The organism is Gemmatimonas sp. (assembly GCF_044376735.1).
In the GTDB taxonomy this organism is placed as follows: Bacteria; Gemmatimonadota; Gemmatimonadetes; order Gemmatimonadales; family Gemmatimonadaceae; genus Gemmatimonas.
This window is the reverse complement of sequence record NZ_JBILKJ010000014.1, coordinates 1-53860: the sequence shown is the minus strand read 5'-3', so window position 1 is coordinate 53860 and position 53860 is coordinate 1. Positions and strand designations below refer to the sequence as shown.

Genomic DNA, 53860 nt, shown 5'->3' with positions numbered 1-53860 from the left:
AGCAGACATGGGCAAGAGGAGTAGGGTGGCAATTCGGCGTATGCCGTGGCGGCGCCTGCTGCAACATACTGGGGTCGTGCTGGCCGCCGCCTGTGTTCGCAACACGCCGCCGACCCCCAACCCCACGCCGGCGCCCGCCACTGGCACGGCACCTGTCGTGGCCCCTTCGCCATCCGGCGACCTTGCCATCATTCCCGTGCGCGTGACGTACGTGCTGCGCACCCTCGCGCCGTCGCTCGACTCGCTCTTCCCGGTGAGCGACTCGCTCGGTGCTGCCCGCTGCGCGGCGATCGGACTGGTGTGCCACCAATACGTGTATCGACGCGAGCCACTGCGCGTGCGCGCCGAGGGGCCACAGCTGTTCATCGACACGAAGCTCGCGTACCGCGCACAACTCGCGACGGTCGGTGGCAGCGCTCGCGTGGCGAGCTGCGGCTACGCCCCCGAAGCCATGCGGCGCGCCACGGCCTCGATGACCACGTCGCTGTACTGGCGACGCGACTGGAAGATCGGGGCGCGCGAGACCAAGCTTGTGGCCACACTGGTCGACCCGTGCACGGTAACGGCACTGGGCGTCAACGCCACGAGCACGCTGCAGGGCATCATCGACCAGCAACTCGCGCTCTTCGCGGCCGAAGCAGACACCACCATTCCCATGGTCGGCGACTTCAGGCCACTGGCCGACTCGCTCTGGAAGAGCTTCCTCGAGCCCACCGCGCTCGACTCGACGAATTCACTCTGGCTCGTGCTCGATCCGCAGACGGTGCAGGTCACGCCGTTCGTCGGTAACGGACCGAGCATCGTGACGACTATGGTGCTGTCCGCACGTCCGCGTGTGATCGCCGGCGCCAAACCGGCGGTGCGCATGAAGCCGCTGCCGGTGCTCGCCCTCGGGTCGGCGCCGCCGGACTATACGGTGCCGGTGAGTGTGGAGCTGCCGTTCGCCGAGCTCGAACGTCGTGCCGCGCTACTGCTGGCGCAGGAGACCTCGAGCGCCAGCGTGCGCGTGGACAGCGTGCACGTCCGAGGTCTGCGCGACAGCGTGCGGATCGATCTTACCGTGTCGGGTTCGCTGCGGGGGCGACTGTCGCTCACCTCCCAGCTGCGATGGGACGCCACCACGCGTGAACTTCGGCTCGACGATCTGGATTGGTCGCTGGAGAGCCGCGGAAAGCTCTCGCGGGTAAAAGCCACCCTGGGCGCGCCGCTGGTGGGACGGGCCGTCCGACGCGCGACCAACGGCGGACGGGTCGCACTCGGTGCGCAGCTGGATTCCGTTCGCGCGGAGCTGATGCGCAAGCTGAACGGGCCCATGGCCCCCGGGGTCGTGATGGGCAGCAGCGTGCGCGACGTGCAGATTACTGAGGTAACCGCGACGGCGACCGCCTTCGTGGTGAAAGCGCGACTGACCGGACAGGCAGGGGTGTGGTTTCAATGAACGGGACTTTTCACTATCGCGTCCACGCGGTCGCTATCGCGATGCTCGCCGCATGTAGCGTCACCGTCGTCGGGGCGCAGAGCACCGCGACGCCCGACGTTACCACCGCACGCATCATGCAGCGGCTCGGCGCGTTGGCAGCCGACAGCATGGAAGGGCGCCGCGCCGGGACAGCTGGGTCCGTGCGTGCACGGGCGTACCTCGTGGCGGAACTCAGTGCGATGGGCGCCAAACCGATCGGTTCCGGCTTCGTCGTGCCGGTCACGCTCCGCGCGCGGGCCGGCAGCGACACGGCCGGGGCCAACATCGTGGCGCGCATTCCCGGCAAGAACACCGGTGGACCCGCCCTGGTGCTCAGTGCCCACTACGATCACCTCGGTGTGCGTAATGGTGAGGTGTTCAACGGCGCCGACGACGACGCGAGTGGATGCGTGGCGCTGCTGACCATCGCCGAACGATTGCTGCGCGAGCCGCCCGAGCACGATGTGATTCTCGCCTTCTTCGACGCGGAAGAGTCGGGCATGGTTGGATCGAAGGCGTTCGTGAATGCGCCGCCGGTGCCGCTCGATCGCCTCGCGATGAACATCAATCTGGACATGGTGGCGCGTCAGGACGGCAAGGCGCTCTGGGTAGCGGGCACGTCGCACACGCCGTCGCTCAAGCCGATGGCCGAGGCCGCGGCCAAGACATCGTCGGTGACCATCCGCTTCGGGCACGATACGAAAGACCTCAAGCCGGGTGACGATTGGACCGGGTCCTCGGATCACTCGGCCTTCCACAACAAGGGGATCCCGTTCCTGTATCTCGGCGTCGAAGATCACGCCGACTATCACAAGTCGGGTGACGACGCTGACAAGGTGGATCCCGCGTTCTATCGCGGCACGATCGAGTTCGCGTACGCGCTGGTGCGCGCGGCCGACGCACAGCTGGCCTCGGTGGTCCGCGTTAAGCCGTAGCGGTCTCGGGTCCAGAAAGGAAGAAGGGCCGCTGCGGAGTGATCCGAGGCGGCCCTTCTGACTCCTTGCCGATTCGAAACGATCCCGAACCGGTAGTACCCGTTACCGGGCGTCGATCAGGAGATCGGTTGCCCAGGACGAACCGGCAAAGGAACTATGACTAGACAAATGATCACCTCCTCGAAATAGGGTGGGACTTCGGGCAGACTGCTACCGAGATCCTACGGGTGCGTCCCAGGCCGCTTGGAGACCGGGAACGCGCGGTTTTTTGCGCGGTCGCTCCTCCGCGCAGCCACCATCCTAGGGTACAACGCGCTCCATGGCAAGCCAAGAATGCACCGTCCATCACGGATCGGTACTTTTCGGGTACGTCGTCCCGCGCTGGACTCCACGGATTTCCTACCTCGAGCACCGCCATGGTCAGACCGACCTCCTGTAGCTCCCTGTTCCGTCATGCGGCCGTGCTGGCCGCCCTCGCCGTCGCCGCCCCCACCGCGATGATGGCGCAGCAGGCGCCAGCCGTGACCAAGCTCCCCGCGGGCCCGCGCGCGATGATGCTGGCCGATTGGTATCGCCTGGTCAATGTGAGCACGCCAGCCGTCTCGCCCGACGGCAAGCGCGTGGCGATGACCGTGACCAAGGCCGTCGAGGCCGACAATAAGCGACATAGCGAGGTCTGGGTGGTGAACACCGCCGGCGGCGAGCCGCAGCGGTGGACGTCGCCGAATACCGAGAGCAGCAATCCCCGCTGGTCGCCCGACGGTAAATACCTGTTCTTCACGTCGGCGCGCGCGGGCGGACAGGGCAACACGTGGGCCATTCGCCTCGACCAGCCCAGTGGTGAAGCGATCCAGATCGCGACGTATGCGAACGGGTCCATGCCCGCTGACGGCGCGTTCGCCGTGTTCACGGAGCCAGCGCGTCGCGACACCACGGTGCGGAACGGCGCCAATCCGTTCGCGCGTATGCAGCCGATGGCCAAGCCGACCTTCGAGGCGATTACGCGTCCGGTCGAGCCGGCCCGCTTCGACGGCCGTCATGTGACCGACATGTCGTACAAGGTGAACGGCGTCGGCTTTGTGCCCGGTCGCGCCGAAGCGCGCAGCTGGCGGCCGACGCAACTGTGGCGTCAGACGGTGGGGGACACCACCAAGCAGCAACTCACAACGACGCCGTATTCGCACCGCTCGCCTGAGGTCTCGCCCGACGGTAAGTGGATCGCGTTCGTGGCCGACTCGCGACTGCGCCCGGATTCGGTGGTCGATCTCGAGCGTGACTCGCTCGCCAAGTTGCCGTACGACAAGGTTCGCGATGAAGCCAACCGCAACGACACCGACCTCTACGTGGTAGCCAGCACCGGCGGCACGCCGCGCAAGGTGAGCGAGTGGATGGGCGCCGAGTCGGATATCACCTGGTCGCCCGACAGCAAGCAGTTGGCGTTCGTGGGCCGTCCGACACGGGTGAAGTCGGCCCGCATTTATGTCGTGGACATGGCCGGCGGGACGCCACGCAATCTCCTCGGCGACTGGCAGTTCGAGCCGGGCTCGTTGTCGTGGCTTACTACCGGACAGCTGCAGTTCGCGGCCGACATCGGCGGCCGCTCGGCCATTCTGCGCGCCGACCTTACGGGTAAGACCGCGCCGAAGGAGCTGGTCGGTGGCCGTCGTCAGCTGCGCGGCGCCAGCTACGACGCGGCGGCCAAGCTGATGGCGTATACCTCAACCTCGATGACAAAGCCGACGGAGCTGTTCGTGGCGGCCGCTGACGGCACGGGGGAGCGCCAGCTCACGCACTTCAACGACGACGTGAACAAGGACGTGGTGTGGAGCGATGCCGATCGCTTTACGTACAAGAGCGTCGGTAACCTGGAGATCGAAGGCTGGCTGATGAAGCCGTACGGCTACACCGCGGGCAAGAAGTACCCCATGGTGATCTACATCCATGGCGGTCCGCACTCGGCGTACGGTGAAGGCTGGTTCGACGAGTTCCAGAATCTCGCGGCGCAGGGGATGTTCGTGCTGTTCACCAACCCGCGTGGGTCGAGCGGCTATGGCGGTGACTTCACGTACAGCACACGCGGCCGCTGGGGGATGGAAGACTACGACGACCTGATGAAAGCCGTGGACATCGTCGCGGCGCGCGCTGATGTGGATAGCACGAAGATGGGTGCGACGGGCGGATCGTATGGCGGCTTTATGACCACGTGGATCGCCACGAAGACCGATCGCTTCAAGGCCATTGAGACCGACCGCACGATCACCGACTGGACCTATTGGTACGGCAGCAGCGATGCGCAGGGACTCACCGAGTTCGAATTCTACGGCAAGCCGTGGGACAATCAGGCGCTGTACGACACGCTGTCGCCGATCCGCTATGTGCAGAAGGTGAAGACGCCCATGCTGCTGGTGCAGAGTGAAGAAGATCACCGCACCCCGATGGGGAGTGCGGAGATCTGGTTCATGTCACTCAAGAAGCAGGGCGTGCCGGTGGAGATGGTGCGCTACCCGCGCTCCAATCACGATCTCTCTCGCACCGGCGAGCCGTGGTTGCTGGTGGACCGCCTCGGGCGGATTCGGCAGTGGTTCGCGTTCTGGCTTCAGGGCGTGAAGCCGGGAGCGGCGGCCCAGTAGCCCCGCCGCTCCGCCGTTTTACAGCGCGAAGCAGTAGTACAGTCCCGCCCCGCCGGATGCCTTCAGATTGTCCTGACTGCATCCGCGCGAGGGGTGGGCGAACACCCACGACGTCGGATTGACGCCGCCGCCCTGACGATCGTGATGCCCGACCAGCGCCGCGCCTTCGCCGCTGCTCGTCCAGTTCTTACAGGTGCTGTCGCCGGCGTCGGTGGACACGCGGCCGTCGAGCGTGGACCCGGTCATGACATCGTGCGTGTTGGGCGTGTCACCGCGGCCGTTCACCACCGTGCCCTTTTCGGTGAGGCTGTTCTCCTTCGACAACTTGTTGTTGTCGCTGTGCAGATCATCCACGCTGGTGGCCACCACCACGCCCTTGGCATTCTTCCACGGGCCCTTGCCGATGCGATCACGCGCGTTCACCGCCGACTTGCCGTCGAGCGCCTGCTGACTCAGGTAGGCATGCCAGGTCTTGCCGCGCACACCGGCCGCTTCAGCGAGCGTCGCGCAGTGCTTGTCGGCGCCCTCGAGTCCGCCGAGTGCGGCGCCGTTACCGGGGCCGACACTGGTGATGAAGAACGACATGTCCTGTTGCGGCGCAGGCGTCGTTGGCGTGGTGGTGGTGAGGAACGCGGTGGCGAGCGTGAGGGGAAGGCGAAGGGCGAGCATGGGGAGGCTCCTTGGGGTTGGGGGATGGGCTCTTTGGGGTCGGACGGATTTTGTGAGCTTCGAGTGGCGGGTGAGAGTCTCGAGTGGTGAGTGAACAACTCAGAACGCCGAACTCGAACTCGCAACCCGGAACTCACCGTTAGGCGCTACGGCACCAGCACGACGGTCTCCGCCGTCCGCGCCTTCACCGCCGCCGGCGAATACGGCAACGGCGCATACTCTCCCCGGGCCCACGGTCCGAAGAGGTTGCTGTAGAACCGGCTGCGTGGATCGCCGCTCTGGCCAGGGGTATTCGTCACCATCGCGCCGTCCCAGTTGGCCAGATCCATCACCACGCGGAAGCTGGCGCCGGCGGTCTGGTTGTCGGTGTTACCCGTGGCGTTGAGGGTGTTGGCATAGCCGCCGCGGGGTAGTGGGCCCGGCGACAGTCGCGCGCGGATCGAATCGGCGATCACGACATCGAGCGGATGCGCGATGCGCGCGTGGTGCATTTTTGCGTCGCCGTAGCGCCAGTCGGCGATGTCCTTGCCGAAGCGACGCGACAGGTCCGACACCGCTTCGTTGAACGCGCGGAAGAGAATGAAATCGCGCGCCACCGTGGGGTTTTCGCCCAGGAGCGAGTCCGGGCTCGTGAGCCACTGGATGGTCTGCGCCAACGACACCGTGCGTAGCAGCGGACGGGCCTCCAGGGGCAGCACGATATCGGCGGTGTGCGAGAGCAGCTTTCGTTCCCACGCCGCATAGATCGCCGCCCCGCGCGAGTTCGCCGACAGCACCCCATTCCATCGCAGCAACGTGTCACGCGCCGCGATCGACGCGGCGTTGGTCAGCGCGATCTGCTTGATGAGCGGGACCAGCGCCCGTGCGGCGAGCGGGGTTTCGTCGTGCTGCAGCGCCATCATCTGCGACAGCGTCGCCTTCCGCGTGGTGTCGAGCACTTCCAGCAAACGATCGCGACGGAACGGCTCCGCCCAGGTGCGCGCGAGCGCGTTGGCGTTGGGGTACGAGGCCTCCACGTTCAGCGCGTTGGCCGTGCCCACATAGCCGCGCGACGGTGACGTCTCATGCGGCAGCTGTGGAATGGGCAGGAAGCCGCTCCACTCGAACCGTCCATCACCCGGCACCGGCACCAGGCCATCCCAGTTCTTACGGATCGGCGCGATGCCGGCGCTCTGCCAGCCGATCGCACCGCTGGTGTCAGCCCAGATCCAGTTCAGCGCCGGCATCCGCGCGAACGACAGCGCCGTGCGCGCCTCGGGCCAGGTGCGCGCCTGATCGAGTCGCAAGCTGGCGAGATACGGCGCGCCACCGGGTTCGAGCCACGCGGCGCGCAACGCGACCGCCACGCGCTTCTCGCGGTCGATCATCAGCACGGGACCATGCCGCGTGTACTGCAGTGTGACCACCACCGGCGCCGTGGCGCCCTTCACGCGAATGGTGTCACGGATCTCGCGCAGGCGCTCGCTCGCTCCGCGATATCGGTACGCCCGCGCGTCGTTCGCGTCGAGTTCGTACGTGTACAGGTCCTCGGCATCAATGCCGAAAATCGTGAGCCCCCACGCCCCGTGCTGGTTGTGCCCGATCGCCACGCCCGGAATGGCCGGCTCACCGCCGCCGATCACGTCCCACCCCGGCGCCTTCAGATGCACCATGTAGCGCAACGATGGCGTGGCAATCGTGCGATGCGGGTCGTTCGCCACGATCGGCTTGCCGCTGGCGGTGCGTGACCCGGCAATGACCCAGTTGTTGCTCTCCCAGCGATCGAAGCTCGGCGTACTGGTATCAGCCGCTGCCGCTGTGCGACGCAGCGCCTCGGGGAGCTCGGCAGCGCGGAACGTCGGTGCCTGCTTGAAGTCGTTGTAGGCCGCCAGCATGCTCGCCCCCGGCGCGGCGTCGAGCGCGCGCGCCACCAGCGAGTCGAGCCCGAGGCGGACCGGCGAGAGTTCGTAGCGCCGACGACGAGCAACGGCGTCCTCGCCGATCTCACGCACCGCGCGCGCGGTGGTTGGTTCATCGGCCGCGTTCGAAGCCAGTGCGTTGTGCCGCGAGATCACCACCGCCGGCGTCCAGTGCTGCGGCGTGATCCCCAGCCACGTGAGTTCGGGCGGCATCAAGGCCGGATTGGCGCGCACCTGATCCACATACGCGTTCACCCCGTCCACAAACGCCCCGATGATCGAGGCGCCGCGCGGATGATAGTGCGCCAGCTCGGTGGTCATCGAGCCGCGATAGCGCAGCAATCGCGACGCCCGGTCGCGTGCGACCCAGCGCGGACCGAGCGCTTCGGCCATCGTGCCGGTCGCCTGTCGCCGCCACAGCTCCAGCTGAAAGAGCCGGTCGCGTGCCGCGCTGTAGCCCTGCGCGAAGAACAGGTCGTGCTCGTTCGAGGCCTCGATGTGCACGATGCCAGCCGAGTCACGCGCCAGCGTGACCGGAGCGCGCAGGCCTTTCGTCGTGACCGGCTGGGCGCGCGCTTCGCGCGACCCGCCCAGCAACAACGCCAGCACCAGCACCGCCTGCACGGCGGCTCCCGTCAACGCCCTCGCGAACTCACGCACAATGTCTCCGGCTGGTTTGATCTCGTGAACGGCATCCACGCTGCGTCCGGCTTGCCAGTAGTCCTGATTCGCCCCGTCAACGCTCGACCGCTTGAGCTGGCGCAGCGAGCGCAGCGCATAGAAGGTGCGAATCCAGTGCTTGGTCTTCCGTCCTTTGAACATCCAGCGCGCAATCGGGCCCACCTTGGTGCCAAGCTTCTCCACGTACGGCGTGCGGATCACCGACACCGGCACACCGGTGAGTCGTTCGGTGAGCACGATATCGCGGGAGTGCGCTTCCACGATGGCGTACTTGTAGGCGTCATCGGAATTGCATTCGGGTGTGGCAATGAAACGCGTGCCCAGTTGCACACCGGCATACCCCATGTCGATGAGCGCCTTGAACTGCTCGGGCGAACCCACGCCGCCGGCGGCGACCACGGGCAATCCGAGTCCGCTCACCTCATCGAGGAGCGCGCGTGGGTCACGCGAGCCGGTGTGCCCACCCGCCTCGCGGTTCACCGCCACCAGGCCGTCCACGCCGCCATCACGCCCCTTCTGTGCCCACTTCAACTCGGTAACGTCGTGGTACACCACGCCACCCACGGCATGCACGCGGTCGCACACCCACTTCGGATTCCCCAGCGACGTGAGGAAGAACCGCACGCCCTCCTCGAGCGCGATGTCGACCCACTTCACCATGCGGTTGTGATACGTCTTCGACGACGCCTCGATGAGCGCGTTGAAGCCGATGGGGGCGCCGCCACTGAGCCGGTTGATCGTGCGCAACCCGTCGCGGAAGTCGTAGCCGTGCACGTAGGTGAGGGCGATGGGCTGCACGATGCCGAGTGCTCCCGCCGCGCTCACCGCCGCCACCAGCTCCGGATTGCTGCACGGATACATCGGGCCGCAGATGAGCGGTACGCGGATGCGCGCGTGGCGCGTGAGTGGCGTGTCGAACGCCGGCGTCTCGGTCATCGGGCCGTCTCGCGTGAAGGATCGGGAGGCGACAAGCGCCAATGCACCAGACATCGGGCGACCAGGTCGCCATCGGCGTTCACAATATCCGCCTGTACATCATGGGTGATCGGTGCGTGCACGTCCGTTGGGGCCTGGGCGGTGGTGGTGCACACCAGCGTGCCGCGTGCCTTCTTGAGGTATTCAATCGAGAGCCCCGTCACAATGCCGCGCACGCCCGGCGGCAACGCCGTCATCAGCGCCACGCCGCTCGTCATCTCGGCCAGATTCACCAGCGCCACGGCATGGACGGAGGCGAGGTGGTTTCGCACCGCCTTGCGGTCGCGCAGTTCCACCCGGGCGTAGCCGGGGCGGACATCGGTGTACACGCCCCCCACCGAGCCCGTGTAGGGCGCCGTGTGCCCCACGGCCCAGCTGAACAGCCGCTTCCCAAACGGGAGACCGGACAGGCGTTCCCAGTTCTTCAGCAGGAGACGTCCGGGGGATGGATTGGCGCGAGGCATGCGAATGGGAACGGCGGAGGGGGACGCGGCGTAGCGTTACGTAGCGTACGTGCCGATCACCGAACCCGCCACCATCCCCGCCATCGTGGCGGGGCGGAGGTTCGGCCGGCCTCTGTCCCTTCCGCATGACCGTACTCGTCACCGGTGCCACCGGCTACATCGGCGGCCGCCTCACCTCGCGATTGGTGGAGCGGGGGGTACCGGTACGTCTCTTGGTCCGTGACGCAAGGCGTATCCATGGCCGGTGGTGGGAGCACGACGTCGAGGTCGTCACCGGCGATCTGTTCGATCCCGCATCGCTGGCGCGGGCGCTCGAGGGGGTCGAGCAGGCGTACTATCTCGTGCACAGCATGACGCACGCCACCGACTTCGCCGAACGCGATCGGGTGGCCGCGCGCAACTTCGTGCAGGCCGGCCGCGAGCTGACGCACTGCATCTACCTCGGCGGCCTCGTGCCCGATGCCGCCGACGCCAGCGAGCATCTGCAGAGCCGGGGCGAAACGGGTGCCATCCTGCGGGGTGGCCTCCCCACCACCGAGTTCCGCGCCGGGCCGATCGTCGGCTCCGGGTCGGCGTCCTTCGAAATGGTGCGCTACCTGGCCGAGCGACTGCCGTTCATGATCGCGCCCAAGTGGATCACGAATCAGGTCCAGCCGATCGCTGTGCGCGACGTGCTCACCTACCTGCTTCGCGCCCGCGAGCAGGATTCGGCGGGCATCGTGGAGATCGGCGGCGCCGACGTCCTGTCGTTTCGCGACATGCTGCAGGAGTACGCCGAGGTGCGTGGCCTTCGCCGGACGATTATCGCCGTGCCGGTCATGTCGCCCAAGCTGGCCGCGCTCTGGATCGACAAGGTGACGCCGATCCCCTCACGACTGGCCACGCCGCTGGTGGAAGGCATCGCGCATCCGGTGCTGGCCGATACCGGCAAGGCGCGGGCACTCTTTCCTGATATCCGCCCCATGGCCTATCGGACGGCGGTGCAACGCGCCCTCGCGCGGCTGTCCACGCACGCCGTGGAGTCGCGCTGGAGCGACGCGCTGGGCGGTGGCGCGTCGTACGAGCTGCGCGACCGGGAGGGTGTGCTCGAGGAGACCCGCACGAGCTACGTCGCTGCCTCCCCTGATCAGGTATTTCGCGCCTTCTGCCGATTGGGAGGTGATCAGGGATGGCTCGCCTGGAACTGGCTCTGGAAGGTTCGCGGGTTCCTCGACCGCATGGTGGGAGGTCCCGGACTTCGGCGTGGGCGACGCGACCCGGCATGGTTGTATGTTGGGGAGGCGCTCGACTTCTGGCGGGTGGAGCGGGTCGAACGCCCACGGCTGTTGCGGCTGCGCGCTGAGATGCGCGTGCCGGGGCAGGCCTGGCTGCAGTTCTCCGCCGTCCCCGAAGGGGAGGGCACACGGCTGATTCAGACGGCGCTTTTCGCGCCACGCGGTCTCTTCGGAATTCTCTACTGGTACGCGATGTATCCGGCACACCTGTTCATCTTTGGCGACATGGCGAAGGCGGTCGCGCAGCTCGCGCTGACCGAGCCGGTGGTGTCGCCGGCCGTCCGCACCCGGGTGTCAGCCGAGCCGATGTTATGAACGCTACCTCCTTCGGGGGAGACACCTGGCGAAGCGTCGGCCTGCTGCTGCTGGTGGTACAGCTGCCCCTGCTGCTGTTGCTGCTGGCGCGCCTGATGCCCGGGCGCACGCGACGCCCACCGATCTCGCCCCGCCTGACTCCGCGCACCGACACCACGGTGACGGTGGTCGTAGCCACGCTCAACGAAGCCAAGCGCATCGGTCCCTGTCTCGCGGGCCTGATGGCGCAGACCGAGCCGATGCTGGAGGTGCTCATCGTGGACAGTCGGTCCACCGATGGCACGCGGGAGTTGGTCGAATCGGCAGCGGCCCGTGATCCTCGCATTCGCTTGGTCACCGACGATCCGCTGCCGGCGGGATGGGTGGGCAAGGTGTGGGCGCTCGAGACGGGGCTCCGGCAGGCGAAGGGGGCGTGGGTGCTGGGCATCGACGCCGACACCGTCCCCGCACCTGGCCTGATCGGGGCCGTGGTCGACGCGGTCGAGCAGGACGGCTACGACGTGGCGTCGTTTTCGCCGCAGTTCCGCGACCAGACGTCGGCGGAACGGTTCGTGCAGCCGGCCATGCTGGTCACGCTCGTGTACCGCTGCGGCGCGGCGGGTGCGACCCAGCCGCCTCCCGATCGCGTGCTCGCCAACGGGCAGTGCTTTCTGGCTCGGCGCGCGCTGCTGGAGCAGCACGGCGGCTATGCGCCGGCGCGCGCGTCGTTCTGCGACGACGTCACCCTGGCGCGCCATCTTGCCGCGCATGGCGCGCGGGTCGGCTTTCTCGATGGCTCAAAGATCATTCAGGTCAGCGCGTACGTGTCGTTGGCGGAGATGTGGCGCGAATGGGGGCGCAGCTTTGACCTGAAGGACGCCACGCCCAGCTGGCGACGCTGGATCGACGTAGCGCTGGTGTGGAGCGCACAGGCCTTGCCCCTGCCGCTGCTGATCGTCGTGGCCACCCTTCTCCGGTCGCTCGGGTGGTCGGCGGCCGACAATCCGGATGCGCTGCTGCTCAAGGCCCTGTTGCTTGTAAACGGCATCGCGCTGTACATGCGGCTCATGCTCCTCGTGGCGCTGCGCGGCAGCTATGCCGAGCGGGGCTGGCCGTTCTGGCTGTCGTGGCTGTCGGACATCGCCGCCGCCTGGCGCCTTACCTTGAGCACCGCGCGGACGCCGACCCGCTGGCGTGGCCGTCAGTACGACACGCTGATCACCGACGGCGCGAAGTAGGCGCGCGGCGGTCGAAAAGCAACAGCAACAGCAAAAGCCAGAACACGGATCGCACCGATACACGGAAGCAACACGGATAAGCAAACGGCGCGTTTCTTTGCTTATCCGTGTTGTTTCAAATCGATCAGTCTCATCCGTGTTCTGGCTGTTGCTTTTAAACCGCGTTACGACACGCGTTCATTGCCGTCTGCGGCTGAGCGCTAGGCGCCGAGGGCGGCGAGCATCGCCCGCGTGAAGGCCGGCAGATCCTTCGGGACGCGGGCGCTGACGATATTGCCATCGACCACGGCGGGCTCGTCGACCCAGATCGCCCCGGCGTTGGTGAGATCGTCCCGGATGCCCAGCGACGACGTCATGCGCTTGCCGCGCACGATCCCGGCCGAAATGAGAATCCACGGGCCGTGGCAGATCGTGCCCACGATGCCGCCTTGCTCGTACACGCGTCGCACGAGCGACAGGACGGCTGGATCGCGCCGCAGTTTGTCAGGCGCCCATCCGCCCGGTGCCACGAGGCCGCGCAGCGTGGTCGGATCGAGATCGGCCACCTGGCCGTCCATCGTGGCCGGATAGCCCCATTTGCCGTGATAGCTCGCCTCGCCGTTGCCGATGAGCGGCGTATGGTAACCGGCTTCTTCCAGACGGAGCTTGGGATACCAGACTTCGAGATCCTCGTAGTCGGGGCCGACGAGGATGGCGATCGTGCCGAGGGTAGACATGGCGAATCTCAAATTCGGATTTGGACGGCGAGGGGCAGCGAGCCGATGCGCCTGTGCGTAAAATAGCACGACGCCGAACACGCTCCCCCGCTGCGCACGGTTCTTCCCGGGGATCGTACTGCGACCGGCCGCCCTTCGCCCAAACCACTATGAAGCTTATCGTCGCCATCATCCGACCGGAGAAGCTGGCGGATGTGAAACGCGCACTCTTTCAAGTCGGCGTGACCGGCATGACGCTGTCCCGGGTGAGCGGGCACGGGGGCGAGCGCGACGTCGTGCAACAGTACCGCGGAGAATCGGTGGTGCTCGAATTCCACGAAAAGGTCCGGATCGAAATGGCCTGTTCGGAGGAGTTCGTGGAGCGCACCATCGACGCCATCTGCGAGGGGGCGCGCACCGGAGACGTCGGTGACGGCAAGATCTTCGTGCTCCCGCTCGATCGCACGGTGCGCATCCGCACGGGTGAGCGTGATAATTACGCCCTGACGGCCGTCAATGCCGACGAGGTCATGCGTCAGACGCAGTTGGAGATGCGCGTCCCGACTAAGGACGATTACTGATGCAGGCGCCGACCATTTCCTCTGGTGATACGGCGTGGGTGTTGGTCGCCACCGCCCTGGTGTTGTTCATGGTGCCGGGGCTGGCGTTCTTCTACGGCGGGTTGGTGCGCAGCAAGAGCGCCCTCAACACGATGCTGATGAGCCTCGGCGCGTTGGCCATCGTCACCGTGCAGTGGGTGCTCTTCGGCTACAGTCTCGCGTTCGGTCCGGGCTCGAGCTGGATTGGTGGCCTCAGCTTCTTCGGCTTTCAGGGCGTCACGGCGGCACCGAATCCCACCTACGCGGCAGCGCTGCCACATCTGCTCTTCGCCGCATTTCAGGCCATGTTCGCCGGCATCGCGGTGGCGCTCTTTTCTGGCGCGATCATCGATCGGATGCGCTTTGTGGCGTATCTCACCTTCGGTCTGATCTGGACCACGCTGGTCTACGATCCGCTCGCGCACTGGGTGTGGGGCGACGGGGGCTGGCTGCGTACACTGGGCGCGCTCGACTTCGCCGGTGGGACGGTGGTGCACATCAGTGCCGGTGTCACCGCGCTCGTGCTGGCCAAGGTGCTCGGACCGCGGCGCGACTTCAAGCGCATTCCTACGGTGCCGCACAACGTGCCGTTCGCGCTCCTCGGCGCCGGCATGCTGTGGTTCGGTTGGTTCGGCTTCAACGCCGGCTCGGCGCTCGCGGCCGACGGGATCGCCGCCAACGCGTTCGTCACGACGCATGCCGCCGCCGCGTCGAGTCTGGTGGCTTGGATCCTGCTCGAACTTTACAAGGGGGGACGCGCCACGGCCGTCGGTGCGGCCACCGGTGCCGTGGTCGGGTTGGTGGCGATCACGCCGGCGGCGGGCTTCGTGACACCCATGTCGGCGCTGGCGATCGGGTTCCTCGCCGCGCCCGTGTCCTTCTTCGTGCTGCATTATCGCGCGAAGACGTCGCTGGATGACACCCTCGACGTGTTCGCCTGCCACGGCATGGCCGGTATTGTGGGCGCGGTGCTCACGGGGGTGTTTGCCTCGAAGGACGTGAACCCGATTGGCGCTGACGGTCTGCTGCATGGCAACCCCACGCTGGTCGGCATTCAGCTTCTCGCGGTCGTGGCTACGATCGCGTTTACCGCGACGGCCAGCTTCGGGATCCTGTCCGCGCTGAAGCTCGGCATGCCGCTGCGTATTCGGGTCGACGCGGAAGTGCAGGGCATCGATCTGGCCGAACACGGCGAGGAAGCGTACCACGGCTCCGATCTCAGTGATCTGACGGGCCGGCGCACGGCGCTGGGCGATGCGGTGGTGCTGTCGGCGACTGAGATGCGGGGGTCGGTGGAACGGCGGGCGTAGGCAGTTCGCCAGAAAACATGAAGGGGCGCTCACCGTCACGGTGAGCGCCCCTTCCTTATCCAACCCCAGCCGACCTCAGGCCTTCTTCCGATCCTGCAGCCAGGTCATCGGGATCATGAACAGCGGAGACAGGAAGAGCCCGAGCAGGATGTTGATCCAGATGAGCGCCATATAATAGGCGGTCATCCCCAATGAGGCCCAGATGGTTCCCAGCGTTCCGTGTGATTCCACTGTCAGTCTCCGGAGTCGATTGATGCCGGGCGCCCAACTGCGGGCACACGCCAAGTGGAGGAAAGAGTAAACAACCTGGTGTCCGGAAGGTAGGGGGTGGTTGACGCATCGTGGTCGGAGGGCGATCTGTGCACGATGTCCGAACCCACCAACTTTCCGCCTGATGCGCTGCTCCGGGCGTCGCTCGAGGTGGCCATGGCGCCGGTCGACGGTCTGGTGGTGTTGGCCGTGTCCGGCGGTCGCGACTCCATGGTGCTGCTGCAGGCGATGGCCCGCTGGGCTCCCGGGCGGATCGCGGCCGTCGCGACCTTCGATCACGGTACGGGGAGCCACGCCACGGAGGCCGCCTCGCTGGTGGCGGCGGAATCTCGCCGGCTCGGTCTCACGGTCGTACGCGAGCGCGCCCGCGTCCCAGGGCACAGTGAGGCGGCGTGGCGCCGGGCCCGATGGGACTTTCTCGAGCGGATTGCCCGCGCCTTCAAGGCGCCGGTCGCGACCGCGCACACGCGCGACGACCAGCTCGAAACGGTCGTCATGCGCCTGCTGCGGGGCGCGGGGGCGCGCGGCCTCGCGGCGCTGGCCGCCCCGTCGAGCGTGGTGCGCCCGTGGCTCGGCGTGTCGCGGGCCGAGCTCGCCCGATGGGCCACGCTGGAGAAGGTGGCGTATCTCGACGATCCGATGAATGCCTCGCGGGCGTACCTGCGCGGACGGGTACGGCACGACCTGCTGCCGGCGCTGGAAGCGGCCATGCCGGGGTTCTCGGAGGACATGCTCACGATCGCCGATCAGGCCGCGTCGTGGCGACGTGAGGTCGAGCGACTCGTCGACGGGATCGGGGTGACCGTGTCGCCACGACGTGATCGGGTGTCCTGTCCCGCCGCGGCGTTCGACGCCACCTCCCGCGAGGGCGCCGCCGTGCTGTGGCCTGCCGTCTGCGCCCGTGCGGGCGTCACGCTCGATGCGACGGGAACCCGTGAGCTGGCGAAGTGTACGGCGCAGAGTCGTCGGGGATCGACGATCCGCCTGTCCGGTGGGGCAATCGTGTTGCGACGGGGGGCCGCGCGGGATGAAGCACCTGGTGATTGGTTCGAAGTACGCCGGGCGGCGCCGCCTCCGCTGCGTGACGCGCTTCGCGCATGGATCGGCGTGTCGGAGGCGATGCCACCCCGCTTCGGGCGGTTCCGGTGGCGACGCCTCGCCTCGGCGCCGGTGTTTGGGCCTGCTGCCGAGCCCGACCTGTGGACCATCGGCTTTCCCCGTGGCGTGCAGGTCGCGTTGCGCGTCTGGACAGCAGGGGATCGCATCCGAACGGCTGGTGCGCCTGCAGGGAGGCGCGTCACGCGGTACTTTGCAGAAGCACAGGTCTCCGCGCTGGATCGGCCCTCGTGGCCGGTCGCGCTCGTCGATGGCGAGCTGGTGTGGGTTCCTGGGGTTTGCCGCGGTCTCGTGGCACCGTCTCGGCCCGGTTGGCCGGAGTTGATCTGGTACCGGTGTGAGCCCGAGTTTGACTGAGCAGACCCAACCCATCTCCGAAGATCCCCGACTCGACGGCCGGGCCGTGCGGCGCATCGTGTACGACGCCGACACCATCGCGGCGCGCGTGCAGGCATTGGGGGCGGACATCACGGCGGCGTATCCCGACGGTGATCTGCTGGTCCTTGGACTGCTGAAGGGCAGCTTTATCTTTCTCAGCGATCTCGTACGCCACATCGCGCGGCCGCTGCAGGTCGATTTTCTGGTCGCGTCGTCCTACGGCGATGCGATGGAATCGAGCGGTGTGGTGCGTCTCCTCTACGATCCGGAAACGGAACTGGAGGGGAAGCACATTCTGTTAGTGGAAGACATCGTAGATTCCGGCCGCACGCTCAATCGCCTCATCGAGCTGCTCGGCGACCGGAAACCACGTTCGCTCGAAATCTGTGCGTTGCTGCACAAGCACATCGCGACGGAGCTTCAACATCCCACGCGGTTCATCGGGTTCGATGCACCGCACGAATTTCTGGTGGGCTACGGGCTAGACCATGCCGAGAATTTTCGGCACCTCCCGTATGTCGCCAGCCTGCAGTAAGGCGGTCAACCTATGGCACCAAACATGACGCCCTCGCCGAAGAAGCCGTTCAATTGGGGACGCTTCTCCAAAACGCTGTCGTTCTGGATCCTCGTGATCCTGATTCCGATCACGTTCCTGACGTACGGGAATGGCCGCGAATCGCAGGCGCCGGAAATCGATTACACGGCATATCGCCAGCAACTCGAGGTCGGCAACGTCAAAGCGGCCACGTTCCAGACCGACAATGTGCTGGCCGGTCAGTTCAATCAGCCCGTGCGCGTGAACAACCGCGAAGCGCGGAAGTTCGTGGTGCGTCTGGTGCAGGGATCGGCCGCCGAAGAGCAGAAGCTGCTCTATTCGCGCGGCGTGCGGACGTCGGCCACCGAGCCCCGGGCCAATTTTGGCAGCCTGCTCATCACCATGCTGCCGTACCTCCTGCTCATCGGCGTCTGGATCTTCCTGTTCCGCCAGATGCAGGCCGGCGGCAACAAGGCGTTCTCGTTCGGCAAGAGCAAAGCGAAGCTCCTCAGCGGCGATACGCCCAAGATCACCTTCGCCGACGTGGCCGGTGCCGACGAAGCGAAGGTCGAGCTACAGGAAATCATCGAGTTCCTGAAGGACCCGCAGAAGTTCACCAAGCTGGGCGGTCGCCTGCCGAAGGGCGCGCTGCTGGTCGGTCCGCCGGGTACCGGCAAAACGTTGCTCGCCAAGGCCGTGGCCGGAGAGGCCGGACGCCCGTTCTTTTCGATGTCGGGCTCCGACTTCGTGGAGATGTTCGTGGGTGTCGGTGCGTCGCGCGTCCGCGATCTGTTCGAACAGGGGAAGGCGCACGCGCCGTGCATCATCTTCATCGACGAAATCGATGCCGTGGGCCGTCATCGCGGCTCGGGCATGGGTGGTGGTCATGACGAGCGCGAGCAGACGCTCAACCAGCTCCTGGTGGAAATGGACGGCTTCGAATCGAACGACGGCGTGATCCTGATCGCCGCCACGAACCGCCCCGATGTCCTCGATCCCGCACTGCTGCGACCGGGGCGTTTCGACCGGCAAATCGTGGTCGACGCGCCGGATCTCCGCGGCCGCGAAGGCATCCTCAAGGTGCACCTGCGCAACAAGCCGCAGGCCGACGACGTGAGCGTCCACTCGCTGGCGCGTGGCACCCCGGGCATGGCGGGCGCCGATCTCGCCAATCTCGTGAACGAGGGCGCGTTGCTCGCCGCCCGTAAGGGGCACGACAAGATCTTCATGAGCGATCTCGAGGAAGCGAAGGATCGCGTCATGCTGGGGGCTGAGCGCAAGTCGCTCGTCATGAAGGACGACGAGCGTCGTCTCACGGCGTTCCATGAAGCCGGCCATGCCGTGTGCGCGATGATGGTCTACGGCAACGATCCGCTGCACAAGGTCACGATCGTGCCGCGTGGCCGTGCCCTCGGCATCGCGTTCACGCTCCCCGAGGATGATCGCGTGTCCGTCACCCGTGAACAGCTCGAAGCGAGGCTGGTGATGGCGTATGGTGGTCGTGCCGCCGAAGAAATCGTGTTCGGCCACAACCGCGTCACGACCGGTGCGGCCAGCGATATTCAGCAGGCCACCAGCATCGCCCGTCGCTACGTCACGCAGTGGGGCCTGTCCGACACCATCGGGCCGATACTCGTCGGTGACGTGGAGCAGGAGCTCTTCCTCGGTCGCGATATTCAATCGCGGCGCGAAGTCTCCGAGCAGACCGCACAGCTGGTCGATTCCGAGGTAAAGCGGGTGGCCTTCGAAGCGCATGCCCGGGCGGTCGCCGTGCTCACCGAGCATCGCGCCTTGCTCGATATCGTGGCCACGCAGCTGCTCGAGCGCGAGACGCTCACGCGTGACGACATCCTGCTGCTCAAGGCCGGCAAGGAACTGCCGCCGCGCCTGCCGCCCGATATGCCGATGACGACCTCGCCGCTCGCGGCACCGGCGGCACCCGTCTCCCGCCCGATCGTGCCGCCGATGCTGGCGGGCCCGGAAGTCGCCCCTGCGTAACCGCCGCCCGGGTCCGGCGTGGCGGACCTGAACACCGTGCGGCTGATGGAGTTCACATGGCGCGACGGCCTCGAGATCGGGGTCGTCGCGCTGGTGTTCTATCGTGTGCTGCTACTCATCCATGGTACGCGCGCCCTGCAGATCCTGGGCGGCGTGGCCATGCTGGTCGCGGCGTATGCGATTGCGTCGTTGCTGCAGCTCACCATGATCACCTATCTGCTCGGGATGGTGTTCACCTATGGCGTGTTCGCGCTGCTCATCATTTTTCAACCCGAGCTGCGGGCCGCCTTGGCGCATATCGGGCAAACGCCCGTCACCCGATTTTTCAAGCGCGTCGAGCAGGAACCGGTGGAGGATGAAATCGCCGATGCCGTCGATAGACTGTCACGCTCGGGCGTAGGCGCCATCATCGCTATTGAACGCGATGTGCCGCTGGCGGACTTCATCGAGAGCGGGTCGTCGCTGCAGGCGAAAGTCTCGGCGGATCTCCTCACCACGATCTTCACCCCGTACTCTCCGTTGCACGATGGGGCCGTGATCATTCGCGGCGATACCATCGTGGGCGCCGGCTGTATCCTGCCGCTGTCCCAGGGCGCGGTGGGGAATCGCTCACTTGGCACCCGACATCGTGCGGCGCTGGGGCTGGCCGAAGAGACCGACGCGATCGTGATCGTCGTGTCCGAGGAGACCGCCGTGGTCTCCGTGGCGCGCGATGGCGCGCTGCAACTGCGCCTCTCGCCGACGCAGGTGCGGGACCTGCTCGCCGGTCGGCCGGTGAAATCCGCGGGATGACGGCGCCCGTGACTCGTCCGCGATTCCAGCTGCCGCGCTCGATCATCGCCCCGGTGCTGGCGATGACGGTGCTGTTCGCCGCCTACCTGGCCACGGCCGCGCCGGATCTGACCTTCTGGGATGCCGCAGAGCTGGTCACGGCCGCGCGCACGTTGGGGATCCCGCATCCCCCCGGTACGCCGCTCTGGGTGTTGATCGCGCACGTGATCTCGAACGTGTTCTCCGCTACGGGGCCGGCCCGTTCCGTGACCATGGTCTCGGTCGTGTCGAGTGCGCTCGTGGGCGCTGTCGGCGCGTCGATGCTGCAGCGGTGGGTCGGGTCGCGTGCCGCCGTGGTGGGCGCGGTGATCGCCGGCACGATGACGACCGTGTGGAGCAATGCTACCGAGACCGAAGTGTACGCGGTGGCGCTGCTCGGCTCGGCGCTGATGCTGGCCATCGGCGAATTGGCCGGTCGGCAGGGCATCACTGATCGGACGCGTCGCCGAGCCCGCGCACTGATCGTCTTCGTCGCGGCGCTCGCGGTGCCGCTGCATCTCAGTGTGCTGGTGGCGCTGCCGGCGGCCGTGGTATTCGCATGGGCAGGCCCGCGAATCCGCGTCGTCGACGTGATCGGTTGGGGAGCGCTGGCCCTGCTCGGGGTGTCGGCGGTCGCGGTGCTACCGATGTTGTACGCGGCGGGGCCGGAGCTGGCGTCGGGCCATCCCGATTCGCTGCGGGCGCTGGTGTCGGTCCTCCGCCGCGAACAGTATCAGGTGGCAGGCCTGCTGCCGCGCGTGGCGCCGCTCTGGCTGCAGCTGGGCAACGTCTTCCAATGGGCGGACTGGCAGGTCGCCTACGGCGTGCATCCGTTTCCCACCCCGTCAGTCCCGCGTACCCTGCTCACGATGTCCTTCGCCTGGCTGGCCGCCATCGGGCTGCGCACACTGTGGCGTCGAGAGGCGCGCGTGGGGCGCGCCATGATGGTGCTGCTGCTCTCGGGAACGCTGGGCGTGGCCTGCTGGCTCAACATGCGTGCCGGCCCGACCTTCGGCGGCCCTGTCCTCCCCGTCGGCGCGATGCACGAGGCGCGTGAGCGCGATTACTTCTTTGTCCTCGGCTTCTGGAGCTGGGGGCTGCTGGCGGGCGCCGGACTCGCCGCGATCGCCGCCGCGATGGCGAAACGGCTGCCGGCGCCGATCGCCGCGCTGCCGCTGCTGATCGGCGCCGTGCCGCTGGCGGCCAACATGACGGTGATGGATCGCACGCGCGAGCCGATCGCGATGATGCCGCGCACGTACGCGCGGCTGTTGCTGGATGCGGTACCACAGCGTGGCGTCCTCTTCGCCGGTGGCGATAACGACACCTTCCCGCTGTGGTACTTGCAGCAGGTGGAGGACTACCGTCCCGATGTCACGGTGGTCACCGTGCCCCTCCTCGGCGCCACGTGGTATCGGGAAGCCCTCGCGGCGCGACGATTGCTGCCGTCGGAAGCGGTGCGCAGCTGGCCGGGGCTCGAGGCCACCCTCCGGTCCGTCATGATCCACGCCATCGACGACGGTCGCGAGGTGCGGGTGAGCGCCCTGCTGGGCCGCGCCGACCGCCTCCGCGTGGACCGCACACAGGGCTGGGCGTTGCAGGGGCTGGTATATGCGCCGTCGGCCTCCGCTGGGCCGGGCGCCAGCGCGCTCGACGCGGCGGCGCTCGCGCGGGCCCGCGACCAGGTGCCTCGTTCGGTGCTTGCGCCTATCCCGGCCGGAGCCGATCCGGTGGTGGCGCAGGTGCAGGCGTTGTTGCGCTGCACGCAAGTGCAGCGTATCGACGACCCGTTACTTGTGTCGTCGTGCAATGCTCCCTAACCTTATGTGCTATGCCAATTTCGGACCATGTCGCAACGCGGGTGGCGGAGGTTCGTGAGCGCATCGCCGCCGCACGTGCGCGGGGCGGGCACGGGCAGGACGTCACCTTGATCGCGGTCACGAAAACCCACGGCCCCGACGCCGTCATGGCGGCCTGGGATGCAGGCGTGCGCGATGTCGGTGAAAACAAGGTGCAGGAAGCCGAGGCGAAGATGGCGCAGGTGACGGTGCCGGTCCGCTGGCATCTGATCGGTCACCTGCAGCGCAACAAGGCAAAGAACGCGGCCCACTTCGACCTGGTGCATAGTCTCGACAGCGAGCGGCTGGCCGTCGCGCTCGATGATGCGGCCGGCGCTGCGCAGCGGGTGCTCGAGGTGCTGGTGCAGGTGAATGTGAGCGGAGAATCCAGCAAGAGTGGCTTCGCGCTCCACGAACTGCCCACGGTCGCGGAGCGGCTGAACGCCTGCCTCCACTTACGGGTACGGGGCGTCATGACCATGGCGCCGTTCGATGCCGACGAGTTGACGTTGCGCACGGTGTTCCGCGGCGCGCGCGAGGCGCGGTCGCAGTTGCAGTCGGCCGGGTTCGGAGCCGAATGGCTCAGCATGGGCATGTCGGGCGACTACGAGGTCGCCGTCGAAGAAGGGGCAACGCACGTACGGCTGGGCACTCTGCTGTTCGGCAGTCGGACCTGAATCATCCGGGAATTCGCATGACGGACGACGGCTCTCAAGGCTTCCATCTCACCGCGCTCGATGCGCGGCGGTACGATTTTGGCAACGCGCTGCGTGGCTACGATCGCGCACGGGTGGACCAGTTCCGCGAGCAGGTCGCCGAGGAACTGGAGCGCTTGTCGCGCGCCAATCAGGAGCTCGATCAGAAAGCGCGCAGCTTTCACGAGCAGCTCAAGTCCTTCCGCGATCGCGATAAGGCGCTCAACGAGGCCCTCGTCAGCGCCCAGCAACTGCGCGGCGAGATCCGGGAGCAGGCCGAGCGCGAGGCGCTGCTCATCCTGCGCGAAGCGAAGGCCGAGGCCGATAAGTTGCTCCAGGGCGTGCGCGATGAGTTGCGTCGCAGCGAGGAAGAGGTGCAGGCGCTCTGGCGCACGCGTCGCAGCTACCTTGCGCAGCTACGGCATCATCTCGAGCGCCAGCTCACCGAGCTGAACGCCGCCGAATCCGAGCCGCTCCCCGAGTTCACCACGCCGCTCAATTCGTCGGCCGTACGCGCCGAATTACCGGTCGTGCAGGAGATCCGCCAGTTGCCCGTGCGCCCGAACCTTCCCACGCCGTCGTGGCTCGATGTCATCGAGGACGACTCGTGACCTTCTCGCCGCAGTCACGTCCGCAGCTGCAGTTCACTCAGGAGCATAGCGCCGTCGGGCATTCGCATCCCGCGCTCGGTCTGCACGCTCGCGAGCGGATCGAAGCCTGCGCACAGGCGGTGCGCGCCCGGTTCGCGCGTCCGGTCGAGGTGGCGATCATTCTTGGCACCGGCCTCGGCGGTCTGGCAAACGAAATCGAAGTTGAGCAGACGATCGAGTACAAGGACCTGCCCAACTTCCCCCTGTCGACCGTCGAGTCGCACCACGGCCGTCTGTTGTGTGGTAGGCTGGGCGGTCGGACGGTCGTGGCCATGCAGGGGCGGTTCCATCGCTACGAAGGGTACTCGCTGCAGCAGGTCACGTTCCCGGTGCGTGTGCTCCGCGCGCTGGGCGCGGAAACGCTGATCGTCAGCAATGCGTGCGGCGGGATGCATCCGCTGTGGGCAGCAGGCGATTTGATGGTGATTGCCGATCACATCAACCTGCTGGGCGACAATCCGCTCATCGGACCGAACGACGATACGCTCGGCCCGCGCTTCCCCGACATGTCGGAGCCGTACGATCCCGCGCTGCGGGCTCTCGCGCGCGAGGTGGCGTTGCAGCAGGGCATCGCGATCCGTGAGGGGGTGTACGTGGCGGTGCAGGGGCCGAATCTCGAGACGCGCGCGGAGTATCGCTTTCTGCGTGGCATCGGCGCCGATGTCGTGGGCATGAGCACGGTGCCGGAAGTGATCGTGGCGCGGCACGGCGGGATGCGCGTGCTGGGGCTGTCCATCATTACCGACCAGTGTCTGCCCGACGCGCTCGCACCGGCCAGCCTCGCCCAAATCGTGGGGATGGCCCGCGCTGCCGAACCGAAGCTGGCCGCCGTCGTGAAGGGCGTCATCGCCCGGCTGTGACCACGACGGTCCGCTGTCTCTCCGTCTGTCTGAACGCTCCGAATTCCCCGCTCTCATGACTGCACCGCAGGACTCCGTGACGTATCCGCTCCTCCCCGACTCAGGCGCCGACGCCTTCGAGCAGGAACTGCTCGGCCGCTGGGAGGCCGAGCAGCTGTTCGAGCAGGTGCAGGCCGCGCGCGCCGGGGCCATGCCGTTCGTGTTCTATGAGGGGCCGCCCACGGCCAACGGCCGCCCGGGCATTCACCACGTGTTCTCGCGGACCATCAAAGACCTCTTCTGCCGCCATCGCGCGATGCAGGGGTACTTCGTGCCGCGGAAGGCCGGGTGGGACACGCACGGCCTGCCCGTCGAGATCGAGGTCGAGAAGGAGCTCCAGCGTGAAGAGGCTGCACGGCAGGGCGTTGACCCGTCGGAGATCGCAAAGCTCGGCGGCAAGCAGCTGATCGAGCAGACCGGCGTGGCGGAGTTCAACCGGCGTTGCCGCGAGAGCGTGTTCACGTACCGCGGCGACTGGGAGAAGCTGTCGCAGCGCACCGCCTACTGGCTCGACTACGACGACCCGTACGTCACCTACTCGCACAACTTCGTGGAGTCGGTGTGGTGGGCGCTGCGCACGCTGCACGAGAAGTCGCTGCTGGTGCGCGGCCACAAGATCCTGCCGTATTGCGCGCGCTGTGGTACCGCGCTGTCCAGCCACGAAGTGGCGCAGGGGTACGACGATGTGGAGGATCCGAGCGTGTACGTGGCGCTCGACTTGCTCGACGAGCACGGCAACGCGCCGGCGCAGCGTCGTCGCATTCTGGTGTGGACGACCACGCCGTGGACGCTGGTGTCGAACACGGCGCTGGCGGTCAATCCCGCGCTGGTGTACGTGGAGCTGCGCAAGAAGTCTGGTGCCGAGTGGACGATCATCCTGGCCGACGCACGGGTGGCAGGGGTCCTCGGGGCCGACTGGGCCGATCGGTGGGACGTGACCGGCCGAATGACTGGTGCGGAGCTCTCGGGCAAGCGGTATCGGCGTCCGCTGGATTGGGTGCCGTATCCCGACGAAGGCCGTCATGAGGTGATCGTGACGGAAGACTTCGTGAGCGCGGACGACGGTAGCGGTGTCGTGCACATGGCGCCGGCGTTCGGGGCCGACGACTACGCGGCCGGTCAGCGTCACGGACTTGCCTTCCTGCAGCCCGTCACGGCGCGCGGCGCGTTCACCGACGACGTCCCGGAGGTCGGCGGGGTGTTCGTGAAGGCTGCCGATGCGCGCATCATCGAGGTGCTGCGCGAGCGCGACGTGCTCTGGAAGGCCACCACGTTTACGCACTCGTATCCGCACTGTTGGCGCTGCGGGACGCCGCTGCTGTACTACGCGCGCGGTTCGTGGTTCGTGCGCACCACGGCGGTCCGTGAGAGCCTGATGGCGCGGAACGCCGCCGTGGATTGGCACCCCAGTGAAGTCGGCACCGGTCGCTTCGGTGAGTGGCTCGCCAACAACGTGGATTGGGCGATCTCGCGCGACCGTTACTGGGGCACGCCGCTCCCGGTGTGGGTCAACGACGAAGACGCCACCGAAATCGACGTGATCGGCAGCTATGCCGACCTGGCCGCGCGCATCGGGCGGCCGCTCCCCGAGGATTTCGATCCGCACAAACCGCACATCGACCAGTACACGTGGCCGGCCCCGTCGGGGACCGGCACCATGCGTCGCGTGCCGGAGGTGATCGACACCTGGTTCGACTCGGGTTCAATGCCGTTCGCGCAGTGGCACTATCCCTTCGAGAACCGCGAGACGGTCGAGGCGCAGTTTCCCGCCGACTTCATCTGCGAGGGCGTCGATCAGACGCGCGGCTGGTTTTACTCGCTGATCGCGATCGCCACCGGGCTGGGCGATGCGTTGCCGAACAACGCCGATCGCACGGCGGCGCCCTATCGTCATGTGGTCGTGAATGACCTCGTGCTCGATGCGCAGGGGCAGAAGATGTCGAAGAGCAAGGGCAATACCGTCGACCCGTGGCAGGTGCTGGAGCGCCACGGGGCGGATGCGGTGCGCCTGTTCCTGGTGGCCACCAGTCAGGTGTGGGTGCCGCGCCGCTTCGACGAGAATGCGATTCGCGAAACGGCGGGGCGCTTCCTGCTCACCTTCCGCAACGTCTACAACGGCATCTTCGCGCAGTACGCCAACTTCGGGTGGAGTCCGAGCGCCGACGATCCCGCCGTGGCCGACCGGCCGGCGCTCGATCGCTGGATTCTCTCGCGGCTCACGCGGGTGGAATCCGAAGTCGACGCGCACCTCGATAACTATGATGCCACGCTGGCCGCGCGTCGCGTGATGCAGTTCATGGACGACGACGTGTCCAAGTGGTACGTCCGCCAGTCGCGCGCCCGCTTTTACGACGTCGACGGCGCCGACAACCGGGCGGCCTTCGCCACCCTGCACGAAGTGCTGGCCGTCACCTGTCGGTTGCTGGCGCCGTTCGCGCCGTTCGTGTCCGACGCGGTACATCGCGCCCTGACCGGCACGTCCGTGCACCTGGCGTCGTTCACGCGGCAGCACCAGACGCCGGTGGACGACGTGCTGGAGGCCGCGATGGACGACATCCGCACCCTGGCGGGGCTGGCGCGGGCGGCTCGCGATGTGGCGGACGTGAACGTGCGGCAGCCGTTGCCCTCGGTGCAGTGCGTCGTGCCGGGCAATCCTGGCCCGGCGTCGGCGCTGGCCGAGTTGCTGGCGTCCGAGATCAATGTGAAGCGGGTGGAGTTCGTGCGGTCGACCGACGCGCTCGTGTCGCTCGAGGTCAAGGGGAACTTCCGCACCCTCGGGAAGAAGTTCGGCAAGGAAACGCCGCAGGTGGCCGCGGCCGTGCCCGACATGCCCGTCGCGCTCATCCGCCAGCTGGCCGATGGCGAATCGGTCACGATCGAGGTGGAGGGGATCCCGCGCTTGATTGCCCCCGACGACGTCGCCATCATCCGACGCGCGGCCGGTGCGGCGGTGGTGCAGGAAAATGGCGGGTATGGCGTGGCCCTCGACCCGACCATCACCCCGGAGCTTCGGGCGGAAGGGTTGGCCCGCGAGGTCATCAGCAGGGTGCAGCGCCTCCGCAAGGAAGCGCGGCTCGATGTGAGTGACCGTATTGCCGTGGCAATTGCCGGTGATGCGGAGCTGGAGGGCGCTGTGGCCACGCACCGTGGTCGAATCGCCGACGAGGTGCTCGCCGTGCGGCTGCTCTTGGGCACGGAGGCTGGCTCGCCGTTCCATGCAGATGGCAACGGTTCCACGTGGACCGCGACGCAGGTGGTGGACGTCGATGGACGTTCGATCCGCCTCGCGCTCACCAAGGAAGGGTCGTAATGGCTGGATCCAACGCTGCGTCCAAGGACGGCAAGAAGTCGAAGCCGATGCCCAAGAAGCAGCTTCTGCATTTCGAGAAGCGCTTGCTTGAAGAACGGAAACGCGTGCTGAAGGAATTGGGGCACCACGGCGAAGCCTTCGGTCCCAATGGGGATGTCGACGGCGACACCAGCGCCTATTCCTTCCACATGGCCGATCAAGGCACCGATGCGATGGAACGCGAGAAGGCGTTCCTGTTCGCCTCGCAGGAAGGCCGGTTCCTCTTCCACATCGACCAAGCCCTGCGTCGTTTGTACAAGGAACCCGAGACCTTCGGCAAGTGTCATCAGTGTGGGGAAGATATCGCTTTCGAGCGACTCGACGCCTTGCCGCATGCGCGCTACTGCTTTGCGTGCAAGCAGCGTGAGGAAGACGCCAAGAAGGGCTGACGTGAAGGCACTCGTCGCAATTCCCGTCCTCGTTGTTGTCCTCGTCCTCGACCTGATCACCAAGGCCGTGGCCGTCGCGACACTCGCGCCCTCCGGGCTCGCCAGTCCGGTGTTTGGGAACTGGCTCCGGTTCACCCTCGTGTACAACCCCGGTGCGGCCTTCGGGCTGCATCTGGGGGACTACTCGCGCTGGATCTTCATGGCGCTCACACTCGGCGCCCTCGTGATCCTGTGGCGGCTCTTCCAGCAGACGGCGCACGATGATGTGCGCAAGGCGCTCGCGGTCTCCCTCGTGGCGGCGGGCGCACTCGGCAACGTGGTCGATCGCATCCGGTCGGATCTGGGCGTCGTCGACTTCATCGACGTCGGGTTCGGCGTGCATCGCTGGCCCACGTTCAACGTGGCGGACATGGCCGTCAGCGGTGGGGCGTTCCTGCTGGCGTTGGTGTTGTGGAGCGAGGAACAGCGTGAGACGGCCGCCGCCAGCGCCGCCGCCAGCACCGCCTTCCCGTCTCCGTCGTTGGACGCCGTCTCGTCGGAAGCCGCCCCGTCCGACGCCACCGACCGGTCGCCATGACGAATCCGAACCGTACGGCCTCGGCGTCGGCGGTCGTCAACGACGTACCCGCTGCCGCGGCGACGCCGCGCTTCTGGCTGCTGATCCTGCTCGTCGCCGCCGCCGATGCGATCTCGAAGGCGTTCGCGGTCGCCCACCTCGTCCCGCGCCATCTGCCGCATCCGATCATTGGCGACGTGGTGCGGTTCACGCTCTCGTACAACCCGGGGGCGGCCTTCGGCATGCACCTCGGTCCTGCGTCACGTTGGATATTTGCGGCGCTCAGCGTCGTGATTGTCGTGGTGCTGATTCGGGCCACGGCCGACCTCACTCGGATCTCACGGCTCGCCGCGTTTGGCGTGCCCGTCGTGGTCGGGGGAGCCATCGGCAACCTGCTCGATCGCATTCGGCTGCGAGACGGCGTCGTGGATTTCATCGACATCGGGTTCGGCGACGTCCGCTTCTGGACGTTCAACGTAGCCGACACTGCCGTTACCATCGGAGCAGGTTGTCTCGTGATCGCATTGTGGCAGTTGGACAAGGCCCAGCAGCAGCACGCGGCGGCGTCGTGAACGCCGCATCGGGAGCCCCTCCGGGCGCCGAGCATGCGTTTGCCGTCACGGAGGAAAGCGGCGACGCGGGGGAGCGGCTCGATCTGCTCGTGTCGCGACGCTGCGAACTGTCCCGGACCCAGGCGGCGACCCTGATTGCCACCGGTCGGGTCACAGTCAACGACAAGACGGAGAAGGCGTCGTATCGGAGCGTCGCTGGCGATCGCCTGCATGTCGTCGTTCCGCCGCCGCCGGGTCGGGACATCGTGCCGGAGAACATTCCGCTCGATATCGTCTACGAGGACGAGTACCTGCTGGTGGTCGACAAGGCGGCCGGCATGGTGGTGCATCCAGCGCCTGGCAACTGGACCGGCACGCTGGTGAACGCGCTGATCGGGCGTGGCGAACCGCTCGCCGACGGCGGCAGCGAGGAACGAGCTGGCCTGGTGCACCGTCTCGACAAGGACACCTCGGGGCTGCTCATCGTCGCCAAGACCGACGCCGCCCACCGGTCGCTCAGCGCGGCGCTGGCCGCCCGCAAGGTGACCCGCCGCTACGTGGCCCTCTGCTGGGGCCACCTCGCGACCGACAAGCTCACGGTGGAAAAGCCAATCGGCCGCGATCCCCGCGACCGAACGAAGATGACGATCGTCGCTGATGGACGGATGTCGCGCACCGATTTCGTGCGCCTCGGCCGCTTCGACTCGGCCGATCTGCTGCGGGCCCATCTGCACAGCGGGCGCACGCATCAGATCCGTGTACACCTGTCCTCGATCGGCCACCCGGTCGTGGGCGACGATACGTACGGTGGAGGCGGGGGCCGGCGGTTGGTGGCGTTGCCCGTGAAACGGCACTTCCTGCATGCGGCGTGGCTGCGCTTCCGTCATCCGGTCACCGGCGCTCCCGTCGATCTGCGTTCGCCGCTCCCGGCGGATCTCCGGCAGTCGCTGTCCGTCGTCAGTCTCATGCCGGAACTCGCCACCCACCAGGATCCGCTCGATGTCTTCGGGTTCTACAACACCGATGAAGTCCTCCCCGGACACCAGCCCGACGACCACGACGACGCTCTCGAGTAGCGACGTCGGCGACGAGCAGCTCCCGCGGGTATTGCTCGTCGCCGCCGACCGGGCGCTGTACGGCATTCCCGTGGAGCAGGTCCGCGAGGTCCTCCGCAGCGCCGCCGTGAATTGGGTCCCCGGCAGTCCGCCGGTGCTCCGCGGCATCGTCAACGTGCGGGGCGCCATCGTCACAGTGCTGGATCTTCAAGCCCTCCTCTCGGGAGAGCGTGCCGTCACGGCAGGGTCAGTCGTCCTGCTCGAGTACGGATCGCGCCTCATCGGGCTCGCCGTACACGCCGTGCACGATGTGCGGGTGCTGGCGGCGCCGCTCGGGTCCCAACCCGAGTCTGCCGCCACCCCCGACCACATCGTGCCGCTGGACGCCGTGGCCCTCTGCGCACGGCACCTGCATTCAGCCGACGAGAGGGAACGGTGAGCCGAACGGTACTCATTTGCGACGACGCGATCTTCATGCGCACCATGGTGGGGGACATCCTCACGCGGGCAGGCTTCGAGATCGTCGGAGAAGCGGAAACAGGAGTCGAGGCAGTTGAGCGGTACCTGCAGCTTCGGCCGGACCTCGTCACCATGGACATCGTGATGCCGGATATGGGCGGGATCGACGCCGTCCGGGAAATCACCAAACTCGATCCGACCGCACGCATTCTCATGTGCAGTGCGATGGGGCAGCAGGCGCTCGTGGTCGAAGCCATTCAGGCGGGCGCCAAGGACTTCGTCGTGAAGCCGTTCCAGCCCAGTCGCGTGCTCGAAGCGGTGAATCGCATCCTGGCGGCGTAGCCGTCGCGGTCGCGCTTCCGAGAGGTCGGACATGGACGCCGCCCGGTATGCCGCGCTCTTCCTCACTGACGCGCGCGAGCATCTCGCCGAAGTCGATGATGCGCTGCTCGCGCTCGAAGGCGAGGACGCGCGCTCCGAGGCCTCGACGATCAGTGCGCATCTCGCGACGGTGTTTCGCGGGGTCCATACCATCAAGGGGATGGCCGCCGCCATGGGCTACGTGGCGGTCGAGCAGCTGTCGCATGCGCTCGAGAGCCGCTGCGAACCCCTTCGGAGCGGCGAGGAACCGCTGCGCGGCGACGTGGTGGCGTTGCTCTTCGACGGTACCGACCTCCTGCGTGCCGCCGTCGAAGCGGTGCCGGAGGGACGCCTCGAGCCTACCTCGTCGATCCGCGCGTTTGTGACGCGCCTCAGCGTGTTGCCGATGGCCTCGTCGATGGCGACGCCACCGGCGACCGTCGCCCTCCCCGATACCGCCGCGGACACATCTCCCACCGCGACCGCCGCTCGCGGTCGTCCCCATGGTGGCCCCGGTACCATGCGGCGGGTGGAGGTCCGCCTTGCGGCGGACTGCCCCCTCATGGGAGTGCGCGCGATGATCGTGCTGGCGAAACTGTCTGCGCTGGGCACGGTGCGCGACACCGAGCCGGCCGAGGAACGGTGGCTGGGGGATCTGTTCGACGGAGCATTCCGGCTCACGCTTCAGTCATCGGCATCCGACGACGAGATTCGGCACGCGGCCCAGAGCGCCGGCGAGGTGGCGTGGGTCTCGGTGACCTTGGCCACACCCACGCCGGCGCAGGGGAACGACCGCGTGAGCGCCGCGCCGCGCACGGTCCGCCTCGATGCCCGTCGCCTCGATACGCTGCTGGACCTTGTGGGTGAGCTGGTGATTACGCGCGATCGCCTGCTCCGCGCCATCGAGCAGTCGGATCATCCCGATCGCGCCGTCGTACACGCGGCCACCGACGCCGCGCGACTGGTGGCGACCCTGCAGGATGAGGTGCTCCAAGCGCGCATGCTGCCCGTGGCCCAGGTGTTCGACCGGTTCCCGCGCCTGGTCCGCGACATCGCGCGCGAGCTCGGAAAGGAGGTCCACTTCACCATGCAGGGGCGCGAGATCGAGCTCGATCGTTCGCTGCTGGACGCCATCGGCGATCCCATTCTGCATCTGCTGCGCAACGCCCTCGATCACGGCGTCGAAGACCCGGACACCCGTCTCGCGGCGGGCAAGGCGGCCAGCGGCGAGCTGATCTTGCGCGCGGCGCGTGATCGGGCGGCCGTCGTCATTCAAGTGCAGGATGACGGGCGTGGGATCGATCGCGATGTGGTACTGCGCCGCGCACGCGAGCAGGGGTTGGTGGATGCGACGGTCGGCGCGCTGACCGATGACGCCCTGTTGCCGCTGCTCGCCCACCCTGGCTTTTCCACGGCGAAGTCGGTGACGGCGATCTCCGGACGCGGCGTGGGCGTGGATGTGGTCAACACCCGCGTCCGCGCGCTCGGCGGGCAGCTCGACCTCGAAACGATCACGGGAGCCGGGACGGTGTTCACGATGCGACTGCCGCTCACGCTGGCCATCATTCGCGCGCTGCTCGTGCAGGTCGGCGGCGCCAGGTACGCCATTCCGGCGGCGCACGTCATGGAAGTGCTCGAGTTCAACGGGGCCTCGCGTCGCACGGGCACGCTCACGATCAGGGTACGCGACGAGACCGTGCCGCTGGTGGCGCTCCAGCAGCGCTTTGAAGACGATCCGCACGCGCCAGTCGCCGCCAACCCGGACGGTGTCCGTCATGTGGCGATCGTGGAGGTGGCCGGGCGGCGAACCGCCCTGCTGGTCGACGCCGTGCTGGCCCAGCAGGACATCGTCGTCAAGCCCCTCGATGCGGTCCGTGGTGCCAAGCCGTGGTTCAGTGGGGCCACGGTGCTCGGTGACGGGAGCCCTGCGCTCATCGTCGATGTGAGTAGCGTGGCATGACCCCGTGAACACGACTCGTGACCGAAGGTGAATTAACCATGGCGGCGATCCGGTCTCTCAAGACCATCCAGCTGGATGCACTGCGCGAGACGGCCAATATCGGCGCCGGTCACGCCGCGACGGCGTTATCGCAGCTGACCGGCACCATGATCATGATCAAGGTGCCCAGCATCACGGTCGCGAGCCTCGAGGAGTTGCCGTCGCAGTTCACGCCGGCGGAAGAGCCGGTGGCCGCGATCCTCATGCACATGCTGGGCGATCTCACCGGCCGCACCATGCTCGTGTTTCCCAAACCCACCGTGATGCGGCTGGCCGAGCTCATGCTGCGGCGGCCGGTGGGGTCATCCACGGCGTTCAGCGAACTCGAGACGTCCGCCATCAAGGAGGCGGGCAACATCCTGAGCGGCGCCTACATGAACGCGCTCAGCGACTTTCTCGGCATGCTGCTGTTGCCGTCGCCCCCGAGCCTTGTGATCGACATGTCGTCGGCCGTGCTGGCCAGCGCAGCCGGCGGCGCTGTCGCTGATCCTGACGCGATCCTCTGCGTCGAAAGCGAGTTTCAGCTCATGGAGACGCAGCAGTCGCTGCGCGGCTTCTTCCTGCTGCTTCCCGATCCCGCCTCGTTGCAGGTGATGCTTCGCGCGCTGCGGCTCGCCTGAGCCGCCGGACCACGCCGCTCATGTCGTCCGTTCTGCCCGCCGGTCGCGACGTGGAACTGCTGCGCGCGCTGATCGAGCGCGTCGATCAGCAGGACCCCGGTGCGTTCAGCAACCTCGGCGTGCTGTACCATTCGCGCGGTCTGTATGCCGAGGCCGTCGAGGCGTTCCTGCGCGCGCTGGCCATCGATCCGCGGATGCGCACCGCCGCCCGGAATCTCGAGATCGCGGCCGCGGCGCCAGGCGCCTGTGATGCGCGTATCGCCGCTCTCGACGCGCGGGTCCAGGCCGATCCTGAGGATCGCGCGGCGGCGCTGGAACGGGCGCGCCTGTCGCGCCTCGTGGGGCGCACGGACGCCGCCATTCGGCAACTCGACTCCCTGATCGCCGAGGATCCGGACCATGCGGCCGCGCTGTTCGAGCGTGGACTCATCGAACAGCGCGCCGGCGAGCTCAGTCGGGCGCAACTCTGGTTCGAACGCGCCGTGAACGTGGGCGGCGTCGATACCGACGCCCAGTTGCATCTCGCCGAAGTGCTGTACCAATGCGGGAGGAACGACCAGGCGCTCGAGTGTCTCGATCGCCTGCTGGCCCAAGATGCCGACACCGCGGAGGCGCATCTGCTGCGCGGCTTCGTGCTCGGCGACATGGGACGGCACGACGCGGCCATCGCCTGCGCGCGCATCGCCGCGCAACTCAATCCGGCGCTCTCGACGGCCCAGATCGATCTTTCGCTCGAATCGAGCGGACCCGCGGGCACGCCGGTCGCGCTCGCCCCAGCGCCAGACCGCGGCATCATGAGCGTGGAGCCCGACGGCGCGCTCGCCCGCTACGGCCTCGGGCTCGCCTTCCGGCAGCGGGGCTACTTCAACGAGGCCCGGCGCGAATTCGAACGGGCACTCGCCGGTGGCGAAGACGTTCGGATGGCCGAGCACGCCCTCGGCGAACTCGATCTCATCGCTGGGCGCTTCGTCGACGCGCGCCGTCGCTACGACGGGCTGCTCGCACAGCAGGAAACGCCGCGGCTGTGGAATGAGCACGGGGTGGCCCTGCATCAATCCGGGGATGTGCCGGGAGCGGCCGAGAGTTATCGCCGGGCGTTGCGCCTCGACCCTTTGTATGCGCTGGCGTACAACAACCTTGGCGTCGCACTCGACGACCTCGGCGATGACAGCGCGGCGCGTGAATCGTTCGTGCGCGCGTCCGACCTCGATCCCACCCTCATCGTGGCGCGGCTGAATCTGGCGCGCTGGCTCAACGGGCAGCGTGATGCGGTGGGGGCGCTGACTCTGCTGCGCGAGATCCTGGCCTTCCATCCTCGCGATGCAGAATCGTGGAACGTGATGGGCACGGTGCTCCAGGGGCTGGAGCGCACCGAGGAGGCTCGTGATGCGTTCCTGACCGCCATCGAATGTCGGCCGTCGCACGCCGAGGCCCGATTCGGCCTGGCGCGCGTGCTCGAGCGGCTCGGCGACGCCGAGGGCGCCGCGCGGGAACTGCAGCAGGCGCTCAGCTACGCGCCGGTGCGTCTCGAAGCCCGACTCTCGGTCGCGATCGACCTGCAGCGGGAGTGCCCGGACGCCGTTGGCGCGCTCGAGTTGCTCGCGGTGCAGGGTGGCTCGCCGCTGCGGGGCATCGTGCTGCCCGCCGACACGCTGGCGGGGCTCGTGCCCGGGCAGCCGCCTGCGGTGGCGACCGACGGGACCCCTGACGTTGCCGTCGCCCCGGAGGTCTCGGAGGCGGTGCGCGCCTGCGACGACGCGGATCGGCACGCGACGCGTGCGGTGCATGGGGAAGCGCTCGAGCGCTACCGACATGCGCGCCTTCTCGTCGAGGTGCCGTCGGTCGCCGACCTCGCGGCCCCGGTCCAACTCGTCTGGCAGCGCGCCGCCTTAGGAGAGGCGCGCTCCCTCTGTCTGCTCGGGCGTGCCGTCGACGCGCTGCCGCTGCTCAAGCGGGCAGGTGTGGTGTGGCCGCACCATCCGGAAGTGCTGGCGTTGTTCGCCTTCGCCGCGGCCGCGGACGTGGCCCGCGATCCGGCCGGGGCCGCCACGGCACGGAGTGCCATGCTGCGCTTGCTGCGGCAGGAGGTCCTCAGCGGCGCGCTGCTGCATTTCGTCGGGGACGCGGCCATGACCATGCACGACGACACGCTGGCGCTGGCGTTCTATCGTCGCGCGTTGGCGCACGATCCGGCGCGCCCGTCGGCCCGCGTGGCGATCGCGCGCGTCCTGCGAGAGCGCGGCGATCTGCTGGCCGCACGCCTCGAACTGGTCGCGGCGCTCTCGGTCGCACCGCAGTGGCGTGCGGCGGTGCTCGAGCTCGCGCGCGTGCACCGCGATGCACGACGGTACGCCGACGCGCGCCGTCTGCTCGCGGCGGTCCTGAAGGATTGTCCCTCCGACGTCGAGGCGCTGCAGTTGCTCATCGAGGTGCTGGTGGAGGAGGATCGCCCCGAGGACGCGCGCATCGCGGTGGATTGCGTGCTGCGGCATGACCCGGATAGCACCGGTGCCCGATGGTTCGATGGCGTCCTCCTCTCCCAGCAATCGCGCACACGTGACGCGCTCGTTCGGTGGGCCGCCCTTGCCCAGTCCGCCGACGTGGACGCGTTTGTGCACCGCGCGCGTCACGCCGTATCGCATGCCTTGTACGGTAGTGGCAGCGCCAGCGACCCGGCGCGCGTCGCATGAGTCGTCCATGAGTCTCGAGGGCCGGCTTCGCGATCTGGGACTCGCCGAGGTCCTGCAGCTGCTTGCCGTGAGCCGCAAGTCGGGCGTGCTGCATCTGGAGGCGGCACTACAGGGCCGGGATGCCGCCGTGCATTTCCAGAACGGCCTTGTGGTCAACGCCGGGACGTGGCACGCGAACGGCACGTCGGAAACGCTCCGCCCGCGCAGGGCCGATGAGGCGCGCGAGGTCGAGGCGGTCGTGCTCGATCTGTTGCTGTGGCGCGACGGGACCTTCCGGTTCGCGCCAGCCGACCAGCACGCCCCCACGGGCGCCTCGATCCGTTTGGCCGTCGAGCCGCTGCTCATGGAAGCCGCCCAGCGGGCGGAAGGTTGGGCTCGGATCGAAGACCTGATCCCGCATTCGCGCGTGATTCCGGCGTTCGTCGATCTCGAGCCGCAGCAGCTGCCGCTCCTGCGGCTGGCCCCGGCTCAATGGGAGATCCTGACCCGTATTGATGGGCAGCGTGACCTGATGATGCTGGCGGACTCCCTTGGTCGCGACTTGCTCGAGGTCGCCGAGCAGGTCCACGGTCTTATCGGGGCCGGGCTGCTGGCGCTGTATGACGGACCGGTCGCACCGCGGCGCAATCCGACGCCACCTGCGATGGCGGCCATTCCTGCGCCGGCGGGGCATGAGATCGCGGGGGATCTCTGGATTCCCCCCGCCACGCACACGCGACACTCGTCGGCGCCTCCCGATGAGCGCTCGCTCGCCAACGACGAGGATTCCCTCTTCGATCCCGTCGAGTTGGGGGTGATTTCCCCCCATGGCGTCCCGCGTCCACGGGCCTCCGGGATGCCGAGGGGCGCGGTTGCCTTGGAGGATGCTGAGCCGTCCTTGCCGCGAGGGGGAACGGCCGGTCGCGCACCGCGAGCCGAGGCCATCACGTTGTGCCGGCTCGGTGACGAGGCGGCGAGGCGGGGTGACTTCGCCAACGCGATGACGCACTGGGACGCGGCCCTCCGGTTGCCCGAGCCATTCGTCGACGCAGAGCGCGTGCGCGAAGCGATGGCGCTCACGGCCCGGTTGCACGCGCTGCTGCATCCGTAACGGCGCAGGAGATATGCGGTGGCGTCGCGCCCGTCCGGGGCGACGACCCCGTCGGCGAGAAGAGGAGCGGGCGTATGCCCATTGTCGATCATGCCACGCGGCTGATCACCTGCAAGTTGGTGTACTACGGGCCGGGACGGTCTGGCAAAACGACGAATCTCACCTACTTGCACTCGGCCTTGCCGAGTACGCAGGTCGGTGAGCTTACGTCGCTGGCCACCCGTCGCGACCGAACGCTCTTTTTCGACTATCTCCCCATCGATCTCGGCACCGTGGGCGCGTACCGCGTGCGCTTTCAGCTGTACACCGTTCCCGGCCAGCCGTACTACCGCGCGATTCGGCAGCTCGTGTTGCAGGGCGCGGACGGCATCGCGTTCGTGGCCGACAGTCAACACCACCGCTGGGAGGACAACCTCGAGTGCCTCCAGGACATGCACGCGAATCTCGCCGAGCACGGCGTCGATGCGCGTGATCTGCCGATCGTGATGCAGTACAACAAGCAGGACTTGCCCGCGTCGCTCGCTGCCAGCGTGGCGGAGCTGTCGGTGGCGCTGAACTTTCGTGGTGTGCCCGAGTTCGCCGGCGACGCGCTGCATGGTCCTGGCGTGTTCGACACGCTGCGCTCCCTCGGTATGCGGGTCCTGAAGCGTCTCGGTGCCGACGAGGGCACGGCAACCGCCCAACGCGCCGCCCACGCCTTGCGCACACCCGCCTTCACTCCCGCGCTGCATGACGGCGACGTGACCACGGCCGAACTTACCGGCGTCGCGGGTGGTGACGCGTGAGCAGTCCCATCGACGGCCACTACCGATTCGATACGTTCGTCGTCGGCTCGTCGAACCGTCTCGCGGTGTCGGCGGCGCGCGCGGTTGCCGAGGCGCCCGGAAGCGCCTACAACCCGCTGTTCGTGTATGGCGGCTCCGGGCTCGGGAAGACCCACCTCGTCGCGGCCCTCGCCCATCATGCGCGCACCACCAAGCCGGATCTGCGCGTCGAGTTCACGTCGGGCGAGGAGGTCGCCGAGCACCTGCATCGGGCCATCGCCAGCGGTCAGGGGCAGCAGTTCGTCGAGCACTATCAGCAGGTCGCGTTGCTCATCCTCGACGACGTGCAGTTTCTGACCGGCCAACGGGAAACCCAGTCCGAACTCCTCCGCCTGTTCAACATCATGCAGGGGGCGGGCAGGCAACTGGTGCTCACCAGCGATCGGCAGCCGTCGGAGATCCCCGACGTCGATCGGCGCCTGTTGTCGCGGCTCATCGGTGGGTTGGTGGTCGACGTCGGTGCGCCGGACTACGAAATGCGTCTGGCCATTCTCCGCAACGTCGCGGGCGTCCGCGGCGTGGAGTTCGCCGACGGTGTGCTGAACGAGGTGGCACGTCTCGCCTTCGGGAACGTGCGCGAACTCAAGGGGGCACTGAACAAGCTCCTGGCGTTCCAGCAGCTCGAGGGCACACCGGTGGCGCCCCCCGATGTGCGCGCCGTCCTTGGTGAACGGGCATCGTCGTCGCCGTCGCTACCACGCATCGAGGCGATCATCCCTGATGGCACCGACTACGATGGCTTCCTCGCCGATGTGCTGCAGGAAGTGGAGACGCGCGTGGAGCCGTGGCGCGTCAGGCTCGGCGAGGAAATGACACGATGGAAGGGGCACGGCTACGATATCACGGTGCTCGAACGCGCGATGAATCTGGGCACCGCGCCAGACGTGGACGGGCTGATCGCCACTTTCACGTCGGCCGTCGAACACTTGCGCCTCCTCGAAGCGCAGGCCATCGGCGTCGATCCGACGCTACGCGGGCATGCGGCCTTCCGCGATGTCACCGCGATCCCGCTCGCGCGGCGGCTGGTGGAGCGCGCCATGGCGAGCACATTGCCATTGCCCGCCCCGCGGCCGGTGTTCACGCGCGAACGGATCGAGGTAAGCAGCACGAATCAGCTGGCCGTCAAGGCGATCGATTCGGTCATCGAGAGTCCCGGGACACGCTACAATCCCCTCTTCATCTGGGGGCCGGCCGGCAGCGGCAAGTCGCATCTGGCGCACGCGCTCGGCAACGCCATGCGCGACCGGGCAGCGGTGGCCTGTCTCTCCGCCGGGACGTTCGTGGATGAACTGATTGCCGCGATGCAGGAAGGCGGCATGGAGCGCTGGCGTACGCGCTTTCGCGCGGCCGATGTGTTCATTCTCGACGACGTGGAGGCGCTGGCCGGGAAAGAGCGCACACAGGAAGAACTCTTCCACTTGTTCAACCACTTGTATGAGCGCGGAGCACAAATCGTGCTCACCAGCGCCTGCGCTCCGCGCGAACTGCCCGAGCTGGCTGATCGGCTGCGGTCGCGATTCGAGGGCGGCCTCGTGGTCGCCCTTCAGTCCCGCGAGCGCCCACGTGCGGAGCCACTCGTGGAACGGGCCCCCGGCGAAATCGACCGCTTCTTCGAGGATCGCGAAAAGACCGTTTGGGACTGGCCCGACCTGAGCGGACGCGTGATCGAGGAGTACCGCTAATGGCGATCCGGGGCAATCTCAGCGAGGCATCGCTGGCCGACGTGTTACAGCTGCTGGCGCTCGGGCAGAAGACCGGCTGTCTCAGCATCGCGCGCGAGGGGAGCTTCGGCACCGTCCACTTCGCGGGCGGTCGCGTGGTGTACGCCGAACTGGTGAACCGTCGCGATCGCCTCGGGGATCGCCTGGTGCGCATCGGTGCGATCACTCCCGATGATCTCGCCCGTGTCACGGCGGCGACGGCGCCAGCGGACGATCGGGCGCTGGCGCATGCCCTGTTGGCGCAGGGCCTTGTCGAACGCGACGTGCTCGTCGGCGAGTATCGCACGCAAGTGGAAGAGGCCGTCTACCACCTCTTCAGCTGGTCGCTCGGGGTGTTCACCTTCGAGTCGGAGTCCGAGACCGATGATGCGCCCGACGTGGCCCTCGTGTCGGTGAGCGCCGACTCGCTGCTGCTGGAAGGTGCGCGTCGGGTCGACGAGTGGACGCAGATTGCGAAGAAGGTGCCGAGCCTCGACCTGATCTTCGAGCTCGATGCGCCGCTCCTCGCGCAGCGCGAAGTCCCGTTGAGTGCGACGCAGCAGCGGCTGCTGCCGTTCCTCGACGGTACGCAGGACTTGCATACCGTCATCGAACGCTCCGGGATCGGCGAGTTTGACGTCGGCAAGGCGGTGTTTGGCCTGCTCACCGCCGGATACGCGCAGCGCGTCGGGCGAAGCGCGGCGCGACGTCAGCCTCCGCCGGAGAGCCGCGTGGCGGAGCATCGGAACCTCGGCATCGCGTTCTACCGCACCGGAATGCTTGCGGAAGCGCAGCGCGAATTCCACCGCGTCCTCGAACTGCGTGAAGCCGACGGCGTCGCACGTTTTCATCTTGGCCTCGTCCAGTTGCGTCGTCGCGACTTGGCGGGGGCGCATGACACGTTTCTGCGCGCGTCGCAGGAGCCGGATGCGCCCGCGGCCGTGCTGCACAACCTTGCCTTCGTCTGCGAGCAGCGCGGTGACCTCGCCGCCGCCGCCGGCTCCCTTGAGGAGGCGGCACGCCGCGTCGTGGCGCCCGACCCGCGGATCCCGCTGTCTCGGGCCATGATCGCCCTGCGTGCCTTCGACCTGGCCGGGGCCGAGGCCGCACTGGTCGAGGCGCGTCAGGCGTGGGGGGCCCGTCAGCCGTCGGCCGCCTGGTTCCACGTTGCCGGACTCGCCGCGGCACTCAGCGGCGACGGGGCGCGGGCGGCGGCCGTTCTGGAAGAAGGGCTCACCCTGCATCCGCACGCCGCCGCGCTGCACAATAATCTGGCCGTCGTTCAGGAGCGGCGCGGAAGCTATGAACTGGCGGCCCGCACGATCGAGCATGCCCTGCTCGAGGATGCCAACTGCGTCCAGTTGCACAAGAACCTCGGCGACTACCTGTACCGTGCCCAGCGCTACGACGAAGCCTGCGAGTCGTTCGGGCGGGTAGTGCGGTTGATGCCGTCGCACGGGCCCGATGTGTATCTCAAGCTCGGGAATGTGCACTATCGGCGCGGGGCGCTGGCCGAGGCCCGGGCGATGTGGGAACAAGCTCTCGCCCTCGATCCGGATAATCGCATCGTGCGCGCGAACCTCGAGGCCATGCACCGCGCAACGACGCCGGCCGCGCCCGTGCCGGCCGCCGTCGCCGACGACGTGCTGGTCCGGGGGGCCGCGTGATGCATGCCTGACCGATCCAGCAGCCCGTTCAAGTCCACGGCGCTGTTCGCGGTCCGCCGCCGTACCGTCAGCACGGTGGAGCGCGCCACGTTCGTCTGCTTCTCGATTGGCGACCGTCGCTTCGCCGGCCCGGTCGAACTCATCGAACGCGTGCTGCGACCGGTCAGTGACGCCGCCAGCGTCGTGTTTGCGGGGCGCGTGCTCCCGTTCACCGACCTCGCGCCGAGCCTTGGCCTCGTGTGTGGTGGCGGGGCGGCCGCGCTGCGCCGTGTGCTCGTGGTTCAGGTGAATGACGACTGGCGGGCGCTTCCCGTGGATGCGGTGCACGACGTGGTCAGTGTCGATGCGAGCGACGTACGGCCGCTGCCGACCGCGCATCCCGATGCGCATCGCGCCGGCGCCCTTGCCACTTTCACGCGAGGCGGCAGTAGTGTTCTGATCCTCGATCTCGTTCGCCTTCTAAGCTGACTCTGTCAGATCACTGCGTCATGTCCCTCACCGGCTCCGACCTGCAGGCGCGCTACGACGCCATCCACGACGCGCTGGCCGGCCCGATGGCCTCGGCGATGGCGCCGGCTGAGCGCGAGCAGCTGAAGCAGGAGATTATCGCCCTCTTTCGCGAGGCCGACACGGCGGCCACGGCGGCGCTCGCCTTCAAAGCCGGCGTGAAGGAGCTCGTGGACCGATGGAAGCAGCTCGATCGCCCGGCCACGTCGGCCACGGTCATCGAGACGGCCGCGGTGTTCGCCGCGTCCGGGCGGGCCGATCACCTCGGCGCCTCGACGTTCGTGGAGAAAGGCTGGTCGAAGCTGTCACTTGGCGACCCGGCCGGGGCCGAAGTGGCGCTGCGCCGGGCGCTCGAGTTGGCGCCGGGCAGCAACGAGGCGGAGTCGCTGCTTGGTTGGGCGCAAATGATGCAGCAGCAGTATCCCGCCGCGCGTGCCACCTGTGAGCAGGTCCTCGCCCGTGACCCGGATCATGCCGTGGCGCACGCAAACGTGGGCTACATCTGCCTGCGACTGGGACAGTACGACGAGGCCCTGCAACATCTCGCGCGCGTGATCCGGCTCGATCTCGACCGCAAGGCCACGTTGTATGCCCATCTCTATCTGGGGATGGTATACCGCGCGCGCGAAATGCATGACGAGGCCGAAGCATGCTTCCGCAAGGCCCTCGAGTTGGGACCGAACTTGCTGCAGGGATGGTATGAGTTGGGTCGGCTGCACTGGTTCGCTGGGTGGCGCGATGACGCCATCGCGGCGTGGCGTTCGGGGGCGGCGGCCAACAAGTTCAGTCCATGGGGGAAACGCTGCGCGGAGCTGCTGGAGCAGGTGGAGCAGGGCGGAGCGCCACCGCGCGACGACTGAGCATCGCGGTCGCGTGGGGCGCGGCCGTGCTGTGCGCGATCGCGGGTGGTGGCGCGCTGTCGGCGCAGCCGTCGCGAGCCCCCGGCGTCCGGCTCGATGAAGGCCGCTTCACCGTCGTCGCCGAGGCCCGCGATGCACGGCTGGCCCGCACCCTGCTGACCGCGGCACAGGCGAACGACAGCTTTCCGGGACTGCCGCGCCCCAGGGCACACGTGCTGATCGCCGTAGCCCCGAACGCTGATCGCTTCCGGCAATGGGTGGGTCCCCATGCCCCCGAGTGGGGCGCCGCGATCGCGATTCCCGACGAGCAACGGTTGGTGCTCCAGGGCAGTCGGGCCGGTAGCGACGCCGGTGACCCCGTGGTGGTGCTCCGCCACGAACTGGCGCACCTCGCCCTGCACGAGCACATGGGACGCCTGCCGCCGCGGTGGTTCGACGAGGGCTACGCCAGCGTGGCGGCCGGCGAGTGGACTCGCGATGACGCGTTCGAAACGTCGCTGACGATGATATGGCGCCCGCTGCCGTCGCTCGACCGGCTGGAGGCCGGCTTCGACGCCGGTGCCACCGAGGCGGCGTGGAGCTACGCCATGGCGTACCGCGTCGTCAGTGAACTCCAGGCGCTGGACCCGGCCCGTGGCCTCGCCAACTTCCTGAATGATTGGAAGTCGACCGGCTCGATGGAGAAGGGGCTGCGTCAGGCCTACGGGATGACCGGCGAGCAGTTCGAGAAGCATTGGGCGGCCCGGACGCGGAGTCGCTACGGGGCGCTCGCGCTGGTTACGAACGTCTCCGCCGTATTCGGGCTGTTCGGCGTGCTGCTGCTGCCGCTGTATATCGGCAAGCGCCGCCGCGACCGCCGGAAGCTCGAGGCCATGCGGTCCGCCGACGCGGCGCAGGAGGACGCCGCGAGGGCCTCGGCGCTCCAGGCGCTGCTGGACGCGGGAACTACGCCGGGGAACACGCCGGGGCGGGACCCGGAGCAGGAGCCGTTGTGGGAACACGCCCGTGACCGGGAATCGCTCGCCGGACCCTCCGGCGCGCCCGGCGTTCCCTGAATCGATGGCGGACTGCCTTTGCCCTTGCCGTTCTGCTCGGTCTGTCGGTATCCTGCGCCATGACTTCGATCGACAAGCCCCGCTCTCGAGCCCTGCTGTACTGGGGCGCCGCCGCTCTCTCGTTGGTGGTCGGATACGTGGACCTCGCCCGAGGCGGGGAGACCATCGCCCCGCTCCTGCTCGTGCTCGGGTACGTGGTGCTGGTACCGGTCGCGATTTTGAAGGGATAACTGGAGCGCTCTTCGGCAAGGGTGGGACCGTTGCCCAGCCGAACGTGACAATCCGGTTAAGTTGTGCCTCAATCGGGAACAGCACCCCCCATTCGTTGTAGTTTCTCAACGGACGAAGAAGGGGCGCCGTACATCGGGCGAATAGCTCAGTCGGTTAGAGCGCCTGCCTTACACGCAGGATGTCGGGGGTTCGAGTCCCTCTTCGCCCACTCGTCTCGACCGTTCACGGCGGCGCATTCCGTCCGGAACACCTGCTGCGTATCGGACAGGCATCGGCGTTGGCTGGATGCTTGCACGGTACGCTTCTGATCTTCAAGTTCTGCAGTTCCCCCCCAGACCCGTTTGGCTCACGCACGGCCACTTGGGTTTCAGGTATCCCGGCGTCACGCCGGATCCACGGCTCACGGTGCGGAGGTTACGACATTGATGTCACGGCATTTCCAGGCGCTCGCCGGAATCGGTCTCGCCCTCGGTGGCACCCTCGCGGTGCCGTCGATTGCGTCCGCGCAGTACAATCGGGTCCCCGACCCGAACGCCACGCGTGTGCTCGTGGCGGTGTTCAAGGCTGGTGAGAAGGGCTTGGGAGTGCAGGCCGCCGACGCGGTGCGCTCGCGCATGAACAGCGAGTTCCCGTTCAAGCAGGTATACGTCCTGCCCAAGACGGACATCAATGCCACGCTCGAAGCCTCTGGGTTCTCGATCACCGACGCGCTTGAGTCGCACGACCAGCGCGCCCTCGCGACCCTGCTCCGTGCCGATGAGTACGTCACCGGTACGGCCACCAAGACGGCGACGGGCGTCAAGGTCGACGCCAATCTCGTACTTGCCCGCGACAACGCGCTGGTGCAGCCGATCGGGTCGTACGAGGTGAAGTCGGTCGGCGACGCCGCCGGGGCGATCTCAAAGGAGCTGAAAGAAGCTCGCAAGCAGCTCGACGCCGAGAAGAAGTGCATCAACTCGGCGCGTGATCAGAAGTACGACGCGGCGATCGCCGCGGCGAAGGAAGGCATCGTGCTGTACCCGCGCGCCACACTCGCCCGCATCTGCATGGCGAACGTGATGATCACGCAGAAGGCGCCGGTCGCCGACCAGCTCGCGATCGCCAAGGAAATCGTGGCGATCGATCCGAGAAGCCGCCCAGGCCTCGCCATCCTCGCGTCGTCGTATCGGGCCCTCGGGCAGCAGGACTCGGCCGTGGTGGCGCTCACGCGTCTCCTCGCCACCGACCCGAAGAACCCGCGCCTGCAGAAGGACGTGGTCGAAGAGCTGGCCAGTGTGGCCAACCCGCGTCTCGCCAAGCCGGTGATCGACACGGCCGTGATGCTCAATCCGGGCGACCCGGACCTCCTGCGTCTCCGCTGGCGCATCCTGCTCGCCACCAAGGACTACAAGGAAGCCTTCACGCAGGGCGACGAGCTGGTGAAGCTCGACACGTCGTTCGCCGACACCACGTACTTCTCGCTTTCGGCGGCGGCGATGGCGGCCGACAGCCAGTTCCAGAAGGCGGCCGAGATGGCCGCGATGGGCATCGCCAAGTTCCCCGGCAACGCGGCGCTCACGTTCACTCAGATCGTGGCGCTCCAGAAGGCCGGACAGAACCAGCAGTCACTCGAAGCCCTCGACAAGGCGATTGCCGCGAAGGTGCCGGTTGAGAATGCCAGCTATCTGCGCGTCTCGCTCCTCAAGGATCTGAATCGCTCGGCCGAAATCCTCCCGGCGGCGCGCGCCATGATCGCGGCGGGCGACACCACCACGGCCCTTCGGCAGATGGTCGTCGGTATCGCGAACGAGCAGCGTGTCGCGGCATCGAAGTCCAACAACCCCGACGATTTCGCCACCGCGGTCGGAACGCTCAAGTTCGCGGATTCGGTCACGACCGGAGCGGCGAAGGCGCAGGCGCAGTTCCTGCTCGGCGCCACCTACGTTGCCTTCGGTCAGCTGAAGCTTTCCCAGGCGCAAACCCAGAAGCAGTGCGCGCCGGCCAAGGAAGCGAAGGACATGTTCGCCGATGCGCAGATCATGCTGCCGAAGGGTGGTGCCACCGCCGTTGACGCCATGCGTCAGCTGATGGGCGCCGTCATGCAGCTCGATCCGGCGGCCGACCAGATGATCAAGGCATTCTGTAAGTAACTCGGCCTCCGCAGGACCCCGGGCCCGCCGTCGCTCCGACGGCGGGCCCGTTCGTTTTCTCCCGTCCGGTCGACGGGATGTCACTCGGGTCATCACATCCGTGCGCAAGTACGGGTAATGCACATTTCTGAACGCGTCACCATCGCTTGACGGTGCACTCAGCACCTCACTAACATGACGCGCCCTAACGAGCCCCCATTACGCGCGTGAGCCCGGTCCGTACTCTCCCATCCGGGCGCGTTGGCGCCTACCACGTCCCAGTGCTGTTGGCCGAGATCGAAACGCTGCTGGCTGGCGCCTCGACCGTGCTCGACTGCACCTTGGGCGGCGGTGGGCACACCGCTGCCCTTCTCGAACGTGGTATGCGTGTCACCGGCGTCGATCGTGATCCGCGGGCGCTCGCGGCCGCGCGCGAGCGATTGGCCGATTTTGAACGGGCCGGTCAGTTTCGCGCCCTGCTCACCAACTATGCCGCGCTCGACTCCGGCGGGCTTGCGCCCGATGAGCACTTCGACGGCATTCTCCTCGATCTCGGCGTCTCCTCGCATCAGTTCGACGACCTGACCCGCGGCTTTACGTTCCGCGAAGGGGCGCCGCTGGACATGCGCATGGGCACCGATGCCGAGACCGATGCCGGTGAGCTGCTGAACACGATCGATGAAGTCGACCTGTCGGCGCTGCTGCGTGCCTACGCCGACGAACCGCGGGCCGCCCGTATGGCCCGTGAGATCGTGCGGCGCCGAGAGCGCCGACCATTTGCGACCGCCGATGATCTCGTCGATGCGATCCGCGCCGTGCTCGGGCCGCGCAGTGGCGCGCCCGACTTCGCGCGAATCTTCCAGGCCATCCGGATCGCCGTGAACGACGAATTGTCGGGGCTGGAGCGCGCGCTGCCGATGCTGCGCGACCGGCTGACCCCCGGTGGCGTACTGGCGATCATCAGCTATCACTCGGGTGAGGATCGCCTCGTCAAGAATGCATTCCGCGACTGGAGCACCGCCTGTGTCTGCCCGCCGCGACAGATGATCTGCACCTGCCGCGGCGAACCACTCGGTGAGACCCTCACCCGCCGTCCGATCAACGCCACCGATGAAGAGGTGGACGGAAATCCGCGGGCGCGCAGCGCGCGCCTGCGCGCCTGGAGACTCGCGAACTGATGGCGCCCACCTCCGCCAAGCGCCCCACCCGACGTTCCCCGCGCGGTCCGCTCAAGGGCCGCGCGTGGATCGCGATCGGGTTGGGCGCCTTCTTGGTGGTGGCGTCGATCGTCGTCTGGCGGCGCGGTGAAGGCGCATCGACTGTCCGCGAGATGGGTCGGCTCGCCAATCGTCAGCGGGCGCTGATCTCTGAACGGACCACCCTCGATCGCGATATCCGCAGCGCCATGTCGCGCCGTCGGGTCATCGCCGAGGCCGAACGCCGACTCGGGCTGCACGTAGCCACTGACGCGCAGACACGGATGCTGTCCGATTCGATGCTCGCCGATCCCGTGCGTCCCGATACCATCGCCCGCGACTCGGCCTCGCGCTCGTGACACGCGCATGATGTTCGGACCGATTCGCCGCGAGGTGGACAACGCGCCACGGTTCGCGCCGGAGGACGCCGGCGCGTCGGCCAACGTCAGCCGGGTACGGTCGATGATCGTGCACGCGGGCCTCGTCCTGTTCGCCGTGGCCATTCTGGCGCGGGCCGTCCAGCTGCAGATTGTCGAGCACGACAGCTGGCTGCGGGTGGCCGACCGCCAGCACGTGTCTCAGCAAACCGTAAAGCCGCTGCGCGGTGCGATTATCGATGCCACTGGCACGGTGCTCGTGGAATCGCGCGAGCAGGTGAAGCTCAGTATCGCACCGCGTGAAATTCGCGATGTGCGCCGGAAGAACGCCAAGCGTGGTGATCCGTTGATCAAGACGCGCGCCGCGATACGCAGCGGACTGCGCGCGTTGTCGGTACCGGAGGCGCAGATTCGCAAGGCGCTGGATACCAACCAGAAGTGGGTGTCATTGCCAAAGCTGTATCTGCCGTCGGACGTGGAGCGTCTCGCCGGGCTGCCTGGCGTGCACGTGGAGCGGGTCCGCCGTCGGATCAACGCGGCCAGCGACAACTTGCGCGGGGTGCTCGGGGCTGTCGATGCCGATGACATGCCGGTCGGCGGTATCGAGTTGGAGCTCGATTCGCTGTTGCGCGGGCGTGCGGGGAGCCGGGCGCTCATGAAGGATCCCAAAGCCGGCTACGTGGAGTCACCCGAGCTGTCCAGCGTGGATGCGCTGCCCGGACACTCGGTGACGCTCACGCTGAATCAGGCCTTGCAGGAGATCGCCGAGAACGAACTCAAGATGGCGCTGGCGCGCACCGATGGCACTGGCGGCGATGTCGTGATCCTCGACCCGCGTGATGGCTCGGTGCTCGCGCTGGCCGGCGTGCGCGATGGGAAACCGGCGAGCACCAGCACCCCGATGGCGCTGGCGTACGAGCCGGGGTCGGTGATGAAGCCGTTTCTCGTGTCGCGTCTGCTCGACATGGGCAAGGCGACGCCGAACGAGATTATCAACACCGAGAACGGCAGCGCGATGCTGCCGGGTCGCAAGCGGCCGCTCACCGACGAGCACAAGGCCGCGCAGATGCCGGTGCGCGATGTGATTCGCTTTTCCAGCAACATCGGCACGGCCAAACTGGCGCTGCGCCTTTCGCCGCGCGAAGAGTTCGAGTCCATGCGCGATTTCGGCTTCGGTTCGCTCACCGGTGTGCCGTACCCGGCCGAGTCGAAGGGTTCGTTGCCGCTGCCGGCGCGCTGGAGCGGCACCACGCAAACCGCAGTAGCGATCGGCTACGAGGTCACCGCCACGCCACTGCAGATCGCGCTGGCGTATGCGGCGATCGCGAATGGCGGCGAATTGTTGCAACCGGCCCTCGTGAAGGAGGTGCGCGATGCACAGGGGACCACGATCTACCGGCACCAGCGTCGCGTCGTGCGGCGTGTGCTCACCGCCAAGACCGCCAGCGCGATGCGCGGGATGCTGGCGTCGGTGGTCGATAGTGGCACCGGCACCGCCGCCGAACTCGCGACCTACGATGTAGCCGGCAAGTCCGGTACGGCGCGGCGCAGTGAGAACGGTCGGTATCTCGACGGCAAATACAATGCGACGTTCGCCGGCATGTTTCCGGCACAGGCGCCGCAGTACGTGCTCGTCGCACGCCTCATCGATCCGAAGGGGACGTACTACGGCGGGATCGTGTCGGGAAGCCTCGTGAACGGCATTCTGCAGGCCGCGCTCGCCACCCGGAACTCGGCACTCGATCGCAACGCGTTGGCCGAGGTCGCGAAGGCGTTGCCCGTACCCGTGGCGAAGCCGAAGTCGGAAAAGGCGCTCGCGCTCGCGGCGCGGGATTCGGCGCGGCGTGACTCGCTGTTGGCACCGCCGCCGCCCAAGGCGGAGCCGGCGCCCGCCGCCGCGCGCGTCGTCGTCGCCCTCCCGTTCGTGGCGCCACCGGCGCTGGTGCGCGATGCGCGCGACGCGCGCGATGTGCGGCCGGTTCCGTCGGTGTTCGGACTCGATGTGCGACAGGCGACCCGCACGCTGTATGCCGCCGGATTTCAGGTCAGTATCGCGCGCGGCACCGACGTGCGAACCCGCCCCGCGGCCGGCGCGCTGCTGCGCGTGGGCAGCACCGTGCAACTGGAGATGCCGGGCATGGAGTCGCCCAAGTGACTACCCCCGTTCGTCCGGTCGACGTCCACCTCCTGCTGGACGCGCTGCGCGATGCCGGCTTGCTGGTGTCCGCCGGCGACGACCTCCCGCTCGCCGTCACCGATCTGATCGACGACAGCCGGCGCGTGACCTCGGGATCGGCCTTTCTCGCGGTGAAGGGCGCTGTGCTCGACGGCCATGCGTGGCTCCCGAAGGCCAAGGCCAACGGTGCCACCGTCGCCCTCGTCGAAGACCCGGCCGCGGCGGCCGCCGCCGGTCTCCCCGCGATCGTCGTGCGCGATGGCCGTCGTGCCGCCGCCGTGGCCGCCGCCGCCTTCCATGGCTGGCCCGCGCGCGAACTCACGCTCGTGGGGGTCACCGGCACCAATGGCAAGACCACCACCGTCGGCCTGTTACGCCATCTGCTGGATTCCCCCGAGCGTCCCGCCGCCTCCATCGGCACGCTCGGCGTGCTCCTCGGAAGCGCGGGCGTCATGATGCCCGGTGGCAGTGGCCTCACCACGCCGGGCCCCGTGGAACTGCAACGTCTGCTCCGCGAACTCGTGGATCGCGGCGTGCGCACGGTCACGATGGAAGTGTCGTCGCACTCCCTCGATCAGCGACGGGTGGACGGCCTCGCGTTCGCGGCGGCGGTGTTCACCAATCTGACGCGGGATCATCTCGACTATCACGGCACGATGGAGGCGTATCGTGCCGCGAAGCTCCGGCTCGTGGGGCTGCTGGCTCGTGACGGCGTGGCCTTGTTCAACGCCGATGACCCCGCGTGGCGCGGTGTCACCAACGCCCCCGCCTCGTGGACGTTCGGCACCGAATCCGGCGCCGACATCTCGGCGCGTGATGTCACCTTCACCAGTGACGGCAGCCGCTTTCTGCTCGTGTCGCCGCATGGGGCGCAGTCGGTCTCGCTGCCGCTGATCGGCGACTTCAACATCGCCAACGCGCTTGGCGCGGCGGCCGTGGCCCTGGTGTTGGGCATGCCGCTTGCCGACGTCGCCCAACGCTTATCGGTCGCACCGCAGGTGCCGGGCCGACTGGAGCGGGTGCGCACCGCACCGACCGTGCTGTGCGACTACGCGCACACGCCGGACGCGCTCGATCGGGCCTTGCGCGCCGTGCGTCCGTTCACGCGACAAGCGGATGGCTCGGCCAGCCGACTGATCGTGCTCTTCGGATGTGGCGGTGACCGCGATCGCGGCAAGCGCCCCGAGATGGGGCGCATCGCGGAAGCGCTGGCCGACGTCACGATCGTGACCAGCGACAATCCACGCACCGAAGACCCCGAACGCATTCTCGATGACATCGAGGCGGGCATGACGCGACGCGACCACGTGCGTGTAGTCGATCGTCGCGACGCGATTGCGCACGCGCTGCGGCTCGCCACGCCACACGACGTGGTGCTCTTGGCCGGCAAGGGACACGAGACCTATCAGATTCGCGGGACCACGTCCTATCCGTTCGACGAGCGCGAGATCGTGGCCGAACTCATGGCCGCGATGCCCGCTGTTCTTCCCAACCGCCCACCCCATTCTGCGTGACCGCTTTCTCCACCGCCGGCACGGCGTTCAGCGCCGTGGGCGCCGTCGCGCCCGACCGCGCGCATCCGTACTGGACCTTTGAGCGGGTCGCCGATGCACTCGGCACCGGCCCGCGGATTCCACGTCCGCTGGCGGGCGTCTGTACCGACACGCGGGCACTCGCTCGGGGAGATGTGTTTGTCGCGCTGATCGGTGAGCACTTTGACGCGCATGATTTTCTCGCCACGGCGCGTGAGGCGGGTGCCGCTGCTTTTGTCGTGAGCGATGCCACCAAGGCCGCCGGACTCGGGGTCCCCACGTACGTCGTCCCCGATACCCTGGTCGCCCTCGGGCAGCTCGCCACCGCGTGGCGCCGTGCCTGGGGACGCAGCGTGATCGCCGTCGCTGGCTCGAATGGCAAGACCAGCACGAAGGAACTGCTCAAGGCCGCGTTCGGACGGACGCTGGTGGTGCATGCGACCGCGGGGAACCTGAACAATCGTATCGGCGTGCCGCTCACGCTGCTCGCGATTCCCTCCGATGCGGAGGTCGCGATCGTCGAAGTGGGCACCAACACGCCGGGGGAAGTCGCCACGCTGCGGGCCATCACCGAGCCTGATATTGCCGTCCTCACGTCGATCGGCGAGGAACACCTCGAAGGGCTTGGCGACCTGGCCGGTGTCCTGCGCGAAGAATGTGAGATTTTTCACGGCGTGACGCTCGCTATCGTGCCATCGGCGCATCCGGACGTCCTCGATATCGCCAGAACCCGCGCCACCGCCGTCCTGTCTGCCGGTCTTGAGCAGGCGTCGATCATGCCCACGGCGTGGGGACTCGATGCCGAGGGGCGCCCCTGGCTTGACGTGGATGGCGTGCGCTTCGCGCTGCCTCTGCGCGGCGCCCATCAGGCCGCGAACGCCATGCTGGCGATTGCCGCGGCCGGCGCGTGCGGCGTGCCGTTCGAGCACGCGGCGGCGGGGATGGCCGAGATGCCGGTGCCCAGCATGCGCGGCGCGTGGGAGCAGCTCGGCGAGCTGGTTCTCATCAACGATGCCTACAACGCCAATCCGGCATCGATGCGCGCGGCGCTCGATCTGCTCGGCCGGGTCGGTGCCGGACAACAGCGCGTCGCGATTCTCGGGAGCATGCGCGAACTCGGTGCGCAGGCGGCGGAGCAGCATCGCGCAGTGGCCCATGCGGCGCTCGCGTCCAGCGCTGATCTGATCGTCGGCGTCGGTGACTTCGCCGCGGCCTTCGAGGCCGTCGCACCGTCCGATCCGCGCGTGGTCGCGACGCCGGACTTCGATGTCCTGTGGTCGCTGCTCGCGCCGCGGCTCGAACGCAATGCCATTGTGCTGCTCAAGGGCTCCCGCGGGATGCGCCTCGAGCGGCTGGTTCCCACGCTCACCACCTGGGCGACTGCCTAGTGCTCTATTCTCTGTTTCAGCCGTTTGCACGCGACGTCCGCGTGTTCAATCTCCTCAATTACATCACGTTCCGGTCCGCCGCGGCGTTCGTGTCGGCGCTCCTGCTCACGTTCGTGTTCGGGCCCGTCATCATACGCCGGCTCCGGGCGATGGCGGTGCATCAGGTGGTGCGCGAAGGCACGCCGGACACGCACGCAGGGAAGGGGACGACGCCGACGATGGGCGGCCTGATCATTCTGGCGGCCACCTTCGTGCCGGTATTGTTGTGGGCCCGCCTCAGCAATCGGTACGTGTTGCTTGCGGTGGCGGTCACGGCGTGGATGGGGATGATCGGTTTTCTCGATGATTACCTGAAGCTGCGCCAGAAACGCGCCGGACAGAAGAACGAAGGGCTCGTCGAGCGCTACAAGCTCGCCGGTCAGATCACTTGCGGTCTTGGTCTGGGGACGATCCTGTTGCTGTTTCCGGTGTCCACCCTGCCTGGCGCCAGCACCACGCTACCATTCTTCAAGTACATCCTGGTCGTTCCGGCCGTCACGTGGGCGGCGTGGATGTACATCCCGTGGGTCACCTTCATTCTCACCGGCTTCAGCAACGCGGTGAATCTCACCGACGGCCTCGATGGCCTGGCCGCCGGATTGGTGGCGATTGCGGTGCTCGCGCTCGGCCTCTTCGCGTACGTGGGCGGACGCGTGGACACCAGTGCGTACTTGCAGATTTTCTACCTTGCCGGTGCCGGTGAGCTCACGGTGTTCTGCGCCGCGGTGGTCGGCGCGTGCATCGGCTTCCTGTGGTACAATGCGCACCCGGC

At 67.6% G+C, this 53860-nt stretch carries 44 protein-coding genes and 1 tRNA gene; 41 read left to right on the top strand and 4 right to left on the bottom strand.

The window, feature by feature from the left end; translation table 11 throughout:
* Positions 1 to 25: 25 nt before the first annotated feature.
* From ACIRA7_RS03970 to ACIRA7_RS03960, 3 genes are all read left to right on the top strand, one after another.
* The gene (locus tag ACIRA7_RS03970; protein WP_396219518.1) at positions 26 to 1438 is read left to right on the top strand and encodes a DUF4403 family protein; all 1413 of its coding nucleotides are present in this window, start codon (positions 26 to 28) and stop codon (positions 1436 to 1438) included.
* A complete protein-coding gene (locus ACIRA7_RS03965; protein WP_396219517.1) occupies positions 1435 to 2394 on the top strand; it encodes a M20/M25/M40 family metallo-hydrolase in 960 nt (319 codons plus the stop codon). Before ACIRA7_RS03970 ends, ACIRA7_RS03965 begins: the two co-directional genes overlap by 4 nt.
* 416 nt (positions 2395 to 2810) lie before the next feature.
* Positions 2811 to 5024: a S9 family peptidase gene (locus tag ACIRA7_RS03960; protein ID WP_396219516.1), complete on the top strand. Its 2214-nt coding sequence runs from the start codon at positions 2811 to 2813 to the stop codon at positions 5022 to 5024.
* A gap of 18 nt (positions 5025 to 5042) precedes the next feature.
* Here the strand turns inward: ACIRA7_RS03960 and ACIRA7_RS03955 are convergent, their stop codons facing one another.
* The 3 genes from ACIRA7_RS03955 to ACIRA7_RS03945 form a co-directional block, all read right to left on the bottom strand.
* Entirely contained in the window at positions 5043 to 5693 is a 651-nt protein-coding gene (locus ACIRA7_RS03955) for a hypothetical protein (protein WP_396219515.1), read from the bottom strand.
* Between the two features lie 146 nt (positions 5694 to 5839).
* The gene (locus tag ACIRA7_RS03950; RefSeq protein WP_396219514.1) at positions 5840 to 9208 is read right to left on the bottom strand and encodes a penicillin acylase family protein; all 3369 of its coding nucleotides are present in this window, start codon (positions 9206 to 9208) and stop codon (positions 5840 to 5842) included.
* Positions 9205 to 9711 carry a hotdog fold domain-containing protein gene (locus ACIRA7_RS03945; RefSeq protein WP_396219513.1) on the bottom strand — a complete coding sequence of 169 codons (507 nt, stop codon included), beginning with the start codon at positions 9709 to 9711 and terminating at the stop codon, positions 9205 to 9207. The genes ACIRA7_RS03950 and ACIRA7_RS03945 overlap by 4 nt, the downstream gene beginning before the upstream one ends.
* 125 nt (positions 9712 to 9836) lie before the next feature.
* Here ACIRA7_RS03945 and ACIRA7_RS03940 point away from each other — a divergent pair, with 125 nt between their 5' ends.
* Both ACIRA7_RS03940 and ACIRA7_RS03935 read left to right on the top strand, forming a co-directional pair.
* Positions 9837 to 11300, top strand: a complete 1464-nt coding sequence (locus ACIRA7_RS03940; protein ID WP_396219512.1) for an SDR family oxidoreductase — start codon at positions 9837 to 9839, stop codon at positions 11298 to 11300.
* Positions 11297 to 12517 (top strand): glycosyltransferase, encoded by a 1221-nt coding sequence (locus ACIRA7_RS03935; protein ID WP_396219511.1) that lies wholly within the window; start codon positions 11297 to 11299, stop codon positions 12515 to 12517. Before ACIRA7_RS03940 ends, ACIRA7_RS03935 begins: the two co-directional genes overlap by 4 nt.
* 200 nt (positions 12518 to 12717) lie before the next feature.
* Here ACIRA7_RS03935 and ACIRA7_RS03930 read toward each other — a convergent pair whose 3' ends face one another.
* A complete protein-coding gene (locus tag ACIRA7_RS03930) occupies positions 12718 to 13233 on the bottom strand; it encodes a type 1 glutamine amidotransferase domain-containing protein (protein ID WP_396219510.1) in 516 nt (171 codons plus the stop codon).
* 149 nt (positions 13234 to 13382) lie between these two features.
* On the opposite strand from ACIRA7_RS03930, the gene ACIRA7_RS03925 reads away from it, so the two are divergent.
* The 36 genes from ACIRA7_RS03925 to mraY form a co-directional block, all read left to right on the top strand.
* The gene (locus ACIRA7_RS03925; protein WP_396219509.1) at positions 13383 to 13793 is read left to right on the top strand and encodes a P-II family nitrogen regulator; all 411 of its coding nucleotides are present in this window, start codon (positions 13383 to 13385) and stop codon (positions 13791 to 13793) included.
* Positions 13793 to 15121 carry an ammonium transporter gene (locus ACIRA7_RS03920; protein WP_396219508.1) on the top strand — a complete coding sequence of 443 codons (1329 nt, stop codon included), beginning with the start codon at positions 13793 to 13795 and terminating at the stop codon, positions 15119 to 15121. The genes ACIRA7_RS03925 and ACIRA7_RS03920 overlap by 1 nt, the downstream gene beginning before the upstream one ends.
* 366 nt (positions 15122 to 15487) lie before the next feature.
* Positions 15488 to 16864 (top strand): tRNA lysidine(34) synthetase TilS, encoded by a 1377-nt coding sequence (tilS, locus tag ACIRA7_RS03915; RefSeq protein ID WP_396219507.1) that lies wholly within the window; start codon positions 15488 to 15490, stop codon positions 16862 to 16864.
* Positions 16857 to 17420 (top strand): hypoxanthine phosphoribosyltransferase, encoded by a 564-nt coding sequence (hpt, locus tag ACIRA7_RS03910; RefSeq protein ID WP_396219506.1) that lies wholly within the window; start codon positions 16857 to 16859, stop codon positions 17418 to 17420. Before tilS ends, hpt begins: the two co-directional genes overlap by 8 nt.
* Before the next feature lie 24 nt (positions 17421 to 17444).
* Entirely contained in the window at positions 17445 to 19418 is a 1974-nt protein-coding gene (ftsH, locus tag ACIRA7_RS03905) for an ATP-dependent zinc metalloprotease FtsH (protein WP_396219505.1), read from the top strand.
* A gap of 18 nt (positions 19419 to 19436) precedes the next feature.
* A complete protein-coding gene (gene cdaA / locus ACIRA7_RS03900) occupies positions 19437 to 20210 on the top strand; it encodes a diadenylate cyclase CdaA (protein ID WP_396219504.1) in 774 nt (257 codons plus the stop codon).
* A gap of 8 nt (positions 20211 to 20218) precedes the next feature.
* Entirely contained in the window at positions 20219 to 22048 is a 1830-nt protein-coding gene (locus ACIRA7_RS03895) for a protein O-mannosyl-transferase family (protein ID WP_396219503.1), read from the top strand.
* 11 nt (positions 22049 to 22059) lie between these two features.
* Positions 22060 to 22743 (top strand): YggS family pyridoxal phosphate-dependent enzyme, encoded by a 684-nt coding sequence (locus ACIRA7_RS03890; RefSeq protein WP_396219502.1) that lies wholly within the window; start codon positions 22060 to 22062, stop codon positions 22741 to 22743.
* Positions 22744 to 22760: 17 nt separating this feature from the next.
* On the top strand, positions 22761 to 23372 hold the full coding sequence (locus tag ACIRA7_RS03885; protein WP_396219501.1) for a DivIVA domain-containing protein: 612 nt from the start codon (positions 22761 to 22763) through the stop codon (positions 23370 to 23372).
* 80 nt (positions 23373 to 23452) lie between these two features.
* Positions 23453 to 24271 carry a purine-nucleoside phosphorylase gene (locus tag ACIRA7_RS03880; protein WP_396219519.1) on the top strand — a complete coding sequence of 273 codons (819 nt, stop codon included), beginning with the start codon at positions 23453 to 23455 and terminating at the stop codon, positions 24269 to 24271.
* A 55-nt stretch (positions 24272 to 24326) separates the two neighbouring features.
* Positions 24327 to 27620 (top strand): isoleucine--tRNA ligase, encoded by a 3294-nt coding sequence (gene ileS / locus ACIRA7_RS03875; protein ID WP_396219500.1) that lies wholly within the window; start codon positions 24327 to 24329, stop codon positions 27618 to 27620.
* Positions 27620 to 28048, top strand: a complete 429-nt coding sequence (locus tag ACIRA7_RS03870) for a TraR/DksA family transcriptional regulator (RefSeq protein WP_396219499.1) — start codon at positions 27620 to 27622, stop codon at positions 28046 to 28048. The genes ileS and ACIRA7_RS03870 overlap by 1 nt, the downstream gene beginning before the upstream one ends.
* Before the next feature lies 1 nt (position 28049).
* Positions 28050 to 28625 (top strand): signal peptidase II, encoded by a 576-nt coding sequence (gene lspA, locus ACIRA7_RS03865; protein ID WP_396219498.1) that lies wholly within the window; start codon positions 28050 to 28052, stop codon positions 28623 to 28625.
* The gene (gene lspA / locus ACIRA7_RS03860; RefSeq protein WP_396219497.1) at positions 28622 to 29176 is read left to right on the top strand and encodes a signal peptidase II; all 555 of its coding nucleotides are present in this window, start codon (positions 28622 to 28624) and stop codon (positions 29174 to 29176) included. The genes lspA (ACIRA7_RS03865) and lspA (ACIRA7_RS03860) overlap by 4 nt, the downstream gene beginning before the upstream one ends.
* Positions 29173 to 30231: an RluA family pseudouridine synthase gene (locus tag ACIRA7_RS03855; RefSeq protein WP_396219496.1), complete on the top strand. Its 1059-nt coding sequence runs from the start codon at positions 29173 to 29175 to the stop codon at positions 30229 to 30231. The genes lspA (ACIRA7_RS03860) and ACIRA7_RS03855 overlap by 4 nt, the downstream gene beginning before the upstream one ends.
* Positions 30179 to 30649, top strand: a complete 471-nt coding sequence (locus tag ACIRA7_RS03850; RefSeq protein WP_396219495.1) for a chemotaxis protein CheW — start codon at positions 30179 to 30181, stop codon at positions 30647 to 30649. The genes ACIRA7_RS03855 and ACIRA7_RS03850 overlap by 53 nt, the downstream gene beginning before the upstream one ends.
* Positions 30646 to 31011 carry a response regulator gene (locus tag ACIRA7_RS03845; protein ID WP_396219494.1) on the top strand — a complete coding sequence of 122 codons (366 nt, stop codon included), beginning with the start codon at positions 30646 to 30648 and terminating at the stop codon, positions 31009 to 31011. Before ACIRA7_RS03850 ends, ACIRA7_RS03845 begins: the two co-directional genes overlap by 4 nt.
* A 31-nt stretch (positions 31012 to 31042) precedes the next feature.
* The gene (locus ACIRA7_RS03840; protein ID WP_396219493.1) at positions 31043 to 32989 is read left to right on the top strand and encodes a chemotaxis protein CheW; all 1947 of its coding nucleotides are present in this window, start codon (positions 31043 to 31045) and stop codon (positions 32987 to 32989) included.
* A 38-nt stretch (positions 32990 to 33027) separates the two neighbouring features.
* Positions 33028 to 33648 (top strand): chemotaxis protein CheC, encoded by a 621-nt coding sequence (locus tag ACIRA7_RS03835; protein ID WP_396219492.1) that lies wholly within the window; start codon positions 33028 to 33030, stop codon positions 33646 to 33648.
* 20 nt (positions 33649 to 33668) lie between these two features.
* Positions 33669 to 36338, top strand: a complete 2670-nt coding sequence (locus ACIRA7_RS03830) for a tetratricopeptide repeat protein (RefSeq protein WP_396219491.1) — start codon at positions 33669 to 33671, stop codon at positions 36336 to 36338.
* 7 nt (positions 36339 to 36345) lie between these two features.
* Positions 36346 to 37428, top strand: a complete 1083-nt coding sequence (locus ACIRA7_RS03825; protein ID WP_396219490.1) for a DUF4388 domain-containing protein — start codon at positions 36346 to 36348, stop codon at positions 37426 to 37428.
* Between the two features lie 74 nt (positions 37429 to 37502).
* Positions 37503 to 38213 (top strand): GTP-binding protein, encoded by a 711-nt coding sequence (locus tag ACIRA7_RS03820; protein WP_396219489.1) that lies wholly within the window; start codon positions 37503 to 37505, stop codon positions 38211 to 38213.
* Positions 38210 to 39934 (top strand): DnaA ATPase domain-containing protein, encoded by a 1725-nt coding sequence (locus ACIRA7_RS03815; protein WP_396219488.1) that lies wholly within the window; start codon positions 38210 to 38212, stop codon positions 39932 to 39934. The genes ACIRA7_RS03820 and ACIRA7_RS03815 overlap by 4 nt, the downstream gene beginning before the upstream one ends.
* On the top strand, positions 39934 to 41619 hold the full coding sequence (locus tag ACIRA7_RS03810; RefSeq protein WP_396219487.1) for a DUF4388 domain-containing protein: 1686 nt from the start codon (positions 39934 to 39936) through the stop codon (positions 41617 to 41619). The genes ACIRA7_RS03815 and ACIRA7_RS03810 overlap by 1 nt, the downstream gene beginning before the upstream one ends.
* A 3-nt stretch (positions 41620 to 41622) precedes the next feature.
* Positions 41623 to 42087, top strand: coding sequence for a chemotaxis protein CheW (locus tag ACIRA7_RS03805; protein ID WP_396219486.1), 465 nt, complete (start codon positions 41623 to 41625; stop codon positions 42085 to 42087).
* A gap of 20 nt (positions 42088 to 42107) precedes the next feature.
* Positions 42108 to 42986: a tetratricopeptide repeat protein gene (locus tag ACIRA7_RS03800; protein WP_396219485.1), complete on the top strand. Its 879-nt coding sequence runs from the start codon at positions 42108 to 42110 to the stop codon at positions 42984 to 42986.
* Complete coding sequence (locus ACIRA7_RS03795; protein WP_396219484.1) at positions 42917 to 44041, top strand: peptidase MA family metallohydrolase; 1125 nt, start codon at positions 42917 to 42919, stop codon at positions 44039 to 44041. Before ACIRA7_RS03800 ends, ACIRA7_RS03795 begins: the two co-directional genes overlap by 70 nt.
* Before the next feature lie 59 nt (positions 44042 to 44100).
* On the top strand, positions 44101 to 44271 hold the full coding sequence (locus tag ACIRA7_RS03790) for a hypothetical protein (protein WP_396219482.1): 171 nt from the start codon (positions 44101 to 44103) through the stop codon (positions 44269 to 44271).
* Positions 44272 to 44406: 135 nt separating this feature from the next.
* A tRNA-Val gene (locus ACIRA7_RS03785) sits at positions 44407 to 44480 on the top strand.
* A 217-nt stretch (positions 44481 to 44697) separates the two neighbouring features.
* Entirely contained in the window at positions 44698 to 46401 is a 1704-nt protein-coding gene (locus ACIRA7_RS03780) for a tetratricopeptide repeat protein (protein WP_396219480.1), read from the top strand.
* A 206-nt stretch (positions 46402 to 46607) separates the two neighbouring features.
* Positions 46608 to 47558, top strand: a complete 951-nt coding sequence (gene rsmH / locus ACIRA7_RS03775; protein ID WP_396219479.1) for a 16S rRNA (cytosine(1402)-N(4))-methyltransferase RsmH — start codon at positions 46608 to 46610, stop codon at positions 47556 to 47558.
* Positions 47558 to 47935 carry a hypothetical protein gene (locus ACIRA7_RS03770; RefSeq protein ID WP_396219477.1) on the top strand — a complete coding sequence of 126 codons (378 nt, stop codon included), beginning with the start codon at positions 47558 to 47560 and terminating at the stop codon, positions 47933 to 47935. Before rsmH ends, ACIRA7_RS03770 begins: the two co-directional genes overlap by 1 nt.
* A 7-nt stretch (positions 47936 to 47942) precedes the next feature.
* Complete coding sequence (locus ACIRA7_RS03765) at positions 47943 to 50108, top strand: penicillin-binding transpeptidase domain-containing protein (protein ID WP_396219476.1); 2166 nt, start codon at positions 47943 to 47945, stop codon at positions 50106 to 50108.
* Positions 50105 to 51643: a UDP-N-acetylmuramoyl-L-alanyl-D-glutamate--2,6-diaminopimelate ligase gene (locus ACIRA7_RS03760; RefSeq protein WP_396219475.1), complete on the top strand. Its 1539-nt coding sequence runs from the start codon at positions 50105 to 50107 to the stop codon at positions 51641 to 51643. The genes ACIRA7_RS03765 and ACIRA7_RS03760 overlap by 4 nt, the downstream gene beginning before the upstream one ends.
* Positions 51640 to 53049, top strand: coding sequence for a UDP-N-acetylmuramoyl-tripeptide--D-alanyl-D-alanine ligase (gene murF, locus ACIRA7_RS03755; protein WP_396219474.1), 1410 nt, complete (start codon positions 51640 to 51642; stop codon positions 53047 to 53049). The genes ACIRA7_RS03760 and murF overlap by 4 nt, the downstream gene beginning before the upstream one ends.
* A partial coding sequence (gene mraY / locus ACIRA7_RS03750) for a phospho-N-acetylmuramoyl-pentapeptide-transferase (RefSeq protein ID WP_396219473.1) occupies positions 53049 to 53860 on the top strand: 812 nt, incomplete at its 3' end. The genes murF and mraY, both read left to right, overlap by 1 nt.

Coding starts and splice junctions, on each gene's coding strand:
- ACIRA7_RS03965 (WP_396219517.1), top strand. CDS start 1,435: ATGAACGGGACTTTTCACTATCGCGTCCACGCGGTCGCTATCGCGATG.
- ACIRA7_RS03960 (WP_396219516.1), top strand. CDS start 2,811: ATGGTCAGACCGACCTCCTGTAGCTCCCTGTTCCGTCATGCGGCCGTG.
- ACIRA7_RS03955 (WP_396219515.1), bottom strand. CDS start 5,693: ATGCTCGCCCTTCGCCTTCCCCTCACGCTCGCCACCGCGTTCCTCACC.
- ACIRA7_RS03950 (WP_396219514.1), bottom strand. CDS start 9,208: ATGACCGAGACGCCGGCGTTCGACACGCCACTCACGCGCCACGCGCGC.
- ACIRA7_RS03945 (WP_396219513.1), bottom strand. CDS start 9,711: ATGCCTCGCGCCAATCCATCCCCCGGACGTCTCCTGCTGAAGAACTGG.
- ACIRA7_RS03940 (WP_396219512.1), top strand. CDS start 9,837: ATGACCGTACTCGTCACCGGTGCCACCGGCTACATCGGCGGCCGCCTC.
- ACIRA7_RS03935 (WP_396219511.1), top strand. CDS start 11,297: ATGAACGCTACCTCCTTCGGGGGAGACACCTGGCGAAGCGTCGGCCTG.
- ACIRA7_RS03930 (WP_396219510.1), bottom strand. CDS start 13,233: ATGTCTACCCTCGGCACGATCGCCATCCTCGTCGGCCCCGACTACGAG.
- ACIRA7_RS03925 (WP_396219509.1), top strand. CDS start 13,383: ATGAAGCTTATCGTCGCCATCATCCGACCGGAGAAGCTGGCGGATGTG.
- ACIRA7_RS03920 (WP_396219508.1), top strand. CDS start 13,793: ATGCAGGCGCCGACCATTTCCTCTGGTGATACGGCGTGGGTGTTGGTC.
- tilS (WP_396219507.1), top strand. CDS start 15,488: ATGTCCGAACCCACCAACTTTCCGCCTGATGCGCTGCTCCGGGCGTCG.
- ftsH (WP_396219505.1), top strand. CDS start 17,445: ATGACGCCCTCGCCGAAGAAGCCGTTCAATTGGGGACGCTTCTCCAAA.
- ACIRA7_RS03890 (WP_396219502.1), top strand. CDS start 22,060: ATGCCAATTTCGGACCATGTCGCAACGCGGGTGGCGGAGGTTCGTGAG.
- ACIRA7_RS03885 (WP_396219501.1), top strand. CDS start 22,761: ATGACGGACGACGGCTCTCAAGGCTTCCATCTCACCGCGCTCGATGCG.
- ileS (WP_396219500.1), top strand. CDS start 24,327: ATGACTGCACCGCAGGACTCCGTGACGTATCCGCTCCTCCCCGACTCA.
- ACIRA7_RS03870 (WP_396219499.1), top strand. CDS start 27,620: ATGGCTGGATCCAACGCTGCGTCCAAGGACGGCAAGAAGTCGAAGCCG.
- lspA (WP_396219497.1), top strand. CDS start 28,622: ATGACGAATCCGAACCGTACGGCCTCGGCGTCGGCGGTCGTCAACGAC.
- ACIRA7_RS03850 (WP_396219495.1), top strand. CDS start 30,179: ATGAAGTCCTCCCCGGACACCAGCCCGACGACCACGACGACGCTCTCG.
- ACIRA7_RS03840 (WP_396219493.1), top strand. CDS start 31,043: ATGGACGCCGCCCGGTATGCCGCGCTCTTCCTCACTGACGCGCGCGAG.
- ACIRA7_RS03835 (WP_396219492.1), top strand. CDS start 33,028: ATGGCGGCGATCCGGTCTCTCAAGACCATCCAGCTGGATGCACTGCGC.
- ACIRA7_RS03830 (WP_396219491.1), top strand. CDS start 33,669: ATGTCGTCCGTTCTGCCCGCCGGTCGCGACGTGGAACTGCTGCGCGCG.
- ACIRA7_RS03825 (WP_396219490.1), top strand. CDS start 36,346: ATGAGTCTCGAGGGCCGGCTTCGCGATCTGGGACTCGCCGAGGTCCTG.
- ACIRA7_RS03820 (WP_396219489.1), top strand. CDS start 37,503: ATGCCCATTGTCGATCATGCCACGCGGCTGATCACCTGCAAGTTGGTG.
- ACIRA7_RS03810 (WP_396219487.1), top strand. CDS start 39,934: ATGGCGATCCGGGGCAATCTCAGCGAGGCATCGCTGGCCGACGTGTTA.
- ACIRA7_RS03805 (WP_396219486.1), top strand. CDS start 41,623: ATGCCTGACCGATCCAGCAGCCCGTTCAAGTCCACGGCGCTGTTCGCG.
- ACIRA7_RS03800 (WP_396219485.1), top strand. CDS start 42,108: ATGTCCCTCACCGGCTCCGACCTGCAGGCGCGCTACGACGCCATCCAC.
- ACIRA7_RS03795 (WP_396219484.1), top strand. CDS start 42,917: ATGGGGGAAACGCTGCGCGGAGCTGCTGGAGCAGGTGGAGCAGGGCGG.
- ACIRA7_RS03790 (WP_396219482.1), top strand. CDS start 44,101: ATGACTTCGATCGACAAGCCCCGCTCTCGAGCCCTGCTGTACTGGGGC.
- ACIRA7_RS03780 (WP_396219480.1), top strand. CDS start 44,698: ATGTCACGGCATTTCCAGGCGCTCGCCGGAATCGGTCTCGCCCTCGGT.
- ACIRA7_RS03770 (WP_396219477.1), top strand. CDS start 47,558: ATGGCGCCCACCTCCGCCAAGCGCCCCACCCGACGTTCCCCGCGCGGT.
- ACIRA7_RS03765 (WP_396219476.1), top strand. CDS start 47,943: ATGATGTTCGGACCGATTCGCCGCGAGGTGGACAACGCGCCACGGTTC.